We start from the raw sequence: 57,671 nt of genomic DNA, 5'->3' as shown, positions 1-57,671 counted from the left end.
GACTCCCGCCCTGTGCGGTTCCGTCCTCCAGCATGTTCCGCCACATAAAAAAGGCTTTTTCGGCGCATTTAACCGCTTTTACCGCCGTACTGAAGATAAATATCAGCGAGGCGTAATTTATGTCCTGCGCCGTGCTGCTCGAACGATGGGGCTTTATGTCGTACTGGGTGGTGGAATGGCCCTGATGATGTGGAAACTGCCGGGCAGTTTCTTACCCACTGAAGACCAGGGCGAAATCATGGTGCAGTACACGCTGCCGGCCGGGGCGACCGCTGCCCGTACAGCAGAAGTGAATCGCCAGATTGTTGACTGGTTCCTGATTAACGAGAAAGCAAATACCGATGTCATTTTTACCGTTGATGGTTTCAGTTTTAGCGGCAGCGGACAGAACACCGGGATGGCGTTTGTTTCGTTGAAAAACTGGTCTCAACGTAAAGGGGCAGAAAACACCGCCCAGGCTATCGCCCTACGGGCTACCAAAGAGCTGGGCACAATTCGTGATGCCACGGTATTTGCGATGACGCCGCCAGCCGTTGATGGGCTGGGCCAAAGCAATGGTTTTACGTTTGAATTGTTAGCTAACGGTGGAACCGATCGTGAAACACTGCTGCAAATGCGTAATCAGTTGATAGAAAAAGCGAATCAAAGTCCGGAGTTACATTCTGTACGCGCCAATGATTTGCCACAAATGCCGCAATTGCAGGTAGATATTGATAGTAATAAAGCGGTGTCATTAGGGTTGAGTTTGAATGATGTCACCGACACCCTGTCCAGTGCGTGGGGCGGTACTTATGTGAATGACTTTATTGACCGTGGTCGTGTGAAAAAAGTCTACATTCAGGGCGACAGCGAATTTCGTTCCGCGCCGTCAGACTTAGGTAAATGGTTTGTGCGCGGTAGCGATAACGCCATGACACCATTCTCTGCTTTTGCGACCACCCGCTGGCTGTATGGACCGGAAAGACTGGTGCGCTACAACGGTTCTGCAGCCTATGAAATTCAGGGGGAAAATGCGACTGGCTTTAGTTCCGGCGATGCAATGACAAAAATGGAGGAACTGGCAAACAGTCTTCCTGCGGGAACAACCTGGGCCTGGAGTGGTTTGTCATTGCAGGAGAAACTGGCCAGCGGTCAGGCATTAAGTCTGTATGCAGTTTCTATTCTGGTGGTTTTCCTCTGCCTTGCAGCACTGTACGAAAGCTGGTCAGTCCCGTTCTCGGTCATTCTGGTGATCCCTCTGGGGCTTCTTGGCGCGGCGCTGGCGGCCTGGATGCGTGATTTAAACAACGACGTTTACTTCCAGGTAGCGCTATTAACTACTATCGGCTTGTCGTCGAAAAACGCCATTCTGATTGTGGAATTTGCTGAAGCGGCGGTTGCAGAGGGCTATTCCTTGAGTCGTGCGGCATTACGCGCGGCGCAGACTCGTTTACGCCCAATCATCATGACCTCGCTGGCGTTTATTGCGGGGGTAATGCCGCTGGCGATAGCAACCGGCGCAGGGGCGAACAGCCGCATCGCCATTGGTACGGGCATTATTGGCGGCACGCTGACCGCTACATTACTGGCCATTTTCTTCGTTCCTCTGTTTTTTGTACTGGTGAAACGTTTGTTTGCCGGTAAACCGCGCCGTCAGGAGTAAGTTATGTTGCGTCGTTCTCTTATTTTTCTGGTGTTGTTGAGTGCGGGATGTGTCTCGCTCGATCCTCACTACAGTACGCCTGAATCCCCAATCCCGGCGACCTTGCCGGGAGCACAGGGCCAGGGGAAGGCAATCAGCCATGACTGGCAGCAGGTGATCCACGATCCCCGATTGCAGCAGGTAGTAACCATTGCACTGAACAGTAACCGCGATGTGCAAAAAGCGATTGCTGATATTGACTCAGCACGGGCGCTCTATGGGCAAACTAATGCGTCGTTATTTCCGACGGTGAATGCGGCCTTAAGTTCGACTCGCAGTCGTTCGCTGGCGAATGGTACGGGAACAACTGCCGAGGCTGACGGCACGGTGTCCAGTTATACGTTAGATCTGTTTGGTCGTAATCAGAGTTTATCTCGGGCGGCGCGGGAAACCTGGCTTGCCAGTGAATTTACAGCCCAGAACACTCGTTTAACGCTGATTGCTGAAATCAGCACCGCCTGGCTGACACTGGCGGCCGATAACAGCAACCTGGCCCTGGCAAAAGAAACGATGGCCAGTGCAGAAAACTCATTGAAAATTATCCAGCGCCAGCAACAGGTTGGCACGGCGGCAGCGACAGATGTCAGTGAGGCGATGAGTGTTTATCAGCAAGCGCGCGCCAGCGTTGCCAGCTATCAGACACAAGTGATGCAGGATAAAAATGCGCTGAACTTACTGGCAGGTACAACGCTTGCGGAAAATCTGCTACCGGGAACACTGGAAAGCCTGCCGGAACAAATGATAAGTCTGGTTCCTGCGGGAGTATCATCTGATGTTCTGCTGCGTCGCCCGGATATCCAGGAAGCGGAACATAATTTGAAGAGCGCCAATGCAGATATTGGCGCGGCGCGGGCTAACTTTTTCCCGACGATTTCGCTGACTGCCAGTGCCGGTGTTGGCAGTGACGCGTTGTCGTCGTTGTTCAGCCACGGAATGCAGATCTGGTCATTTGCGCCATCGGTCACATTACCGCTGTTTACTGGCGGAAGTAATCTGGCGCAGCTTCGTTACGCAGAAGCACAAAAGCGTGGACTCATTGCCACCTATGAAAAAACCGTTCAGAGCGCATTTAAAGATGTCGCTAACGCACTGGCGCGGCGGAACACGCTTGAAGAGCAACTGGATGCACAGCGCCAGTATGTTAAAGCTGAACAACAAACGGTCGATGTTGGCTTGCGTCGCTATCAGGCGGGTGTTGGTGATTACCTGACCGTGTTGACGGCGCAGCGCAGCTTGTGGAGCGCACAGCAGGAGCTGCTGGCACTGCAACTGACTGATTTTACAAACCGAATCACGCTCTGGCAGTCGCTGGGCGGCGGCATGTCATCACTCAAGTAAGGAATAATATGGCTAGAGTCTCTCTTTCATGGGCATTGATTCTTGGTCTTTTAGCCGGTATCGGCCCGATGTGTACCGATCTTTATTTGCCGGCTTTGCCGGAGATGTCTGAGCAACTGGCGGCAACCACGACCATAACGCAATTAACCCTGACCGCATCACTGATTGGTCTTGGCGTCGGACAACTGTTATTTGGCCCTCTGAGCGACAAAATAGGGCGTAAACGTCCGTTAATCTTGTCGTTGCTATTGTTTATTGTTTCTTCCATTTTATGCGCGACAACGAACAATATTTACTGGCTGGTGGTCTGGCGTTTTATTCAAGGGATCGCGGGGGCGGGTGGTTCGGTGCTCTCTCGTTCTATTGCTCGTGACAAATATCAGGGAGTAACGTTGACCCAGTTTTTTGCGCTGTTAATGACGGTGAATGGCCTGGCACCGGTGTTGTCGCCAGTGCTGGGCGGGTACATTGTTAGCACTTTTGACTGGCGCACTTTATTCTGGGTAATGGCTGAAATTAGCACCGTACTGTTGCTGGGCTGCCTGTTATTTATTAATGAGACCTTGCCAGAAAATAAAAGGGGCTCATCATTGCTATTAACCGGACGAAGCGTGGTGCAGAACCGCCGTTTTATACGCTTTTGCCTGATTCAAAGTTTTATGCTGGCTGGTTTGTTTGCATATATCGGCTCTTCGTCGTTCGTGTTGCAGAAGGAATTTGGCTTTAGTCCAATGCAATTTAGCCTGGTGTTTGGCCTTAACGGCATCGGACTTATCATTGCTTCATGGATCTTCTCGCGCCTGGCGCGACGGATTAACGCGATGACATTGTTGCGAGGTGGCCTGATAGCGGCAATTTTGTGTGCATTGCTCACGGTCTTATGCGCATGGATACAATTGCCCATTCCGGCACTGGTGGCATTATTTTTCACCATCGCATTTTGTAGCGGCATCGGCACTGTTGGCGGGGCAGAGGCTATGAGTGCAGTAGGGACGCAGGAATCTGGAACGGCGTCTGCGTTGATGGGGATGAGCATGTTTGTCTTCGGCGGTATAGCCGCGCCATTGTCGGGAATTGGCGGAGAAACACTGTTAAAAATGAGTCTGGCAATTACGGTGTGTTATACGCTGGCATTGCTGGTTGCTCTCACCAGAATCGACAACCAAAAGTAATGAACACCTCATCCTGAGGGGGGCCTGTCAGGATGAGGTGCAAAACACTAACGGTCCTTACGCCACGCATCCGCCGTCAATGCCTCGCCAAAATGACCGGCGATCAGCCGTTTGGTGAGTTCATGCAGCGGCGATGCCAGCACATCTGCGGTGCTGCCTCGCTCGACAACCTCACCCTGATGCATCACCAGCACCTGGTCGCTAATGTGCTTCATCATTCCGATATGCTGGGTAACATAAATATACGAAATGCCCTGTTTTTCCTGTAACTCCAGCATCAGATTAATCAACTGCGAACGCATCGACATATCCAGTGAGGCGAGGGCTTCATCGGCAATAATGACTTTTGGGCGCAATATCAGCGCGCGCGCCAGACCCAGACGCTGTTTTTGCCCGGGTGCTAACATATGCGGATAGTAACTGACGTGATCCGGTAGCAGCCCAACCATACGCATCGTTTCAATAATCTGTTTGCGACGCTGTTCCGGTTCCAGGTCGGTGTTCAGGCGCAGTGGAAAATCCAGAATTTGCGAGATACGTTGACGGGGATTCAACGAGGTCGAAGGATCCTGAAAAATCATGCGAATACGCTGACTGCGGAAGGAATAATCGCCAAAATGCAGCGGATGATCGTCAATCAATAACTCGCCGCTGGTAGGTTCTATCATTCCCGCCAGCATTTTTGCCAGCGTGGATTTACCCGAACCATTCTCGCCGATAATCGCCAGTGTCTGGCCTTCACGTAGCGTAAAGCTCAAGGGTTTTACCGCTTCTACGGTCTGACGACGAAACCAGCCGGTCCGGTAGCGGAACGTTTTACTTAAATTGCGCACTTCAAGTAGCGTTTCGATCATCTCACTCTTTCTCCATGTTCAGTGGGAAATGACAGGCATAGAGATGATTTTTCGCCCCCGTCAAACGTGGCGTCACAATGCATTCTCGTTGTGCATACGGGCAACGTGGCCCCAGACGACAACCAATCGGTAACTGTTCCAGCAGCGGGATAGCGCCGGGCAGCGTATTGAGGCGACTTTTATGCGGCATCGCGCTGCCGAAGTCTGGTATCGCGCGGATCAGCGCCTGGGTATAAGGATGGTGTGGCATCGTCACCAACTCCTTACTCGGCGCGGTTTCCACCGTTTGACCGCAGTAAAGCACGTTAATTTTATCCGCCCATTGGCTAAGCATTTGTAAGTCATGGCTGATAAGCAAAATAGTGGTATTACTGTTTTGGTTGAGACGCGTCAGCAGGCGAAAGATTTGCGCCTGGGTTGTTGGCTCCATTGAGTTGGTCGGTTCGTCAGCAATTAGCAGACGCGGTTGATTCGCCAGTGCAATGGCTATCATCACTTTCTGACATTCACCTTCGGTCAACTCATAGGGAAAACTGCGCATCGCATCTTTGTGATCTTTAATCCCCACGCGGTGCAGCAGTTCAATGGCACGGCGTTTGCGCCAGCCAAAACGCTGCCACCAACGGCCTTTATAGGTCCAGGCAGGGATGTTTTGCATCAACTGGCGACCCACACGTTCTGAAGGGTCAAGACACGACTGTGGTTCCTGGAAAATCATCGACACGTTGTGACCAACCAGCTTGCGCCGTTCGCGTGCGGAGAGACGCAGCAAATCGATATCATCAAAACGCATACGGTCAGCAGTAACACGCCAGTTATCTTTATTCACCCCACAAATCGCTTTAGCAATCAAACTTTTGCCGGAACCGGATTCGCCAACAAGACCGCGGATTTCACCTTCGGTTAAGGTCATACTTACGCGGTCGACGGCTTTAACCCACTCATCACCGGTTTTAAATTCAATGGTCAGGTTACGAATATCGAGTAATGGCATTATTCCACCCCCGCAATAATTGCACGACGGACACCGTCGCCAAGGAGGTTAACCAACAGCACGCTAATCATAATTGCCGCACCTGGCAGCATGACAGTCCACGGGGCGACATAAATCAGTTCCAGCGCATCACCGAGCATCGCTCCCCATTCAGGCGAGGGGAGTTGTGCGCCGAGATCGAGAAAGCCCAGCGCGGCGATATCGAGAATTGCCATCGACAGTGCGCGGGTGATCTCGGTGACCAGCCCGGCGGTGATGTTGGGCATCACAGCAAACCAGAGAATATTCAGCGTTGATGCGCCATCCAGACGGGCGGCGATAACGTACTCTTTTTCCAGTTCGTCATGCACCATGCTGTAAATCGAACGTACCATACGAGGCAGCAGCGCCAGCCAGACGGCAAACATGGCGTGAGACAAACTCGGTCCGGCAAACGCTACAACGATAATTGCCAGCAGTAGGGAAGGGATCGCCAGTAAGGTATCCAGAATATGGTTAAGCACCGCTGAGCGTAGGCCGTGCGTCGCGCCGGCGAAGGTGCCCAGTATCAGGCCGCAGATCGTCGCGGCAAGCGTCACCACAAATGCGCCACCTACGGTTGGCGCAGCTCCGCTCAGTAAACGGCTTAAAACATCGCGTCCGAGGTCGTCAGTCCCCAGGAAGAAAGAAACTTCGCCATAGCGCGACCATGACGGCGGCAATAATTGGTAACCGAGAAATTGCTGGTCGATGCCGTAAGGCGCAAACCAGCCGCCAAAAATACACAGTACAGCCAGCCCCGCGCAGCCGTACAGGCCGACCATCGCAGAGGCGTCACTATAAAATTTGCGCCAGGCGGTACGCAGCGTGCCCGGCGGGCGCTTTTCGCTGTATACGCTATCGTAAGGCATACCATTCCTTATGTTTCAGAGGGTTAGCCATGGCACCCAAAATATCAGAAATCACGTTAACAATAATGACCAGTGAGCCACACACCATCACTCCGGCGGAAATGGCTGCGTAATCCTGCTGGCGGATGGCGTTAATTAACCAGCGCCCTAAACCCGGCCAGCTAAAAACCATTTCGGTGATCATCGCCAGCGTCAGCATGGTAGAAAACTGTAAGCCCAGGCGAGGAATAACCGGAGGTAACGCGTTATGCAGAACGTGGCGACGCAAAATAGTAAAGCGCGACAAACCGCGGGTCGCCGCTGCTTTAACATAGTTCTGGTCATACACTTCGATAGTGCTAATACGCATCAGTCGGATCACTTCAGTTGTTGGCGCAACCGACAGGGTGATCACGGGTAATATCATATGGCGGATTGCGCTCATGACCATTTCATCCCGCCACGGTGAGTCCGAAAGCCAGGCATCAATCAACGCAAAACCGGTAATCGGTTTCACTTCGTAGAGCAAATCGAAACGCCCAGAAACGGGCAACCAACCTAGCGTGAGTGAACAAAACAGCGTCAGCAGAAGCGCCAGCCAGAACACCGGGATTGAAAAGCCCAGTAAGGCGATGGCGTTGATCAAGTTATCCTGCCACTTATGGCGCGTAATCCCGGCAATCATTCCCACGGGGATGCCAACAATCAGCGCAAAACCGAAGGCGAGGATGCACAGTTCCATCGTCGCCGGGAAGACCTCTTTTAACTGTTCGGCAATCGGTTGACCGTTAATGCTGGAAACACCAAAATCCCAGTGGATCAGGCCATTAAACCAGAACACCCAGGCATTCCACAGTGACGCGCCTTGTAACGGCGCATGTGGGGTGAAATAGCTCAAGCTGAAGCCAACGAAGGTCAGCAGGAACAAGGTGACAATCAATAACAAAATGCGGCGTAAGGTGAAGATAATCATGGCTTTTTCACCTCATCCTGTTTCTCGCGATACACCCCAGCAAAGGAGGCGTTACCAAACGGGCTAAGTACCAGACCTTTGATATCGTACCGATAGGCCTGCAAACGCAATGACGACGCCAGCGGCAGAATAGGTAATTCCTGCGCCAGAATACTTTGCGCTTCGTCATAGGCTTCAATACGCGCCGCCAGCTGCTGCGAGGAGAGCGCCTTACGCAACACGCTGTCGAATTTCGGATCGCACCAGTGGGCGAGGTTGGTCTGTGAATGAATTGCCGCGCAGCTCAGTAACGGACGGAAGAAACTGTCCGGGTCGTTACTGTCCGTCGCCCAACCGGATAACGTCAGATCATGGCTCATATCCATCAACCGCGCCTCCTGAAAACGACCTTCTACCGGCACAATCACCACTTTTACGCCAACCTGTGCCATATCCGCCTGAATCAGTTCGGCGGTTTTCAGCGGACTGGGGTTCCACGCCTGCGAACGTGTTGGCACCCACAGTTTCAGCGTTAAGTTTTCCAGCCCCAACGCCTTCAACTGTTCGCGCGATTTTGCCGGATTGTATTCAGTAATTTTAGCCTCGTTGTCATAGGCCCACGAGGCGCGCGGTAAAATAGAGGCCGCCGTTTCAGCCGTACCATAATAGATGGATTGCATCAGGCGCTGGTTATTAATCGCCAGTGCCAGCGCATGGCGGACAGCGGGGTTATTTAGCGGCGGTTTAGCGGTGTTAAACGCCAGATAGGCGACGTTCATCCCCGGGCGCAGCGTTAAACGCAAGCGTGGGTCGTCACGCAAAATGGATAGCTGACTGGCAGCAGGCCAGGCCAGAACGTCGCACTCCCCGGTCAGGAGTTTCGACAATCGTCCTGTACCGCCAGAGCCTAAATCCACCACCACTTGTGGCATCAACGGCTTACCACGCCAGAAATCATCATGACGTTGTAAGCGAATATATTGCCCGGCGCGGTATTCCGACAACTGATACGGTCCAGTGCCGACCGGCTGACGGTCGAGTTGCTCCTGGCGATCTTCTTTCTCTAACTTCCGGGCATATTCTGCCGACATGACCGAAGCATAATGGGTTGCGAGGTGCCACAAAAAAGAAGCATCCGGCTGAGCCAGACGGAACTCAACGGTATGATTATCCAGTTTACGGACGCTTTTCACGTTATCGGCAAATTGCAGGCTGTCGAAGTAGGGGAAGTTGCTGCCGTTGACGTTATGCCACGGGTTGTTGCGGTCAAAAATTCGCTGGAAGGTAAACACCACATCGTCGGCATTCATTTTACGAGTGGGAGTAAACCAGTCGGTTTTTTGAAACGGAACATCGCGACGCAGGTGGAAGCGATAGGTCGCGCCGTTGTCGAGTACTTCCCAGCTTTCGGCAAGTTCCGGCATCAGGCGATAGGTATAGGGATCGACATCCAGCAGTCGATCATAAAACTGGGCGGCAAGGGTATCGACAATTAACCCACTGCTCGCTTTGGATGGGTTAAAGGTGTTGACTTGCCCGCTGACGCAATAGACAAAACCGCTGTCGCGGATATCAGCATGCGGGGGGGATTCAGGCGCGGCGATTGCCTGACCACTCACAAGTCCAGCAATCACCAAAAGAGACGATAATACCTGGCGCATAATATTAATGGATTTTATGTAAAGAGGCTATCTTACTAATATTTAATGACATTTGCCATTACCGTTTGTGTTCAGGGGTCGTAATGAGGGCCGTGTGGTTGGTCGTTGAACAGATGACGTCGCCATCTGTTCAACATTCGTACCCGTGATTTCTCTATAACTATAACTCACAGAACAACTTAGCGAGGAGCAGAGCGGTACGATCGTGAGAAACCCATTGAGGCACGCTGCAGTGCGTGTCATTGTTAGCCGGATGCGGCGTGAACGCTTTATCCGGACAACGATACTGACCGAGAGTCTGCAATGAAATAATTACTCATTACCCCATTGATTCAAAAACTCTGCGATCTCATCAATGCGTACGGGATTAATCCCCGCTTCAGCAGCCATTTCATGTTGGGCTTCTTCGCTGATCTCTTCATTGTTCATCAAACGGGTGAGCAGTAACTGGAAGTAGAGGGCCAGCGGTGTGCGTTCAGCGTCTGCGACAGGCTCTGCGCATTCGGTCGCGTACTCATCGGCAATATCAAAATATTTTAGCGGGATATCGTGGTTCATTATTTGCCCCTGGGGTTAATGCGCTAAGCATAAGGGCGGATGATAGCACTCGTGATCCGGGTCATACATCTTTTTATAGTTAATGGCGCGGTGCATTACCCTCAGGCAGGATAATGCGCCGCGCATCCGACTATTACGTTTCGCTCACCGGCGTTCTGTCACCATCATACAACGGCACTTTGCGATAGCGGCGGATCAGATACCACAAATATGCGCCGCCTAACGAAGCCCATACCAGACCGAGTGTCAGTGACGTTGACTCGAGGTTAACCCACAACACACCCACCGTCAGCGCGCCAACCAGCGGCATCAGCAAATAGTGGAAGTGATCCTTCCAGCTTTTATTCATTCCTTTACGCCGCCAGAAATGATTAAACACCGACAGATTTACGAAGGTAAATGCCACCAGAGCACCGAAGTTAATCAATGCTGTCGCGGTGACTAAATCAAAGAACAGCGCTGACAACGCGACAATCCCGACCATAATGACGTTCAGTGCCGGAGTCCGCCATTTCGGGTGCACATAGCCAAACACGCGCTCCGGAAACACATTGTCACGCCCCATCACATACAGCAGACGCGACACGCTGGCGTGCGACGCCAGGCCAGACGCTAACGTGTTCACAAACGTGGTACAGAGGAAAATCGACTGGAAGAGCTTGCCGCCGACGTATAGCGCAATTTCAGGCAGTGCGGCGTCCGGGTCTTTAAAGCGGCTGATATCGGGAAAGAACAGCTGCATAAAGAACGACGCAGCGATAAAGATAACGCCGCCGTATACCGCCGTCAGGAAGATGGCTTTCGGGATCACGCGTGCGGCGTCCGGCGTCTCTTCCGAAAGCGTGGTCACCGCATCGAAACCGAGGAAGGAGAAACAGACAATCGTCGCCCCGGTAATAATTGGGATCAGGTGCGCGTTCTCGCTGATAAACGGCTGAAGTGACCAGACGGTGCCAACGCCTTCTCCTTTATGCAGTCCCTGAACAACCAGGAAGATAAACACCACCATGATGGAGATTTGCACCAGTACAAACAAGGTATTGAAGTTAGCGACCAGGTTGACGCTCTTCAGATTCGCGGCGGTTAAAATGGCAACGAAGGTTACCACCCACACCCACGGCGGCACTTCCGGGAAGAGGGCGGAGAGATAGATTTTCGCCAACAAAACGTTGATCATCGGCAAAAAGAGATAATCCAGCAGCGATGACCAGCCGACCATAAATCCGACGTGCGGGTTAATCGACTTTTGCGCGTAGGTATAGGCCGAACCGGCCTCCGGAAACTGGCGAACCAGTTTGCCGTAGCTGATAGCGGTAAACAGCACGCCCGCCAGCGCCAGCAAATAGGACGCCGGAACGTGACCGTCGCTAATGCCGGAGACAATACCAAAAGTATCAAATACGGTCATCGGCGTGAGATAGGCCAGACCCATCATCACCACCTGCCACAATTTCAGTGATTTTCGCAGACGGGTTTTGCCAGGTTGCGCAGCAATATTCAGTGGTGAATTAATAGCCATAATTGCTGCCTCCCCTGCGTAATAAGGTTTGCGGTCGTGTCGACCTGAAATCAAACCTGTTTAGCAAGGGAAGCAGAGGGGGCGGAGTCCAGTCAGTCGCAGGAGGGGCGCATACGCAGCCTCCCTCGCCATGCGGGGATTTAATCATCGGCATCATCTCATTTCCTCGTCACAGTCTTAATCGTTAACGGAAGCCCGTTGCCGCCTGCGCTCCATAACGCGACATCCGGGAAATGTCTGGATTACCAGCAAATGTCAGGCCTGGCTCCGCTCAGGCCGATGAAACAACCCCGCAAGGGGTATTACGCGTTTTTCAACATCCACTCAATTTCTGTTTCTGTGATGAGGCGCTCAAACTGCAACAGCTCATCATTTTTACAGGCGTGATAGACATGGCAGAAGCGTTCGCCTAAATAGCGGCGCAGGTGATCATTCTCGATAAACTCACCCAGGGCATCGCTCTGGCGAATCGGGAAGGGTAAGCCTTCCTGTTCCAGCCCGTTACCTTCGACTTCTTCCTGTAATGGCAGTTCGTTATCAAGGCCATGCAAAATACCGGCAAAAATCGCCGCCATCACCAGATACGGGTTGGCATCGGCACCCGCCACGCGATATTCCACGCGGTGATTATGGCGATCGCCGCAGGGAATACGCAGGGCGACGGTGCGGTTGTTATGGCCCCACGACGCCTGCGTCGGTACATACATCCCCGGCTGGAAGCGGCGATACGAGTTCACGTTTGGTGCCAGCAACGCCATTGATGACGGCATCAGGTCAATCATCCCGGCGAGCATCTTTTTCAGCAGCGGCGAATCTTCGCCTTCCGCGTCAGAAAGCACGTTCTCGCCACGATTATTTTGCATACTGATATGGATATGCATCCCGCTGCCCGCGTGCTCTTCATACGGCTTCGCCATAAAAGTGGCGTGCATCTTATGCTTTTCTGCCATCAGACGCACCAGGCGTTTTAGTGCCAGCGCATCATCGCAAGCTTCCAGCACGTTATCGGTATGGTAAAGATTGATTTCAAACTGACCTGGCGAGGCCTCGGCGACCGCGCCATCTGCCGGAATCAGCTGTAACTGCGCCAGCTCATCAATATCATTGAGCACGTCGGCGAAGTGGTTGAGGTTATCAACGGAGTAAACCTGGCTTTGTGTATTGCGGTCATCGGTGCCGGGCGCGCAGGGCGGTTGCAGATATCCTTCAGCGTCGCGCTGGCGATCCAGTAAATAGAACTCCAGCTCTACCGCTACGACCGGGAACAATCCGCGCTGGCGCAGCTGCTGCCACAGGCGGTTAAGAACGTTCCGCGGCTCAACGTCAAAGGGAGCGCCATCTTCATCGACCATGGTCAGGAGCATCTGACCGATAAACTCTGGATCGGCGGCAGAAGGGGTTAAGGAACCGAGAACAGGAACACAGGTACGATCCGGCTCGCCCATTTCCTGACCCAGGCCCGCTTCTTCTACTACGTTGCCCAGAATATCCATTGCAAACACCGAGGCCGGGAAATAACACCCTTTCTCGAGCTTCTTCAGGCTTGAAACAGGAATACGTTTTCCACGGAAGCAACCATTCAAATCGGTAAGTAAAACATCAACATATTGCGTATTCGGGTAGCGCTCCAGGTAGCGTTTCACTTCCTGCGTAAAGGCGCTACCCCGCCTCTCTTCTGACTGCTGAACAAAGTTCTCTACTTCAACGATATTGGTTTCCATGATTCTTCGCCTTTGGTTTGTTTTCCGCTCGTTATCAAAGCGTAAAATATAATGACCACTATTCGAATCTGTATGCAAACTAAATGTTTGTCAAATGTTAAATTGAGTTTGCAAAAATGAAAACCCACTGCTAGATTGAAAAAATATTGAACATAAAGGTCATTTAAAGCGCAGTAATGGCGATAATTTAGTCCACTTTGTGAGATTGAGTATGGAAAATATAATGAACAATCCGGTTATCGGTGTCGTAATGTGCAGGAACAGGCTTAAGGGTCATGCGACCCAGACTCTGCAAGAAAAGTACCTGAATGCCATCATCCACGCAGGCGGCTTGCCAATTGCGCTGCCACATGCGCTGGCGGAACCGTCATTACTTGAACAACTTTTGCCGAAACTCGATGGCATTTATCTTCCTGGTAGTCCCAGCAATGTGCAGCCGCACCTATATGGTGAAAACGGCGATGAGCCTGACGCCGATCCTGGGCGTGATCTTCTGAGCATGGCGTTAATTAATGCCGCACTCGAAAGGCGCATCCCCATTTTCGCCATCTGCCGGGGTTTACAGGAACTGGTGGTGGCAACCGGTGGTTCGTTGCATCGCAAGCTGTGCGAACAGCCTGAATTGCTGGAACATCGGGAAGATCCCGAACTGCCGGTGGAGCAGCAATATGCGCCGTCGCATGAAGTTCAGGTTGAAGAGGGGGGATTACTGTCTGCGTTGTTACCTGAATGTAGCAACTTTTGGGTAAACTCTCTGCATGGACAAGGGGCGAAGGTCGTTAGCCCACGGTTGCGTGTTGAAGCTCGCTCGCCGGATGGCTTAGTTGAGGCGGTTAGCGTCATCAATCATCCTTTTGCGCTGGGCGTACAGTGGCACCCGGAATGGAACAGTAGCGAGTACGCGCTTTCGCGTATATTGTTCGAGGGCTTTATCACCGCTTGTCAGCACCATATCGCTGAAAAACAGCGACTCTGACCACTACAGTTTAAGGAAATGCAAATATGAGTGATGAGGGACTGGCGCCAGGAAAACGCTTGTCGGAAATCCGCCAGCAGCAGGGGCTTTCACAACGTCGTGCCGCCGAACTCTCCGGGCTGACTCACAGTGCTATCAGTACGATAGAACAAGATAAAGTCAGCCCTGCCATCAGTACGCTGCAAAAGCTGCTGAAGGTGTATGGTCTGTCACTCTCGGAATTCTTTTCCGAGCCGGAAAAACCTGATGAGCCGCAGGTCGTCATTAATCAGGACGACTTAATTGAGATGGGCAGTCAGGGTGTGTCAATGAAGCTGGTTCATAACGGTAACCCGAATCGCACGCTGGCGATGATCTTTGAAACTTACCAGCCGGGCACAACCACTGGGGAAAGAATTAAGCATCAGGGTGAGGAAATAGGCACTGTACTGGAAGGTGAAATTGTTCTGACGATTAATGGTCAGGATTATCATCTCGTCGCGGGGCAAAGTTATGCCATTAATACCGGCATCCCGCACAGTTTCAGTAATACGTCGGCAGGTATTTGCCGAATTATCAGCGCCCATACGCCCACCACGTTTTAATCTTTTTGTTCTGTAAGCCGGGTAAGCGCAATGCGCCCGGCAATCTATAAAGAATGTCGCCAGAAATAAACGGGCATACGGCCCGGGGATCTCTGCGCCCTGACGTTCACAAACTGCATATATCTGATAGACGTGAAACAGGAGTCATAATGAATTTTCATCATCTGGCTTACTGGCAGGATAAAGCGTTAAGTCTCGCCATTGAAACCCGCTTATTTATTAACGGTGAATATACTGCTGCGGCGGAAAATGAAACTTTTGAAACCGTTGATCCGGTCACCCAGGCACCGCTGGCGAATATTGCCCGCGGCAAGAGCGTCGATATTGACCGTGCGGTGAGCGCAGCACGCGGCGTGTTTGAACGTGGCGACTGGTCACTCTCTTCTCCGGCTAAGCGTAAAGCGGTGCTGAATAAACTCGCCGATTTAATGGAAGCCAACGCTGAAGAACTGGCGCTGCTGGAAACGCTCGACACCGGTAAACCGATTCGTCACAGCCTGCGTGATGATATTCCCGGCGCGGCGCGCGCCATTCGCTGGTACGCCGAAGCGATCGACAAAGTGTATGGCGAAGTGGCGACCACCAGTAGCCATGAGCTGGCGATGATCGTGCGTGAACCGGTCGGCGTGATTGCCGCCATCGTGCCGTGGAACTTCCCGCTGCTGCTGACTTGCTGGAAACTCGGCCCGGCGCTGGCGGCGGGAAACAGCGTGATTCTAAAACCGTCTGAAAAATCACCGCTCAGTGCGATTCGTCTCGCGGGGCTGGCGAAAGAAGCGGGGCTGCCGGATGGTGTGTTGAACGTGGTGACGGGTTTTGGTCATGAAGCCGGGCAGGCGCTTTCGCGCCATAACGATATCGATGCCATTGCCTTTACTGGCTCAACCCGCACCGGGAAACAGCTGCTGAAGGACGCGGGCGACAGCAACATGAAACGCGTCTGGCTGGAAGCGGGCGGCAAAAGCGCCAACATCGTTTTCGCCGACTGTCCGGATTTGCAAAAAGCGGCGAGCGCGACCGCTGCGGGCATTTTCTACAACCAGGGGCAGGTGTGTATCGCCGGAACGCGCCTGTTGCTGGAAGAGAGCATCGCCGATGAATTCTTAGCCCTGTTAAAACAGCAAGCGCAAAACTGGCAGCCGGGCCATCCGCTTGATCCCGCAACCACCATGGGCACCTTAATCGACTGCGCCCACGCCGACTCGGTCCATAGCTTTATTCGGGAAGGCGAAAGCAAAGGGCAACTGCTGCTGGATGGCCGTAACGCCGAGCTGGCTGCCGCCATCGGCCCGACCATCTTTGTGGAGGTAGACCCGAATGCGTCCTTAAGCCGCGAAGAGATTTTCGGTCCGGTGCTGGTGGTCACGCGTTTCACATCAGAAGAACAGGCGCTACAGCTTGCCAACGACAGCCAGTACGGACTTGGCGCGGCGGTATGGACGCGCGACCTCTCCCGCGCGCACCGCATGAGTCGCCGCCTGAAAGCCGGCTCCGTCTTCGTCAATAACTACAACGACGGCGATATGACCGTGCCGTTTGGCGGCTATAAGCAGAGCGGCAACGGGCGCGACAAATCCCTGCATGCCCTTGAAAAATTCACCGAACTGAAAACCATCTGGATAAGCCTGGAGGCCTGAAATGACCGAACACACCAGCAGTTACTACGCCGCCAGTGCGAATAAATACGCGCCATTCGACACGCTGAATGAGTCGATTTCCTGCGACGTTTGCGTGGTCGGCGGCGGCTATACCGGGCTTTCCTCCGCGCTGCATCTGGCGGAAGCGGGCTTTGACGTGGTGGTTCTCGAAGCCTCACGCATCGGCTTTGGCGCGAGCGGACGCAACGGCGGGCAGCTTGTGAACTCCTACAGCCGCGACATCGACGTGATCGAAAAAAGCTACGGCATGGATACCGCCCGTATGCTCGGCAGCATGATGTTCGAGGGTGGCGAGATCATCCGCGAACGTATCAAACGTTATCAGATTGACTGCGACTATCGCCCCGGCGGTCTGTTTGTGGCGATGAATGATAAACAGCTCGCCACACTCGAAGAGCAGAAAGAGAACTGGGAACGCTACGGCAATAAACAGCTGGAGCTGCTGGACGCCAACGCTATTCGCCGCGAGGTCGCCAGCGATCGCTACACTGGTGCGCTGCTGGATCACAGCGGTGGGCATATTCACCCGCTAAACCTCGCCATTGGTGAAGCCGATGCCATCCGCCTGAACGGCGGGCGCGTGCATGAGCTTTCCGCAGTGACGCAGATCCAGCACACCACGCCAGCCGTGGTGCGGACTGCCAATGGTCAGGTGACGGCGAAGTATGTGATTGTCGCCGGGAATGCCTACCTGGGCGATAAAGTAGAGCCGGAACTAGCGAAACGCAGCATGCCGTGCGGCACGCAGGTGATCACCACCGAACGGCTGTCGGAAGATTTAGCCCGTTCGCTGATCCCGAAAAACTACTGTGTGGAAGACTGTAACTATCTGCTTGATTACTACCGTCTTACCGCCGATAACCGCCTGCTGTACGGCGGCGGCGTGGTCTACGGCGCACGCGACCCGGACGATGTTGAGCGCCTTGTGGTGCCGAAACTGCTGAAAACCTTCCCGCAACTGAAGGGCGTGAAAATTGATTACCGCTGGACGGGCAACTTCCTGCTGACCCTGTCACGCATGCCGCAGTTTGGTCGCCTCGATACCAACATCTACTACATGCAGGGCTACAGCGGCCACGGCGTCACCTGTACCCACCTCGCCGGGCGTTTGATTGCTGAACTGCTGCGCGGTGACGCCGAGCGTTTCGACGCCTTCGCCAATCTGCCGCATTACCCGTTCCCCGGCGGGCGCACGCTGCGCGTTCCGTTTACCGCGATGGGCGCGGCTTATTACAGCCTGCGCGATCGTCTGGGCGTTTAATTTCCGATTAACAGTGAAGAGTCAAAAGGTGTGAAACATGAGCAACAATGAATTCCATCAGCGTCGTCTTTCTGCTACCCCTCGCGGGGTTGGCGTGATGTGTAACTTCTTCGCCCAGTCGGCAGAAAACGCCATGCTGAAGGACGTAGAGGGCAACGAATACATCGATTTCGCCGCAGGCATTGCGGTGCTGAATACCGGGCATCGCCACCCTGATCTGGTCGCGGCGGTGGAGCAGCAATTGCAACAGTTTACCCACACGGCGTATCAGATTGTGCCGTACGAAAGCTACGTCACCCTGGCGGAGAAAATCAACGCCCTTGCCCCGGTGAGCGGGCAGGCTAAAACTGCGTTCTTCACCACCGGTGCGGAAGCGGTGGAGAACGCGGTGAAAATCGCCCGCGCCCATACCGGACGCCCTGGCGTGATTGCGTTTAGCGGCGGCTTCCACGGTCGTACATATATGACCATGGCGCTGACCGGAAAGGTCGCGCCGTACAAAATCGGCTTCGGCCCGTTCCCCGGTTCGGTATATCACGTACCTTATCCGTCAGATTTACATGACGTTTCAACGCAGGACTCCCTCGACGCCATCGAACGCTTGTTTAAATCGGACATTGAAGCGAAGCAGGTGGCGGCGATTATTTTCGAACCGGTGCAGGGCGAAGGCGGTTTCAACGTTGCGCCAAAAGAGCTGGTTGCCGCCATTCGCCGCCTGTGCGACGAGCACGGTATTGTGATGATTGCTGATGAAGTGCAAAGCGGTTTTGCGCGTACCGGTAAATTGTTTGCCATGGACCATTATGCTGACAAGCCAGACTTAATGACGATGGCGAAAAGCCTCGCGGGCGGGATGCCGCTTTCGGGCGTGGTCGGTAACGCGAATATTATGGACGCACCCGCGCCGGGCGGGCTTGGCGGCACCTACGCCGGTAACCCGCTGGCGGTGGCTGCCGCGCACGCTGTACTCAACATTATCGACAAAGAATCACTCTGTGAACGCGCGAATCAACTGGGCCAGCGCCTGACAAACACGTTGATTGATGCCAAAGAAAGCGTTCCGGCCATCGCGGCGGTACGCGGTCTGGGGTCTATGATTGCGGCAGAGTTTAACGATCCGCAAACGGGCGAGCCGTCAGCGGCGATTGCACAGAAAATCCAGCAACGCGCGCTGGCGCAGGGGCTGCTTCTGCTGACCTGTGGCGCATACGGCAACGTGATTCGTTTCCTGTATCCGCTGACCATCCCGGATGCGCAATTCGATGCGGCAATGAAAATTTTGCAGGATGCGCTGAACGATTAATAGCCCAACGCAATAATGTCTGATGCGCTGCGCTTATCAGGCCTGCAAACAACGTATTGATTATGTATGCCGGATAAGGCGTTCACGCCGCATCCGGCAAGTTGTATTGCCCAACTTCGCTAAATCTGGTGCTTTTTCAACAACGCGCGGAACTGATGATAGGTTAACCCCAGTAATTCAGCCGCGCGCTTCTGGTTATATTTCCCTTGTTGCAAACTGAGTTGCAGCAACTCTTTTTCCTGCTGCATCTGAAACTCACGTAAATCCAGCGGCAGTGTTGGAAGCGAGGTGATTTCTGAAACGGCGATAGCGTCTTCAGGCGGACGCCGTTTAAAGGGATCAATAATAATGTCATCAAGCGGATAATCGCTGGTGCCGTGGCGATATACTGAACGTTCCACCACGTTTTTCAATTCACGAATATTTCCCGGCCAGCGATAATTCAGCAATGTTTCTCTGGCGCGCTCCGTAAACCCCGGGAACAGAGGCAGCTTGATTTCCCGACACATCTGGATGGCAAAGTGTTCTGCCATCAGCATAATGTCGCTTTCGCGCTCGCGCAGGGGTGGCAGTTGCACAACATCAAAAGCCAGCCGGTCGAGCAGGTCAGCGCGAAAAGTGCCTTCATTGACCATCGCCGGGAGATCGGCATTCGTCGCGCATACCAACCGCACATTCACCTGCAATGGCTGGCTACCGCCAACGCGCTCCAGTTCACCGTACTCAATCACACGCAATAATTTTTCCTGCACCATCATCGGTGCCGTAGCGAGTTCATCAAGAAATAGCGTACCGCCATCGGCACGTTCAAATCTCCCAGGATGACGTTTTTGCGCACCGGTAAACGCCCCCGCTTCGTGACCAAACAGTTCGGAATCCAGCAGATTTTCATTTAACGCCGCGCAGTTAAGGGAAATAAACGGCCCTTGCCAACGGGAGGAGAGATAATGCAGGCGGCTGGCAATCAACTCTTTACCGGTGCCGCGTTCGCCGATGATGAGCACCGGTTTATCCAGTGGTGCGAGATGCGAAACCTGTTCCAGCACTTCGAGAAAGCTATTCGCCTCACCAAGTAAATTATCTTTGTATTCTGCCATGATGAAATTCGCCACTTGTTAGTGTAATTCGCTAATTCATCCTGGCATGTTGCTGTTGATTCTTCAATCAGATCTTTATAAATCAAAAAGATAAAAAATTGGCACGCAAATTGTATTAATAGTTCAGCAGGACAATCCTGAACGCAGAAATCAAGAGGACAACATTATGGGTATTTTTTCTCGCTTTGCCGACATCGTGAATGCCAACATCAACGCTCTGTTAGAGAAAGCGGAAGATCCACAGAAACTGGTGCGTCTGATGATCCAGGAGATGGAAGATACACTGGTTGAAGTACGTTCTACTTCGGCGCGTGCGCTGGCAGAAAAGAAACAGCTGACTCGCCGTATTGAACAAGCGTCGGCGCGTGAAGTTGAATGGCAGGAAAAAGCCGAACTGGCACTGCTGAAAGATAGAGAAGACCTAGCGCGTGCGGCGTTAATTGAAAAACAGAAACTGACCGATCTGATTAAGAGCCTGGAACATGAAGTGACGCTGGTGGACGATACGCTGGCACGCATGAAGAAAGAGATCGGCGAGCTGGAAAACAAATTGAGCGAAACACGCGCTCGCCAGCAGGCATTGATGTTACGCCATCAGGCGGCAAACTCGTCGCGCGATGTGCGTCGTCAGCTGGACAGTGGCAAACTGGATGAAGCAATGGCTCGTTTCGAATCTTTCGAACGTCGAATTGACCAGATGGAAGCGGAAGCAGAAAGCCACAGCTTCGGTAAACAAAAATCGCTGGACGATCAGTTTGCCGAACTGAAAGCCGATGATGCAATCAGCGAGCAACTGGCACAATTAAAAGCCAAAATGAAGCAAGACAATCAATAATAACATCCAGGCGGCGTCCGAACGCGCCGCCGCTCATCGTCTAAGGAGTCCTTATGAGCGCGCTATTTCTGGCTATTCCGTTAACCATTTTTGTGCTGTTTGTTTTACCGATCTGGTTATGGCTGCATTACAGCAATCGTTCTGGTCGCAGTGAATTGTCGCAAAGTGAGCAGCAGCGATTAGCGCAACTGGCTGATGAAGCAAAACGGATGCGCGAACGTATTCAGGCGCTGGAATCCATTCTTGATGCAGAACATCCGAACTGGAGGGATCGCTAATGGCGGGCATTAATCTCAATAAAAAATTATGGCGTATTCCACAGCAGGGCATGGTCCGTGGCGTCTGCGCCGGGATTGCCAACTATTTTGATGTACCAGTAAAACTGGTGCGTATCCTGGTGGTGCTGTCGATTTTCTTCGGTCTGGCGCTGTTTACCCTGGTTGCTTACATCATTTTGTCATTTGCGCTTGATCCAATGCCGGACAACATGGCCTTTGGTGAGCAGCTACCTTCCAGCAGTGAATTGCTGGATGAAGTCGACCGTGAACTGGCGGCAAGTGAAACGCGTTTACGCGAGATGGAACGTTATGTCACTTCCGATACTTTCACGTTACGTAGCCGTTTCCGTCAACTGTGAGGAAAGTTATGAATACTCGCTGGCAACAGGCCGGGCAAAAGGTGAAGCCTGGTTTCAAATTAGCAGGCAAGCTGGTACTTCTTACCGCACTGCGCTATGGCCCGGCGGGTGTGGCGGGCTGGGCGATAAAATCAGTTGCTCGCCGACCGCTGAAAATGTTGCTGGCTGTGGCGCTGGAACCGCTGTTAAGTCGGGCTGCCAATAAACTGGCGCAGCGTTATAAAAGGTGAGGGGAGTTTCGCAAAAATTGTTAAAGCTAAGGCGTATTATGGATGGCAATTTTCATCCATAGAAGGACGCTTACATGTTTAAAAAAGGCTTACTTGCTCTGACACTGGTGTTTTCACTGCCCGTTTTCGCCGCTGAACACTGGATCGATGTTCGTGTTCCTGAGCAGTATCAGCAAGAGCACGTTCAGGGGGCCATCAATATTCCCCTGAAGGAAGTGAAAGAGCGCATTGCCACCGCCGTTCCGGATAAAAACGACACCGTGAAAGTGTATTGCAATGCCGGACGCCAGTCAGGGCAGGCAAAAGAGATCCTTAGCGAGATGGGATATACCCACGTTGAGAACGCCGGTGGCCTGAAAGACATCGCAATGCCGAAGGTCAAAGGTTAAAAGAATCCACCCTAAGCGGCGCTTATGCGCCGTTTACTTTTTCTGTCACACCTTATGTACATCCCCATAGATTATTTGCGTCAGCTCACAAATACGCTTTTTCCCTGGTAAAAAATGATTTCCTGCGTGACTAAAACCCTTGTGCTCAATTGACAGTTTATTTTCTGCGGAGTAGTCTCTCGTTTCATGGGACCGCTACCACGGAAAGGCAACATGGAACAGAAAATTACGGATTACCTGGACGAAATCTACGGTGGAACATTTACCGCAACTCATTTACAGAAACTTGTAACGCGTCTTGAGAGTGCGAAACGATTAATTACACAGCGACGTAAAAAACACTGGGATGAAAGTGATGTCGTGTTAATTACCTATGCTGATCAATTTCACAGTAATGATTTAAAACCACTACCCACATTTAATCAGTTTTACCCTCAATGGCTTCAAAGCATTTTTTCACATGTTCATTTGTTGCCGTTTTATCCATGGTCATCTGATGATGGCTTTTCGGTAATTGATTATCATCAGGTCGCCAGTGAAGCGGGGGAGTGGCAGGATATTCAGCAACTCGGTGAATGCAGTCATTTAATGTTTGATTTTGTCTGCAACCATATGTCGGCAAAAAGTGAATGGTTTAAAAACTATTTACAACAGCAGCCAGGTTTTGAAGATTTTTTTATTGCCGTTGACCCGCAAACCGATCTCAGCGCCGTCACTCGCCCGCGTGCGTTACCGTTATTAACGCCATTCCAGATGCGCGATAATTCCACGCGCCATTTATGGACCACCTTTAGCGACGATCAAATTGACCTCAATTACCGTAGCCCTGAAGTGTTGCTGGCGATGGTGGATGTATTGCTGTGCTACCTGGAAAAGGGCGCAGAATATGTCCGGCTGGATGCCGTTGGCTTTATGTGGAAAGAGCCAGGAACAAGCTGCATCCATCTGGAAAAAACACATCTGATTATCAAGCTGTTATGGTCGATTATTGATGACGTAGCACCAGGTACAGTGATCATTACCGAGACCAATGTTCCGCATAAAGACAACATTGCTTACTTTGGCGAAGGCGATGACGAAGCGCATATGGTGTACCAGTTCTCGCTGCCGCCGCTGGTGCTGCATGCGGTGCAAAAACAGAACGTTGAGGCGCTTTGTGCGTGGGCGCAAAACCTGACACTACCTTCCAGCAACACCACCTGGTTTAACTTCCTCGCCTCTCACGATGGCATCGGGTTGAACCCACTGCGTGGCTTGTTACCAGAAAGCGAAATATTAGCGCTGGTCGAGGCATTACAGCAGGAAGGTGCATTAGTAAACTGGAAAAATAATCCCGACGGTACGCGCAGTCCCTATGAAATAAATGTCACCTATATGGATGCGTTAAGCCGCCGCGAGAGTAGCGATGTAGAACGTTGTGCCAGGTTTATCCTTGCCCATGCGATTTTGTTAAGTTTCCCCGGTGTGCCAGCGATATATATTCAAAGTATTCTGGGCTCGCGTAATGATTACGCAGGTGTCGAAAAACTCGGATATAACCGTGCGATTAACCGTAAAAAATATCACAGTGAAGAGATAACACAGGAACTGAACGATGAAGCTACATTAAGGCATGCGGTATATCATCAGTTGTCGCGTTTAATTACACTTCGTCGCAGCCATAACGAGTTTCATCCGGATAATGATTTTACCATCGATACGGTTAATTCATCCGTAATGTGTATTCAAAGAAGCAACGCGGATGGTAATTGTCTGACAGGATTGTTTAATGTCAGTGAAAATATTCAGCATATAAATATTACTGATCTGCATGGTCGGGATCTGATTAGTGAAGTTGATATATTGGGTAATGAAATAACGCTGCGCCCCTGGCAGGTTATGTGGATTAAATAAAAAGGAACATCTCATGATTAAATCAAAAATCGTGCTGTTATCAGCACTGGTTTCCTGCGCCCTGATTTCAGGCTGTAAAGAAGAAAATAAAACCCATGTATCCATCGAATTTATGCATTCTTCGGTGGAGCAGGAGCGCCAGGCCGTTATCAGTAAATTGATTGCCCGTTTTGAAAAAGAAAACCCGGGCATCACCGTTAAACAAGTGCCAGTGGAAGAAGATGCCTATAACACCAAAGTCATAACCCTGTCACGTAGCGGCTCGCTGCCGGAAGTGATCGAAACCAGCCATGACTACGCCAAAGTTATGGACAAAGAGCAGCTTATCGATCGTAAAGCGGTTGCCACGGTCATCAGCAACGTTGGTGAAGGCGCGTTCTACGATGGCGTACTGCGTATTGTGCGCACCGAAGATGGCAGCGCCTGGACCGGTGTTCCCGTGAGCGCATGGATTGGCGGCATCTGGTATCGCAAAGATGTGCTGGCAAAAGCCGGGCTGGAGGAGCCGAAAAACTGGCAGCAATTGCTGGATGTCGCGCAGAAACTGAATGACCCGGCGAATAAAAAATATGGCATTGCACTGCCTACGGCAGAAAGTGTGCTGACGGAACAATCTTTCTCCCAGTTTGCGTTATCCAATCAGGCTAACGTCTTTAACGCCGAAGGCAAAATCACCCTTGATACCCCAGAGATGATGCAGGCGCTGACCTATTACCGCGACCTTGCTGCCAACACCATGCCGGGTTCTAACGACATCATGGAAGTGAAAGACGCTTTTATGAACGGCACCGCGCCGATGGCGATTTACTCCACCTATATCCTTCCGGCTGTGATTAAAGAGGGCGATCCGAAAAACGTTGGTTTCGTTGTACCCACCGAGAAAAACTCTGCGGTCTACGGCATGTTGACCTCGCTGACCATTACCGCCGGGCAAAAGGCCGAAGAGACGGAAGCGGCTGAAAAATTTGTCACCTTTATGGAGCAGGCAGACAACATTGCCGACTGGGTGATGATGTCGCCAGGCGCGGCGCTGCCGGTGAACAAAGCGGTTGTCACTACCGCCACCTGGAAAGACAACGACGTTATTAAGGCGCTGGGTGAGCTGCCAAATCAGTTAATCAGCGAACTGCCAAATATTCAGGTCTTTGGCGCAGTAGGGGATAAAAATTTTACCCGCATGGGCGATGTGACGGGTTCTGGCGTGGTGAGCTCCATGGTGCATAACGTCACCGTGGGTAAAGCCGACCTCCCTGGCACGCTGCAAACGAGCCAGAAAAAGCTGGATGAGTTGGTTGAACAGCGCTAAACCCAGGACAGGAATCCGCAATGAACAGGCTTTTTTCAGGTCGTTCCGATATGCCCTTTGCGCTGTTGCTTCTCGCGCCCAGCTTATTACTGCTGGGCGGTCTGGTGGCGTGGCCGATGGTGTCGAATATCGAAATCAGTTTTTTACGTCTGCCGCTTAATCCCAACATCGAGTCAACGTTTGTTGGGGTGAGCAACTACGTGCGTATTCTCTCCGATCCCGGCTTCTGGCACTCGCTGTGGATGACGGTCTGGTATACCACACTGGTGGTGGCGGGCAGCGCCGTGCTCGGGCTGGCCGTGGCGATGTTTTTCAACCGCGAGTTCCGCCTGCGCAAAACCGCGCGTTCGCTGGTGATCCTCTCCTACGTAACGCCGTCTATTTCGCTGGTGTTCGCCTGGAAATACATGTTCAACAACGGTTACGGCATTGTGAACTACCTCGGCGTCGATCTTCTGCATCTCTATGAGCAGGCACCGCTGTGGTTCGATAATCCGGGCAGTAGCTTTGTGCTGGTGGTGCTGTTCGCCATCTGGCGCTACTTCCCGTATGCCTTTATTTCGTTTCTGGCGATTTTGCAGACCATCGACAAATCGCTGTACGAAGCGGCAGAGATGGATGGCGCTAATGCCTGGCAACGGTTTCGTATCGTCACGCTGCCCGCGATTATGCCGGTCCTGGCGACGGTGGTGACCCTGCGCACCATCTGGATGTTCTACATGTTCGCGGATGTTTATCTGCTGACGACCAAGGTCGATATTCTCGGTGTCTATCTCTACAAAACCGCCTTTGCCTTTAATGACTTAGGGAAAGCGGCGGCGATCTCGGTGGTGCTCTTCATCATTATTTTCGCTGTCATTCTGCTGACCAGAAAACGGGTGAACCTCAATGGCAACAAATAAACGCACACTCAGTCGCATCGGTTTTTACTGCGGGCTGGCGCTGTTTCTCATCATCACGCTGTTTCCGTTTTTTGTGATGCTGATGACCTCGTTCAAGAGCGCAAAAGAGGCGATCTCGCTGCATCCTACGCTGCTGCCGCAACAGTGGACGCTGGAGCATTATGTCGACATTTTTAACCCGATGATTTTCCCGTTTGTCGACTACTTCCGTAACAGCATGGTGGTGTCGGTGGTTTCATCCGTGGTGGCGGTATTTCTCGGCATTCTCGGAGCTTACGCGCTTTCCCGCCTGCGCTTTAAAGGCCGGATGACCATCAACGCCAGCTTTTACACGGTGTACATGTTCTCTGGCATTTTGCTGGTGGTGCCGCTGTTCAAAATCATCACCGCGCTTGGTATTTACGACACCGAGATGGCGCTGATCATTACCATGGTGACGCAAACCCTGCCCACCGCCGTGTTTATGCTGAAAAGCTACTTCGACACCATCCCTGATGAGATCGAAGAAGCGGCGATGATGGATGGCCTCAACCGTCTGCAAATCATCTTCCGTATCACCGTGCCCCTGGCGATGTCCGGGCTGATATCCGTGTTCGTCTACTGCTTTATGGTGGCGTGGAACGACTATCTGTTTGCGTCGATTTTCCTCTCCAGCGCCAGCAATTTCACCTTACCTGTGGGACTGAACGCGCTGTTCAGTACGCCTGATTACATCTGGGGACGGATGATGGCGGCCTCGCTGGTGACCGCATTGCCGGTGGTGATTATGTACGCGCTTTCGGAACGTTTTATTAAGAGTGGTTTGACCGCCGGTGGCGTGAAGGGCTAAAGCGGCGAGTTTCTTTACAAGGAGTTTTACATGAAAAAGTTAGTAGCCACAGCACCGCGCGTTGCTGCGCTGGTTGAGTATGAAGATCGGGCGATTTTAGCCAATGAAGTGAAGATCCGCGTGCGCTTCGGCGCACCGAAGCACGGGACGGAAGTGGTCGATTTCCGCGCTGCCAGTCCGTTTATCGATGAAGACTTTAACGGCGAATGGCAGATGTTCACCCCGCGTCCGGCAGATGCGCCGCGCGGCATTGAGTTTGGCAAATTCCAGCTTGGCAACATGGTGGTTGGCGACATTATCGAGTGCGGCAGCGACGTTACCGACTACGCGGTGGGCGACAGCGTATGCGGCTACGGCCCGCTCTCCGAGACGGTCATCATTAACGCAGTGAATAACTACAAGCTGCGCAAAATGCCGCAAGGCAGTTCGTGGAAAAACGCTGTCTGCTACGACCCGGCGCAGTTTGCCATGAGCGGCGTGCGCGATGCCAATGTGCGCGTGGGCGATTTTGTGGTGGTGGTAGGGCTTGGCGCGATCGGTCAAATTGCCATTCAACTGGCTAAACGTGCTGGCGCGTCGGTGGTGATTGGCGTCGATCCTATCGCCCATCGCTGTGAGATTGCCCGTCGCCATGGCGCGGATTTCTGCCTTAACCCCATTGGCACTGACGTAGGCAAAGAGATCAAAACGCTAACCGGCAAGCAGGGTGCCGATGTGATTATCGAAACCAGCGGCTATGCCGACGCGCTGCAATCGGCGCTACGAGGTCTGGCATATGGCGGCACCATCTCGTATGTCGCGTTTGCCAAACCGTTTGCCGAAGGTTTTAACCTCGGACGCGAAGCGCATTTCAACAACGCCAAAATTGTTTTCTCCCGTGCGTGCAGCGAGCCGAACCCGGATTATCCGCGCTGGAGTCGCAAGCGTATTGAAGAAACCTGCTGGGAACTGCTGATGAACGGTTATCTCAATTGTGAAGATTTAATCGACCCGGTGGTGACCTTTGCTAACAGCCCGGAAAGCTACATGCAGTATGTCGACCAGCATCCGGAACAGAGCATCAAAATGGGCGTTACGTTTTAATTCAAAGGAATGAAAAAAATGAAAATCGGCACACAGAATCAGGCGTTCTTTCCGGAAAACATTCTGGAGAAATTTCGTTATATCAAAGAGATGGGTTTCGATGGTTTTGAGATTGACGGCAAACTGCTGGTCAACAATCTCGAAGAAGTCAAAGCAGCAATCAAAGAAACCGGTTTACCGGTGACCACCGCCTGCGGTGGCTATGACGGTTGGATTGGCGACTTTATCGAAGAGCGTCGACTTAATGGCTTAAAGCAGATCGAACGCATTCTTGAAGCTCTGGCAGAAGTGGGCGGTAAAGGTATCGTCGTTCCGGCTGCATGGGGCATGTTTACCTTCCGCTTACCGCCGATGACCTCGCCGCGTAGCCTGGACGGCGACCGCAAAATGGTGAGTGATTCCCTGCGCGTACTGGAAAAGGTGGCCGCATGTACCGGAACCGTGGTGTACCTCGAACCGTTAAACCGTTATCAGGATCACATGATCAACACCCTCGCCGATGCCCGCCGTTACATCGTCGAAAACGATCTTAAACATGTACAGATTATCGGCGATTTCTATCACATGAATATCGAAGAAGATAACCTGGCGCAGGCGCTGCATGACAACCGCGACCTGCTCGGTCATGTGCATATTGCCGATAACCATCGCTACCAGCCGGGCAGCGGCACCCTGGATTTCCACGCGCTGTTTGAACAGCTGCGCGCGGATAACTATCAGGGCTATGTGGTGTACGAAGGGCGCATCCGGGCGGAAGATCCAGCCCAGGCGTACCGTGATTCTTTGGCCTGGTTGCGTACCTGCTAAGAGGTCTTTGTGAAAAGTGCAATGACAAGCTCTCCGCTGCGGGTCGCGATAATAGGCGCGGGCCAGGTGGCGGATAAAGTTCATGCTTCGTACTACTGCACCCGCAACGATCTGGAACTGGTGGCTGTCTGTGACAGCCGCCTTTCCCAGGCGCAGGCGCTGGCAGAAAAATACGGGAATGCATCCGTGTGGGACGATCCGCAGGCCATGCTGCTGGCGGTGAAACCTGATGTGGTTAGCGTCTGCTCACCTAACCGTTTTCATTACGAACATACCCTGATGGCGCTGGAAGCGGGCTGCCATGTGATGTGCGAAAAACCGCCCGCCATGACGCCAGAACAGGCGCGGGAAATGTGCGATACCGCGCGCAAACAGGGCAAGGTGCTGGCCTACGACTTTCACCATCGTTTTGCACTCGATACGCAACAGCTGCGTGAACAGGTGACCAACGGCGTTTTGGGAGAGATTTACGTTACCACCGCCCGCGCCCTGCGTCGCTGCGGCGTTCCCGGCTGGGGCGTTTTTACCAATAAAGAATTGCAGGGCGGCGGGCCGCTTATTGACATCGGCATTCATATGCTGGATGCGGCGATGTATGTACTGGGCTTTCCGGCGGTGAAAAGCGTGACCGCGCATAGCTTTCAAAAGATCGGCACACAAAAGAGCTGTGGTCAATTTGGCGAGTGGGATCCGGCAACTTACAGCGTCGAAGATTCGCTGTTTGGCACCATTGAATTTCATAACGGCGGCATTCTGTGGCTGGAAACGTCATTTGCACTCAACATCCGCGAACAGTCGATTATGAATGTCAGCTTTTGTGGTGATAAAGCCGGTGCGACGCTGTTTCCGGCACATCTCTACACCGATAACAACGGTGAATTAATGACGCTGATGCAACGGGAAATGGCAGACGACAACCGCCATTTGCGCAGCATGGAAGCCTTTATCAATCACGTACAGGGCAAGCCCGTGATGATAGCCGACGCCGAGCAGGGGTACATCATCCAGCAACTGGTGGCGGCGTTGTATCAATCCGCAGAAACAGGGACGCGTGTTGAATTATGACCAGGCTAGTAACGTTATCAGAACCCCATTTCAGCCAGCATACCCTGAACAAGTATGCTTCACTGATGGCGCAGGGGAACGGCTATCTTGGGCTTCGCGCCAGCCATGAAGAAGATTACACGCGCCAGACGCGCGGCATGTATCTGGCGGGGCTGTATCATCGAGCGGGTAAGGGTGAAATCAACGAACTGGTGAACCTGCCTGATGTCGTGGGGATGGAGATTGCCATAAATGGTGAGGTTTTCTCGTTATCCCGCGAAGCCTGGCAGCGTGAGCTTGACTTTGCCAGTGGCGAATTACGCCGCAACGTTGTCTGGTGTACCAGTAACGGCGCGCGTTACACCATCGTCAGCCGTCGCTTTGTTTCGGCAGACCAACTGCCGCTCATTGCGCTGGAAATCACTATTACGCCACTGGACGCCGACGCGTTAGTGCTGATTTCAACAGGCATTGACGCCACGCAAACCAACCACGGTCGCCAACATCTCGACGAAACCCAGTTGCGGGTATTTGGTCAGCATCTGATGCAGGGGATCTACACCACCCAGGATGGGCGCAGTGATGTGGCCATCAGCTGTTGCTGTAAGGTGAGCGGTGATGTGCAGCAATGCTATACCGCCAAAGAGCGCCGCTTGCTGCAACATACCAGTGCGCAACTTCACGCAGGCGAAACGCTGACGCTGCAAAAACGGGTGTGGATCGACTGGCGGGACGACAGACTCGTCGCTTTAGACGAGTGGGGCAGTGCATCGCTTCGTCAGCTTGAAATGTATGTACAGCAGAGTTACGACCAACTTCTTGCAGCATCCACAGAAAACTGGCGTCAATGGTGGCAGAAACGTCGTATCACGGTAAACGGTGGCGATGCGCACGATCAGCAAGCGTTAGATTATGCGCTTTATCACCTACGCATCATGACGCCTGCTCACGACGAGCGCAGCAGTATTGCGGCAAAAGGTTTGACCGGGGAAGGCTACAAAGGCCACGTTTTCTGGGATACGGAAGTATTTTTACTGCCGTTTCATCTGTTTAGCGATCCGACGGTTGCCCGAAGTTTACTGCGTTATCGCTGGCACAACTTGCCAGGCGCGCAGGAGAAAGCGCGACGCAACGGCTGGCAGGGCGCGCTATTTCCGTGGGAAAGCGCGCGCAGCGGCGAAGAAGAGACGCCGGAATTTGCCGCCATTAACATTCGCACCGGGCTGCGGCAAAAAGTGGCCTCGGCGCAGGCGGAACATCATCTGGTCGCCGATATCGCCTGGGCGGTTGTTCAATACTGGCAGACCACGGGGGATGAAAGTTTCATTGCTCATGAAGGCATGGCGCTACTTCTGGAAACTGCAAAGTTCTGGATTAGCCGCACGGTGAGGGTTAACGACCGTCTGGAAATTCATGATGTTATTGGGCCAGACGAATATACCGAACATGTCAATAATAACGCCTTCACCAGCTATATGGCGTATTACAACGTCCAGCAGGCGCTGAATATCGCTCGTCAGTTTGGTTGTAGCGACGACGCGTTTATTCATCGTGCCGAAATATTCCTCAAAGAACTGCGGCTGCCAGAAATTCAGCCTGACGGCGTTTTGCCGCAGGATGATTCGTTTATGGCGAAACCAGCGATTAATCTGGCGAAATACAAAGCGGCGGCGGGGAAGCAAACCATTCTGCTGGATTATTCACGCGCAGAAGTGAACGAGATGCAGATCCTCAAACAAGCTGATGTGGTGATGCTCAATTACATGCTGCCGGAGCAGTACTCAGCGGCATCGTGTCTTGCCAATCTGCAATTTTATGAACCGCGCACCATTCACGACTCTTCACTGAGTAAAGCGATCCACGGCATTGTTGCCGCACGCTGTGGCCTGTTGGCGCAAAGTTATCAGTTCTGGCGGGAGGGGACTGAAATCGATCTTGGTGCTGATCCGCATAGCTGTGATGACGGTATCCACGCAGCCGCAACTGGCGCTATTTGGCTGGGGGCGATTCAGGGTTTTGCCGGGGTGAGCGTGCGTAACGGTGAATTGCATCTCAATCCAGCGTTACCTGAGCAGTGGCAACAGTTGTCTTTCCCTCTGTTCTGGCAGGGCTGCGAATTACAGGTCACTCTCGACGCGCAGCGTATTGCGATTCGAACTTCTGCGCCCGTTTCACTGCGTTTGAACGGGCAGCTTATATCTGTGGCTGAAGAATCTGTTTTCTGTTTGGGTGATTTTATTTTGCCCTTCAATGGGACCGCTACCACGCATCAGGAGGATGAATGAAACTGCAAGGGGTAATTTTCGATCTGGATGGTGTAATCACCGATACCGCGCATCTGCATTTCAAGGCGTGGCAGCAGATTGCCGCTGAAATTGGCATCAGCATTGATGCGCAGTTTAACGAATCCCTAAAAGGGATCAGCCGCGATGAGTCTCTGCGGCGCATTCTGCAACACGGGGGCAAAGAGGGCGACTTTAACCCGCAGGAGAGGGCTCAACTGGCGTATCGCAAAAATCTGCTCTACGTCCACTCACTGCGCGAACTGACGGTTAATGCTGTGCTGCCCGGCATTCGCAATTTGCTGGCAGATCTCCGTGCACAGCAGATCCCTATAGGGCTGGCTTCTGTCTCCCTGAATGCGCCGACGATTTTAGCAGCGCTGGAGCTGCGCGAGTTTTTCACCTTCTGCGCGGACGCTTCCCAACTTAAAAACTCGAAACCGGACCCGGAAATCTTTCTCGCCGCCTGTGCCGGACTGGGCGTGCCGCCGCAGGCATGTATCGGCATTGAAGATGCGCAGGCGGGCATTGACGCCATTAACGCCAGCGGTATGCGCTCGGTGGGGATCGGCGCGGGCTTAACCGGGGCGCAATTATTGTTGCCCTCAACGGACTCCCTGACCTGGCCGCGGTTATCGGCCTTCTGGCAAAACGTATAGCAAAGGAATCAACATGGCACAGCTTTCGTTACAACATATTCAAAAGATCTACGATAACCAGGTGCATGTGGTGAAGGACTTCAGCCTGGAGATTGCCGATAAAGAGTTCATCGTGTTTGTCGGCCCGTCGGGCTGCGGTAAATCGACCACCCTGCGTATGATTGCCGGGCTTGAGGAGATCAGCGGCGGTGATCTGTTGATCGACGGCAAACGAATGAATGACGTTCCAGCCAAAGCACGCAATATCGCGATGGTGTTCCAGAACTACGCGCTGTATCCGCATATGACGGTCTACGACAACATGGCGTTTGGCCTGAAGATGCAAAAAATCGCCAGAGAGGTGATTGATGAGCGGGTGAACTGGGCGGCGCAAATTCTCGGCCTGCGTGAGTACCTGAAACGCAAGCCGGGCGCGCTTTCCGGCGGGCAACGTCAGCGAGTGGCGCTTGGGCGGGCGATTGTGCGCGAAGCGGGCGTGTTTTTAATGGATGAGCCGCTCTCTAACCTGGATGCCAAGCTGCGCGTGCAAATGCGCGCAGAGATCAGCAAGCTGCATCAGAAACTGAACACCACCATGATCTACGTGACCCACGATCAGACCGAAGCGATGACCATGGCGACGCGGATTGTGATTATGAAGGATGGGATTGTTCAGCAAGTAGGTGCGCCGAAAACGGTTTATAACCAACCCGCGAATATGTTTGTTGCCGGATTTATAGGATCACCTGCAATGAATTTTATTCGCGGCACGATTGATGGCGATAAATTCGTTACGGAAACGCTTAAATTAACCATTCCCGAGGAGAAATTAGCGGTTCTGAAAACACAGGAAAGTTTGCATAAGCCCATTGTGATGGGAATACGCCCGGAAGATATTCAGCCGCAAGCGCAAGAGGAAAATAACATTTCCGCCAAAATTAGCGTGGCAGAATTAACCGGTGCTGAATTTATGCTCTACACCACGGTTGGGGGGCACGAACTGGTGGTCCGTGCTGGTGCGTTAAATGATTATCATGCAGGAGAAAATATCACTATTCATTTTGATATGACTAAATGTCATTTCTTTGATGCAGAAACGGAAATAGCAATTCGCTAAATACAGGGGGAAGGCATTCCCCCAGGATAATACAAGGAACAATAATGAAAAAATTATTACCCTGTACCGCACTGGTGATGTGTGCGGGAATGGCCTGCGCACAGGCCGAGGAAAAGAACGACTGGCACTTTAATATCGGCGCGATGTACGAAATAGAAAACGTCGAGGGTTATGGCGAAGATATGGATGGGCTGGCGGAGCCTTCTGTCTATTTTAATGCCGCCAACGGGCCGTGGAGAATTTCTCTGGCCTATTATCAGGAAGGGCCGGTAGATTATAGCGCGGGTAAACGTGGAACGTGGTTTGATCGCCCGGAGCTGGAGGTACATTATCAGTTCCTCGAAAGCGATGATTTCAGTTTCGGTCTGACTGGTGGTTTCCGTAATTATGGTTATCACTACGTTGATGAACCGGGTAAAGACACGGCGAATATGCAGCGCTGGAAAATTGCGCCAGACTGGGATGTGAAACTGACTGACGATTTACGTTTCAACGGTTGGCTGTCGATGTATAAATTTGCCAACGATCTGAATACGACCGGTTATGCTGATACCCGTGTCGAAACGGAAACGGGTCTGCAATATACCTTCAACGAAACGGTTGCCTTGCGAGTGAACTATTATCTCGAGCGCGGTTTCAATATGGATGATAGCCGCAATAACGGTGAGTTTTCCACGCAAGAAATTCGCGCCTATTTGCCGCTGACGCTCGGCAACCACTCGGTGACGCCGTATACGCGCATTGGGCTGGATCGCTGGAGTAACTGGGACTGGCAGGATGATATTGAACGTGAAGGCCATGATTTTAACCGTGTGGGGTTATTTTACGGTTATGATTTCCAGAATGGTCTTTCCGTTTCGCTGGAATACGCGTTTGAGTGGCAGGATCACGACGAAGGCGACAGCGATAAATTCCATTATGCGGGTGTTGGGGTGAATTACTCGTTCTGATATTGTGCTAAATTGCCGGATGCGGGGCGAGCGCCAAATCCGGCATACATTTATTTCAACGACATATGCGTAGCAACGGTAATATTTTGTGGTGACGGTTTTCCGGCAATTAGCTGGAATAATAACTCGCAGCTTTGTTGACCTAACTCCTGCGTCGGAACATCGATGCCGCCTGGTGCAGGCGTTAAAATAAATGACAGCGTTTCATTGCTATAGCCCACCACCGCTAACTGCTGCGGAATAGCAATATTTTTCTCTGCTGCCGCACGATAAATGCTCATTAATTTCAGGCTGTCAGTGGCAAATACGGCTTCTGGCAACGGCGACTGGCTTAATAATTGCCGTGCGGCTTGCAAGGCTGTTTCATGGGTATAACCGCCGTCAACAATCCATTCATCACGCACTGCAATATTATGCGCAGCCAGACTTTGCTTATAGCCATTAACGCGGTCAACCGAGACATGGACATCAAGCGGAGCATGCAGGCAGGCAATATTTTGATGCCCACTTTCAATTAACGCATCGGTCAACGCAATGCTGTCGCCAAAATTATCGGTATCGACAGAATAAACATGGGCATATTGACCTTCAACTTTGCCAATTACCACCACCGGAATATCATATTTATCGAGTTGGGCAAAAAATGACTCATCCGCTGGCGAACTTAGCATAATAATGCCTTTAATCATTTTCTGCTTAATTTTGCTTTCGCATTTTTGTAAGTCTTCTGCCAGGTTGTGCGACGTCTGCAATATCACGTCGAAACCTTCTTCTTCAGCTTTGGCGGTGATGGCATGTAAAACTTCCGAGAAAAACGGATTACCCGCCGTAGTTTTGGTCGAACGGGTAGAAATCACCATAATGGCATCAAAACCCGAAGAGGTCAGCGCGCGTGCCAGCTTGTTTGGTTGATACTGTAATTCTTCAATGGCCCGTAACACTTTTTCGCGCGCTTCCGGGGAGATATTGGTTTGCTTATTCAGCACGCGTGATACGGTGGATTTTGATACGCCTGCAACCCTGGCAATATCATAAATAGTAGGGGACATAGGTCAGGAACTCCGTCCGAACGTGAATGTTGCACATCTTATGGAGTTCGCCCGTCGATGACAACACGGGCAGTTGATAATCAATGGCCTGGCCCCCACATTCATATCCTTACGAATGATTTTTTTCTGGTCTTCAGAGCAGCACAGGACAGCAATGAAGCGACTTAAAAATGAACTTAATGCGCTGGTGAATCGGGGTGTCGACAGACATCTGCGCCTCGCTGTAACCGGACTTAGCCGCAGCGGCAAAACAGCGTTTATCACCGCGATGGTTAATCAGTTGCTCAATATTCATGCCGGAGCACGTTTGCCGCTATTAAGTGCGGTGCGTGAAGAACGCCTGCTGGGCGTAAAACGCATTCCCCAGCGTGACTTTGGCATTCCGCGCTTCACCTATGATGAAGGACTGGCGCAGTTATATGGCGATCCTCCCGCCTGGCCGACGCCAACGCGCGGCGTCAGCGAAATTCGCCTGGCGCTACGCTATAAATCGAACGATTCGCTGCTGCGCCACTTTAAGGATACCTCCACGCTGTATCTGGAGATTGTGGATTACCCCGGCGAATGGTTGCTCGACCTGCCGATGCTGGCGCAGGACTATTTAAGCTGGTCGCGCCAGATGACGGGCTTACTCAATGGTCAGCGCGGCGAATGGTCGGCGAAATGGCGAATGATGTGCGAAGGGCTGGACCCGCTAGCGCCTGCCGACGAAAACCGGCTGGCAGACATTGCCGCCGCGTGGACCGATTATCTCCACCACTGTAAACAGCAGGGGCTGCACTTTATTCAGCCTGGGCGCTTTGTCTTGCCGGGAGATATGGCAGGTGCGCCCGCGCTGCAATTCTTCCCATGGCCAGATGTCGATGCCTGGGGCGAGTCTAAACTGGCGCAGGCCGATAAACACACCAACGCCGGAATGTTGCGCGAGCGTTTTAATTATTACTGCGAGAAGGTGGTGAAAGGATTCTATAAAAATCACTTCCTGCGTTTTGACCGCCAGATTGTGCTGGTGGACTGCCTGCAACCGCTCAACAGTGGACCACAGGCATTTAATGATATGCGTCTGGCGCTGACGCAGCTGATGCAAAGTTTCCACTACGGGCAGCGTACCCTGTTCCGGCGTTTGTTTTCGCCGGTTATCGATAAGCTATTGTTTGCTGCCACTAAAGCGGACCATGTGACCATCGATCAGCACGCTAATATGGTTTCATTACTGCAACAACTGATTCAGGATGCCTGGCAAAATGCGGCGTTCGAAGGGATCAGCATGGACTGCCTGGGGCTGGCGTCAGTTCAGGCGACCACCAGCGGCATTATTGATGTTAACGGTGAGAAAATCCCGGCGCTGCGCGGTAATCGACTCAGCGATGGCGCACCGCTCACTGTTTATCCTGGCGAAGTTCCCGCTCGTTTGCCCGGTCAGGCGTTCTGGGATAAGCAAGGCTTCCAGTTTGAGGCGTTTCGTCCGCAGGTGATGGATGTCGACAAACCGCTGCCGCATATTCGCCTTGATGCTGCGCTGGAATTTTTAATAGGAGATAAATTGCGATGACCGAACCGTTAAAACCACGTATTGATTTCGACGGTCCACTGGAGGTCGATCAGAATCCAAAATTCAGGGCGCAGCAGACCTTTGACGAAAATCAGGCGCAAAATTTTGCCCCGGCCACGCTCGACGAAGCGCAGGAAGAAGAGGGGCAAGTTGAAGCGGTGATGGACGCAGCGTTACGTCCGAAACGCAGCCTGTGGCGCAAAATGGTGATGGGCGGGTTGGCTCTGTTTGGCGCAAGCGTTGTCGGGCAGGGTGTACAGTGGACAATGAACGCCTGGCAAACCCAGGACTGGGTGGCGCTGGGTGGATGTGCCGCTGGGGCATTGATTATCGGCGCTGGCGTAGGTTCTGTGGTAACAGAGTGGCGGCGCTTATGGCGCTTGCGACAGCGCGCCCATGAACGCGACGAAGCGCGTGATTTATTGCATAGTCACGGCACGGGTAAAGGCCGCGCATTTTGCGAAAAACTGGCACAGCAGGCGGGCATCGATCAGTCACATCCGGCGCTGCAACGCTGGTATGCCTCAATCCATGAAACGCAAAACGACCGTGAAGTGGTCAGTTTGTATGCGCATTTGGTCCAGCCAGTTTTAGATGCCCAGGCGCGGCGCGAAATCAGCCGTTCGGCAGCGGAATCAACGTTGATGATTGCGGTCAGCCCTCTGGCGCTGGTGGATATGGCGTTTATCGCCTGGCGCAATCTGCGTTTGATTAATCGCATCGCCACGCTGTATGGCATTGAACTGGGATATTACAGCCGTTTGCGCCTGTTTAAGCTGGTATTGCTGAATATCGCTTTCGCCGGAGCCAGCGAACTGGTGCGCGAAGTGGGGATGGACTGGATGTCGCAAGATCTCGCTGCGCGTTTGTCTACCCGGGCAGCTCAGGGGATTGGTGCTGGACTTCTGACGGCACGACTGGGGATTAAAGCTATGGAACTTTGCCGCCCGCTGCCGTGGATTGAAGATGACAAACCTCGCCTCGGGGATTTCCGTCGTCAGCTTATCGGTCAGGTGAAAGAGACGCTGCAAAAAGGCAAAACGCCCAGCGAAAAATAATGCAATATCGGGTGCTGACCGGATATCTTTACGCCGAAGTGCCCGTTTTTCCGTCTTTGTGTCAATCATTGTTGACAGAAACCTTCCTGCTATCCAAATAGTGTCATATCATCATATTAATTGTTCTTTTTTCAGGTGAAGGTTCCCATGCGTCTGGAAGTCTTTTGTGAAGACCGACTTGGTCTGACCCGCGAATTACTCGATCTACTGGTGCTGAGAGGCATTGATTTACGCGGTATTGAGATTGACCCCATTGGGCGAATCTACCTCAATTTTGCCGAACTGGAATTTGAAAGTTTCAGCAGTCTGATGGCCGAAATACGCCGTATTGCAGGTGTTACCGATGTGCGCACTGTTCCGTGGATGCCTTCCGAACGTGAGCATCTGGCGTTGAGCGCGTTACTGGAGGCGTTGCCTGAGCCTGTGCTTTCTGTTGATATGAAAAGCAAAGTGGATATGGCGAACCCGGCGAGCTGTCAGCTTTTTGGGCAAAAATTGGATCGCCTGCGCAACCATACCGCCGCGCAATTAATTAACGGCTTTAATTTTTTACGCTGGCTGGAAAGCGAACCGCAAGACTCGCATAACGAGCATGTTGTTATTAATGGGCAGAATTTCCTGATGGAGATTACGCCTGTTTATCTTCAGGATGAAAATGATCAACATGTTCTGACCGGTGCGGTGGTGATGTTGCGCTCGACGATTCGTATGGGCCGTCAGTTGCAGAATGTCGCCGCCCAGGACGTCAGTGCCTTCAGTCAAATTGTCGCCGTCAGCCCGAAAATGAAGCATGTTGTCGAACAGGCGCAGAAACTGGCGATGCTAAGCGCGCCGTTGCTGATTACGGGTGACACCGGTACAGGTAAAGATCTCTTTGCCTACGCCTGCCATCAGGCAAGCCCACGAGCGGGCAAACCTTACCTGGCGCTGAACTGCGCGTCTATACCGGAAGATGCGGTCGAGAGTGAACTGTTTGGTCATGCTCCGGAAGGTAAAAAAGGGTTCTTTGAGCAGGCGAACGGTGGTTCGGTGCTGTTAGATGAGATAGGCGAGATGTCGCCAAGGATGCAGGCGAAATTACTGCGTTTCCTCAATGATGGTACTTTCCGTCGAGTTGGTGAAGATCATGAAGTGCATGTCGATGTAAGGGTGATTTGCGCTACGCAGAAGAATTTGGTCGAACTGGTGCAAAAAGGCGTGTTCCGTGAAGATCTCTATTATCGTCTGAACGTGTTGACGCTCAATCTGCCGCCGCTACGTGACTGTCCGCAGGACATCATGCCGTTAACCGAGCTGTTCGTCGCCCGCTTTGCCGACGAGCAGGGCGTGCCGCGTCCGAAACTGGCCGCTGACCTGAATACTGTGCTTACACGTTATGCGTGGCCGGGAAATGTGCGGCAGTTAAAGAACGCTATCTATCGCGCACTGACACAACTGGACGGTTATGAGCTGCGTCCACAGGATATTTTGTTGCCGGATTATGACGCCGCAACGGTAGCCGTGGGCGAAGATGCGATGGAAGGTTCGCTGGACGAAATCACCAGTCGTTTTGAACGCTCGGTATTAACCCAGCTTTATCGCAATTATCCCAGCACGCGCAAACTGGCAAAACGTCTCGGCGTTTCACATACCGCGATTGCCAATAAGTTGCGGGAATACGGTCTGAGTCAGAAGAAGAACGAAGAGTAAGCGCGAATATGCCTGATGGTGCAACACCATCAGGCATATTAACTTATGCTTTCAGTACAGCCAGAGCTGCTTCGTAATCCGGCTCGGTGGTGATTTCATCCACCAGCTGGCTGAAAATCACATTGTCATTTTCATCAATAACCACAACGGCACGCGCTGCCAGACCTTTCAGTGGGCCATCAGCAATTGCCACACCGTAGGCTTGCAGGAATTCAGCGTTACGGAAAGTGGAGAGGGTGATAACGTTGTTCAGACCTTCTGCGCCGCAGAAACGAGACTGGGCGAACGGCAGATCGGCAGAGATACACAGCACAACGGTGTTGTCGATCTCTGTTGCCAGTTGGTTAAACTTACGTACTGATGCGGCGCAAACACCGGTATCAATACTCGGGAAAATGTTCAGCACTTTGCGTTTACCCGCAAACTGACCGAGGGTGACGTCAGACAGATCTTTTGCCACGAGAGTAAAAGTCTGCGCTTTGCTACCCGCCTGCGGGATGGAATTGGCGACTGTAACCGGGTTGCCCTGGAAATGAACGGTTTGTGACATGATTATCTTTCCTGTTTACATATAGTTAACGTCACACCTAGTTTATGCTAACTGTCAATAACACAGCAAACGCTATTTGCGCTTAATCCGCAGACCACCGCGACAACAAGGAGTAAAGATGAGAACCGTTAAGGTATTCGAGGAAGGCTGGCCCTTACATACCCCGTTTGTGATTGCTTGGGGAAGTCGCAGTGAAGCGCGCGTGGTGGTGGTTGAACTGGAAGAAGAAGGTATTAAAGGCACCGGTGAATGCACGCCGTATCCGCGTTATGGAGAAAGTGATGCCTCGGTAATGGCGCAAATTATGAGCGTCGTGCCGCAATTAGAGAAAGGGCTGACACGGGAGGAGTTGCAAAAAATCCTCCCTGCCGGCGCAGCACGTAATGCGCTGGATTGTGCATTGTGGGATCTGGCGGCGCGAAAACAGCAGCAATCGCTGGCTGATTTGATCGGCATAACGCTTCCCGAGACAGTCACCACTGCCCAGACGGTAGTCATCGGTACGCCTGATCAGATGGCCAATAGTGCATCAACACTCTGGCAGGCAGGCGCGAAATTACTGAAAGTAAAGCTGGATAACCATCTTATCAGTGAGCGGATGGTGGCAATTCGCACCGCTGTGCCCGATGCGACGCTGATCGTTGACGCAAATGAATCCTGGCGTGCAGAAGGGTTGGCGGCGCGTTGCCAGCTATTGGCGGATTTAGGCGTTGCGATGCTTGAACAACCGCTCCCTGCGCAGGACGATGCGGCGCTGGAGAATTTTATTCATCCGTTACCGATTTGTGCTGATGAAAGTTGTCATACTCGTAGCAATCTGAAGGCGCTGAAAGGGCGCTATGAGATGGTTAACATTAAGCTTGATAAAACCGGTGGTCTGACGGAAGCGCTGGCGCTGGCGACTGAAGCGCGTGCACAAGGTTTTCGTCTGATGCTGGGCTGCATGTTGTGTACCTCTCGGGCCATTAGCGCCGCTTTACCGCTGGTGCCGCAGGTCAGTTTCGCCGATCTTGACGGACCGACCTGGCTGGCGGTAGATGTGGAACCGGCGCTTCAGTTCACGACGGGCGAATTGCATCTTTAGGATGCCAGCGCAGCAAGTTTGCCATCGCAAAGAGATATTTTTCGCTGGCTTCGTCGGAGGAGATGGGTGGAAACTCTGCGGTGATGCAATGCAAGTTGAGATCTGCACACCAACTACCGAAAGAGCCAGGCGTTTCATAACCGACGCTGGTTACCAGAGGCAATTCAAACGCCTGGGCCAGCCATTCACCTAATTCGCTGTGTCTGGGATCTTCAATACAGGCCAGCGGATCGTGGAATGAGACCACCCAGGCAGGTTGAATGCGGTGTATAAGCTGGCACAGCGCCTGGGTTTCAGGTTCGGAGCCAGGTTTGTCACCTGTCAGCAATACGACATCACGTTCTTCAGCGGCGCTGTTCCAGCGATAAACGGTTTCACCTTCCTTCCAGTTCGCCGCCGGAAAGTTTCGGTTTAAATCCACACCATTAGCATTGGCCCGTAACCCTAACTGGCAGCCGTCAGGATTCACACACAGCACCACATGATGGCGGCGCAAAGACGGTGTCAAAGTCCGCAGAGCACAGGAGAGCGTGACGATCGAAGAGTTTTCATCACCGTGAGTGCCAGCCAGAATCAAACCACTTTCGTGACTGGCTGCAGGGGCCGGAAACCAGATTAACGGCGCGCCCAATAATGAACGTCCGTAATGTTCTGTACCGGGCGGAAATGCGCCGCGTTCGGCGCGTGGGCGAGTTACGGTCATGATCGTCTCTGGTTCAGGAAGTATTACAGGCAGTGTTGTGCAAATTTTGCGGATTATCAAATCCTTTTCTTCAACGCTATGTTATCGATCTTGTATCACTTTTTTGCCGGAAGTTGTTTGCATTTTCATTGATGTGCAGATATTAGAATTGTCGTAATGTTATATACATGGCGTATTTTATTCTTACTGGTTCTACACATGTTAATCGCATCTGATTGATCAGTTCACCTTAATAAGTTTAATAAATCGTACTGCACATAGTACAGTACGATGGTAGCTATATAATTGATTTACATGAAGAATGGCTTATCGCCATCAGTCCCGGGTTGATTGATTCCTATATTCTCACCAATGTGTTTCTCAGGTTTATCGATGATATCTGTAATTAATGCTGCGACACTCTTACGTGATACGATCGTACCTTTGAATGGTTCATTGCGTGAGGTAAGCTCATAATCAATAATATCTTCATCAGTCAGCCAGGCAGGGCGAAGAATTGTATATTCCAGTCCAGAAGCCTCAATTGCATCTGCAGCCCTGCGGAATGGTTTTAGGGGTTCACCAATAACTGCATTATTCCATTCGCCAAATTTTCCTGGAACTTCATCATAAATACCGAGGGAAAGAACAAAGATCAGACGTTTAACATCACCGGCTTTCATCGCAGCGATCACTGAATTTGCCTGAATATCTAAATCTTCCCCCGTAAGGTTGGCATACACAACATCCTGTCCCTGCATGGCCTGCTTCAGTGCTGCATGATTCAGTACATCCCCCATAATAATCTTGCTATTAGTGGGATAGGGTTTGTGGATTTTTGCTGGCTGACGGGCAAATAAAGTTTGTTTAATGGTTTGTTTATCTGCCAGTTGATTAATCACATGGCGGGCTATCTGACCGCCAGCACCAAGAATCAGTACATTTTTCATGAAACTTTTCCCAGATTATTGGCAGCAATATGCCAGGCCATATCACTATTACGGATTTGAATATGTTTCATTACAGAGTTTCCTCAAAGAACGGAGCTAATACTGAAATTGCTTCAGCCACATAGACTTTGCCGTCATAAAGATCCATATGGTTTGCGCCTTCAACAATGTGATAGCGTTTATCCTGGCTTGATGCTCGATCGTACAGGTCGTCACTCATCCATTTGCTCCCTGCCTGGCTGCCCGCCACAATCTGTATCGGCTGAGTCAGGTACACTTCCGCCATATGGTAAGCATCATAGGTAATAATCTGGTTAAGGCTGCGCAAAGTAGCGTAACCCGGTGCTGTTGGATACTGCGCGCGAGGGGTATGGTAATACTCCCAGGCCTGACGCAGTTCTTCGTTCGGCGCATCGGACTCCTTCATTGGTGCCAGTGGCATAGTGGCGTATTCTCTGCTGCTAATATCGCTGGTTCGGGCGTTTGAACCCGCGTCAACGTATGGTAGGGCATCTATAGATTTCACATTGTTTTCCCAACCATTACGGAACATCGAACCAATATTGACCGCACTAACAGTACCGATGGCCTTGATGCGGCGATCCTGAATTGCAGCATTGGCTGTATATCCTGCACCGGCACAAATTCCCATCGCACCAATTCGGCTATTGTCGACATAAGAAAGCGTTGTCAGGTAATCAATCACGGCACTGACGTCTTCAGTACGAATGTATGGGTTTTCTAACTGACGCGGCTCGCCGCCGCTTTCACCTTGATAAGATGCGTCATAAGCAATAGTGACAAATCCCTTTTCCGCCAGTTTTTCGGCATAGGTTCCAGCCGTTTGCTCTTTAACGCCCCCACCTGGGTGAGATACCACAATTGCCGGATACTGACGGGTTTCATCAAATTTTGGAGGGAAATAGATCACTGCAGACAAAGAGATGGTTGGATTATTGCTGTTAGTGAAGCTGACTTTATTATTCATCATTCCGTTCCTCATGGAGTTGTCGGTTCGTTTTGACGGTTGGTGATATCACTATAGATATTGATCATTAAGTTGATTAGACCCAAAATCATGATTAGACCTATCATTTAAATGATTAATAGATTGTATGGAGATACTGAATGAAGCGTGAAGAAATCGCTGATCTGATGGCGTTTGTCGTCGTTGCAGAGGAGCGTAGCTTCACTCGCGCAGCAGCCCGCCTGAGCATGGCGCAGTCAGCTTTAAGCCAGATAGTGCGCCGTATAGAAGAACGATTGGGATTGCGGCTTCTGACACGAACCACGCGCAGCGTTGTACCCACTGAAGCGGGCGAGCATCTTTTGTCTGTTCTTGGCCCTATGTTGCATGACATAGATTCTGCCCTGACATCCCTGAGCGATCTGCAGAACCGCCCATCCGGGACAATACGTATTACTACTGTAGAACATGCAGCAAAAACGATATTGTTACCAGCTATGCGCACATTCCTGAAATCGCATCCTGAAATTGATATCCAGCTTACCATTGATTATGGTTTGACCGATGTCGTTTCTGAACGTTTTGATGCAGGCGTCCGTCTGGGTGGGGAGATGGATAAAGATATGATCGCCATTCGAATCGGGCCAGATATACCAATGGCTATTGTTGGCTCACCGGATTATTTTTCTCGTCGAAGTGCTCCAACCTCAGTGTCACAATTAATAGATCATCAGGCAATTAATTTGTATCTTCCCACATCGGGTACAGCAAATCGCTGGAGATTAATACGCGGTGGACGTGAAGTTCGTGTTCGCATGGAAGGTCAGCTTTTACTGAATACGATAGACCTGATCATTGATGCTGCAATTGATGGGCATGGATTGGCGTATCTACCTTATGATCAGGTTGAGCGGGCTATTAAAGAAAAAAAACTGATACGTGTTTTGGATAAATTCACACCAGATTTACCCGGTTATCACCTGTACTATCCACACCGTCGACATGCTGGCTCGGCATTCTCATTATTTATAGATAGGCTGAAGTATAAAGGTGCTGTTTAGCACTACTTGCTGATACATTAATTTAATTTTTCTCTTAACGTATTCTCAGTTCCTTTCAACGTTTTGGTTATTTTTTATTCTTCGTACAATGGCGACAGATGCTGATTATGATACCGAAAACGGGTTTGAACGTGCGAAGCCCGAACGTAGTGTTCGGAGTTCTATGTGCTTTACCGCATTTTGGAGACTATTATTTACACTAAATCTGATTTGATATATTGATACTTAAAACATTTGATGCTTCCTTTGTCACTTTTTTGATGGAAGTTGTTTGCATTTCTTTAAGGCGAAACAAATAATTACGCATCAATTTTAATGTCGGTTAGAGGGAAACTTATGAAGCACTCTGTTTCAGTCACGTGTTGTGCGCTGTTGGTCAGCAGCATTTCTCTTTCGTATGCTGCTGAAGTTCCGAGCGGCACAGTACTGGCAGAGAAGCAGGAGCTGGTGCGCCACATTAAAGATGAGCCTGCGTCGCTGGATCCCGCTAAAGCCGTGGGCCTGCCAGAGATTCAGGTCATTCGCGATCTGTTTGAAGGACTGGTGAATCAGAACGAGAAAGGGGAGATTGTCCCCGGCGTTGCGACTCAGTGGAAAAGTAATGACAACCGTATCTGGACTTTTACCCTGCGCGATAACGCAAAATGGGCGGATGGCACACCGGTAACGGCGCAAGATTTTGTCTACAGCTGGCAACGTCTGGTGGACCCAAAAACATTGTCGCCATTTGCATGGTTTGCCGCGCTGGCGGGAATCAACAACGCACAGGCGATTATTGATGGTAAAGCCGCGCCTGACCAGCTTGGCGTCACCGCAGTTGATGCCCAAACTTTGAAAATCCAGCTTGATAAACCGTTGCCGTGGTTTGTGAATTTAACCGCTAACTTTGCCTTCTTCCCGGTGCAAAAAGCCAACGTAGAAAGCAGTAAAGAGTGGACGAAACCCGGAAATCTGATCGGTAATGGCGCTTATGTTCTTAAAGAGCGCGTAGTCAATGAAAAACTGGTCGTGGTACCGAATACCCATTATTGGGATAACGCCAAAACGGTGCTGCAAAAAGTGACCTTCCTGCCAATTAATCAGGAATCCGCAGCCACTAAGCGTTATCTCGCGGGGGATATTGATATCACCGAATCCTTCCCGAAAAATATGTATCAGAAGCTGTTGAAGGATATTCCGGGGCAGGTTTATACGCCGCCACAGCTCGGGACCTATTATTATGCGTTTAACACGCAAAAAGGGCCGACGGCCGATCAGCGTGTTCGCCTGGCATTAAGTATGACGATAGATCGCCGCCTGATGACCGAAAAAGTGTTGGGAACGGGCGAAAAGCCAGCGTGGCATTTTACACCAGATGTTACTGCAGGATTTACGCCGGAACCTTCGCCGTTTGAACAAATGAGTCAGGAAGAACTGAATGCGCAGGCAAAAACTTTGTTGAGCGCAGCTGGTTATGGTCCGCAAAAACCGCTGAAGCTGACGCTTTTGTATAACACTTCAGAAAACCATCAAAAAATTGCGATTGCTGTAGCATCAATGTGGAAAAAGAACCTTGGCTTAGATGTTAAATTGCAAAATCAGGAATGGAAAACCTATATCGATAGCCGTAACACCGGCAATTTTGATGTTATCCGAGCCTCGTGGGTAGGGGATTATAATGAACCCTCCACTTTCCTGACATTATTAACGTCAACGCATTCAGGAAATATTTCACGCTTTAACAATCCGGCATACGACAAAGTACTGGCCCAGGCATCAACGGAAAATACCGTTAAAGCGCGTAATGCCGATTACAATGCGGCAGAAAAAATCCTCATGGAGCAAGCACCGATTGCACCAATTTATCAATATACCAATGGACGATTAATCAAGCCGTGGCTGAAAGGTTATCCCATTAATAACCCGGAAGATGTGGCGTACAGTCGGACTATGTATATTGTGAAGCATTGATGTGATGGGAACTGGCGTTACCCTTGTGGATAACGCCAGTGATGTCTGATTTAGCGACCCTGGTCCGGCGGTGTAATGTTATCCATATACAGCGTCTGGCTGGGGAAGGCAAAGTCCGCGCCGTGTGACTGTACAATATCGATAATCTTCAAATAAACGTCTTGCTGTGCAGCAAGCCATTCAGCCCATACCGTGGTTTTGGTAAAGCAATAAACCATAATATTCAATGAAGAGTCAGCAAACTGGTTGAAATAAACCAGTAAGGTTTGTCGCTGGTCGATGGCCGGGTGATTTTTCAGCATCTCACGTACGGCTTCGACAATAACGCCCACTTTTGCCGCATCCTCATAACGTAAACCAATGGTCGTGGTAATGCGCCGGTTGGTCATTCGTCCTGGGTTTTCTACGCTGATTGACGAAAACAGCGAGTTCGGTACGTACAACGGACGATTATCAAAGGTCGTAATTTTGGTAATTCGCCAGCCAATTTCCGCTACTGTACCTTCGATATTTCTGTCCGGTGAACGGATCCAGTCGCCAATACTAAAAGGACGGTCGAAATAGAGCATAATCCCGGAAAAGAAGTTACTCAGAATATCTTTACCGGCCATACCGACAGCCAGACCACCAATACCACCAAAGGTCAACAAGCCAGAAAGGCTCATGCCGAAATGTTCGCCATAAAGCAGAACAAGCACCACAATAATGGTGATTTTGATGATACGCGACATAATCCGCGCACTGGTGATATCGCGACCTTTTTTAATCTGCTGTTTTTCAAACTGATTAATCAGCAGAAATAGCTTAATCGTCAGAATAGCCGCAATCAGGGACGTACAGATAAAATCGATAACGCCTGGGGTGATAAATTTGAGTTTATAGTTTTCTATAACATAATTAATGATGCTACCAACAGCACTGATAATTATGGTGTAGATTAAAAATTGCACCGCATGGAATAAAAAACCTTTTCTTTTACGATTTCCGCGGCGAAACCAAAAGCTCATCAGAATCAATGCTGCGCAGCTACCGAAAATAATGACCAGATTTAGCGCATTATTTGTAAACAGTTCAGCGATCATTGTTTTATCAGGCTCCTCCAGATAATTGTCGTCATGCCGGAAACCCCTGGCGGGGCTATTTTACCGCGACAATTCATTCAGATCATCAATAGTCAGGGAAGGAAGTAGCAACATTAGCTAACTAATCAATGCGTTGATTGTAAATCCAGCTAAGAGGTGAGGTTTTCAGAGCAGACAACGGTGAAATGTCATGGTATTGTTACGTTTAGGTAACAAGAAATTTGTCTGCACAAGGATTACATCATGATTATGGCGAAACTGAAGTCAGCGAAAGGGAAGAAATTTCTCTTTGGTTTGTTGGCGGTTTTCATTATTGCGGCGTCGGTTGTGACTCGCGCGACCATCGGCGGCGTTATAGAACAGTACAATATTCCGCTGTCTGAGTGGACGACATCAATGTATGTGATTCAGTCATCGATGATTTTTGTTTATAGCCTGGTCTTTACTGTGTTGCTGGCAATCCCGTTGGGAATTTATTTTCTTGGCGGCGAAGAGCAGTAAGTAAAAAATAGGCCCGATAACTCGGGCCTTGTCAGTTATTGAAGAGTCGTTAATCGTCTTCTTCGTCATCCAGTTCAACGGGTGTCTGATACTGGTCAGGTTTAATGACCAGCAGGTCGCAGCGAAGATGATCAATCACCTGTTCCGCCGTGTTGCCGAGGAATGCCGCTGAAATACCGGTGCGTCCGACCGTGCCCAGAACCACAATCCCCGCCTGTAAATGCTCCGCCAAATCAGGAATCACCTCTTCTGGCAGACCTTTTTCTACGTGCGTCATGTTTTCATTAATGCCGAATTTCTGCCGCAGGGCTTTCATTGCCAGCAAATGTTGCCCACGAATGGCATCGTTATAAACGCTCGGATCAAATTCCGGCAGTTCAATCGCGATATTAATTGGCGTTACCGGATAAGCGCCAACCAGATGAACTTCGGTATGGTTGACTTGTTCCGCCAGTTCGATCGTCTCTTTGACCAGTTTTTCATTGAGCGCATTATGATACGGCTCTTCACTGGCGAGATTCACCGCCACCAGCGCCTTACCCCCTTCCGGCCACGGCTGGTCTTTCACCATCCACACCGGGCTTGGGCATTTGCGTAACAGATGCCAGTCCGTTGGCGTAAAAATCACCGCTTCCAGACGGTCATGTTGGTGCGCCATTTTTAGCACCAAATCGTGCCCGCCGCTGATCACTTCCTGAATGATGGCTTCGAAAGGACGGTTATGCCAGACCACTTTAATTTCAATGGGAACGCCAGCATTGAGATAATATTTTGCCTGCTCGTGGATCCAGGCTGTACGCTGGCTGATGACGCCCTGACGCATAGCGGTACGTTCGTCCGGAGAGAGCAGGGTGGTCATTTCGTATGAGAAGTCATAGATCGGCAAAAAGGCTTTAATTTTGCCACCAATCCGTTGATGTAAATAAACAGCTCGCCGCAATGCTGGTTGGTCGTCCTGGTTAGGATCGATAACAACGAGCATGTTCTGATACATAGCCATACAGGGTCTCCTTACAACAACTGTCAACGCAGTTTGTAATTAAAAGATTAACCCATATCTGGTGAATGAAACAGTGATGAACCTTCTGCCAGATCAATAAATCAGAAAAATTTAATGATATGACAGAAGGATAGTGAGTTATGCGGAAAAATCAGGCAACGTTACGCGTATGACCAGCAAGCTGGGCCAGCGCATCGTTATTTTCGATGGTGATGTATTTACCTTTGACTGCCAGCATACCGCTTTTCTGGAAGCGACCCAGCAGACGGCTGATGGTTTCTACCGTCAGGCCCAGATAGTTACCAATATCGCCACGAGTCATCGTCAGGCGGAATTCACGAGGGGAGAAGCCGCGTTGGGCAAAACGACGGGACAGGTTGTAGATGAATGCAGCCAGACGTTCCTCGGCATTTTTCTTCGACAACAGCAGGATCATGTCCTGATCGCCTTTGATTTCACCGCTCATCAGACGCATCATCTGCTGACGCAGATTCGGCATTTTACCGGACAAATCGTCCAGCGTTTCGAACGGGATTTCACATACCATCGAGGTTTCCAGCGCCTGCGCGAAGCTCGGGTGATGGCCGCTGCCGATGGCGTCAAATCCCACCAGGTCGCCTGCTAAATGGAAACCAGTGATTTGCTCGTCGCCTTGCTCAGTGATGGTATAACTTTTAATCGTACCGGAGCGGATGGCATAAAGCGATTTAAGTTCATCACCAGCCTTAAACAGCGTCTGGCCTTTCTGAATAGGCTTCTTCCGCTCAATGATATTATCAAGCTGATCAAGCTCATGTTCGTTGAGTGTGAACGGGATGCAAAGCTGGCTGATGCTGCAATCCTGGCAATGGATAGCACAACCGCCAGACTGAATGCGCCGTATAATTCGCTTTTCCGGGATCATAGGTCTGCTCAAGCCGTAATTGATATTTGTCAATTTTAACATCTTTTTAGGGAGCAAGTAAGTCTAAGCAAACCTTAACAGCAGAGAATTCCGATATTAGATGTAAATATATGTCTATCTATTTGAAAACCCTTAAGTTGTTAAGGGTAACTTTATATAAAAGTGTGAACAAGCTGGCACAAATTGTTTAATGTTTACAGCAAAAGATAACCTTCGTGGCGCAATAACCACTCTTTTCGCTGAACTCCGCCTGCATATCCGGTCATGGTGCCGTTTCGGCCAATAACCCGATGGCAAGGTACGACGATGCTGATGGGATTCGATCCATTTGCCGCACCTACGGCACGCGCTGCGCCAGGGCGGCCTAATTGTTCAGCCAGTTGGCCATAATGCATTACCTGCCCGCAGGGGATGGTGCGCAGTGTTTTCCAGACTTCGCGCTGAAATGGCGTCCCCCCCGTGGCAGTGGGAAGCGTATCAATAATGCTAAGATTACCGGCAAAATATTCACGAAGCTTGTCGCTTAAACCACCTGGGTTGGCGGCAGAAATGCGCTCATAGCCTTCTTTGCGATAATGGATGTCCAGCAGCTGCACCATGCGTTCGCTGTACTCTTCCCATTCAACCGCCCGCAGGCGAAATTGCTCATCGCAAATCACCCATAGTGGACCCAGTGGCGTGGCAATTTTTTCTTCAAGTAATCTCAGCATCCGTTCTCTCTTAAGACAAACGTGGGTAAATCCCCGGACCTATCGGCAGACCAACAAGATACCACGCCAGCAACATCAGCAGCCATACCACCAAAAAGATAAGCGGATAGGGCAAGACTAACGAATAGTAAGTACCCAGTTTCGCGTCTGGTTTGTCGCAGTCTGATAGCATAAAGCGATTTTTTGATTTTTCTGCCTGAAGAAATGAGGGCAAGCCATCACATGGATCGAGGGTGGGATAATTCCAGTCAGCGAAATTTTACCGTAGGCTATCTGTTATTTGATTCTGTGGCGTGATAGCCGCCAGACACCACTGATCTCGTCACTCATTCCCCAATCCCGGCGAGAATGTGGTTATTTACAGAGCTAAAAAATGAATAAAAAAATAGAGCCTGTCGACATCCGCCAGACTCTACAGTACACACAGCAGTGCATCCTCGTCTTAAATCCGGCCTGGGGTCCTGGTGACCGGTGACAGTGTTATAACGGTTTTACCCATCCGTTGCCAATTTTCTTCAGTGACAGATTTCACGAAAATATAAGTTAAATCATTTGCCTTGTGATTGCATAATCATGCATCGTTAATCGACGAGTAAATTTACCGGGCGAGTAGCCCGTTCGACGCTTAAACATATTGCCGAACGATTCAGCTGAGGCATAGCCCAGACGATGGGCAATTTTGGTCAACGAATATCCATCATCAAGAAGCGTCACTGCAGAAATAACGTGCATTTGCTGAACCCAGTGGCGAAATGTTAATCCCGTCTCTTTAACAAATAAGCGCATGAGTGTACGGCTACTGACGTTAATTTTATCCGCTAGATTATCCAGTGTTGGCAGATACCCTTGGTTGTTTAGCAAATTCTCACAAAGCTGCTGTAGCCGCTCATCATTTGGCCAAGGGAGTTCAAGTGACATTTTCACCCCCATTTTTATTTCCTGAAGTATCAGTGTCTCGAGGGCTGAAAAACGTAACTGTTGTTTATCTGTGGTACTTTGCGACGGTGGAAGTTGGTTAATTGCAATTAGTAATTCTCTTAACAGGGGTGAAATACCCGTCATGAAGCAAACTTTTCCCAGCGTTTCACTTTCCGCTTCTGAAACCAGTACGGTTTTTAAAAGTACGTTGCCTGTCGCAACAAACTTATGCGGCATTTGTGGGGGCAGCCAAAGCGCGCTGCTGGCATGCACTAGCCAGACGCTTTCTCCAGCCCATACACGAACGACTCCTTCAGCCGGGTAAAGCAACTGGGCATAGAGATGTTTATGCCAGGGAACTGTGCCTCCATTCAGATGTTCCGAATCCAGTCCGATAATGTGATGCCCTGGTGATGCTTTGGGTTGCAGTGTGATTGTCATTTACAGTAGGTATTTTGTCAGAAATCATCAAATAAGCCATGTTAAATTTTAAATATGGCGAATGCAAGTTTCCGGATATATACGGTGTAAAGAGTGATGATAATTTCTAAAAAACAGCTTATTGGGGTAGTAGCGATCGGTATTATTTTGGCTGGCGTTGTCTTTTTTATCTGGTGGGTAAGCAAAGGAAGATTTATACAGACGACGGATGATGCTTACATTGGTGGTAATATTACCACGGTGGCAAGTAAAGTTTCTGGTTATATTTCTGCTATAGAGGTGCGTGATAATCAGAGCGTAAAAAAAGGCGATATTATCCTGCGTCTCGATGATCGGGATTATCGTGCAAATGTCGCCAGGCTTGAGGCAAAAATAAAAAGTAGAAAAGCCAATCTCGAAAGCATTCAAGCCACTATTACGATGCAGCAGTCGATAATTCAAAGTGCCAGTGAAACATGGCAGGCAGTAAAACATGAGGAGCAAAAGCGCCTGCGAGATACTGAACGTTATGAAAAACTCGTACAATCAGCGGCAATATCGCAGCAAATTATTGATAACGCCAGGTTTGACTACCAGCAGGTCGCAGCAAAGGAGCGCAAAGCCGCGAACGATTTCCTGGTGGAGAAGCAACGGCTGGCAGTTTTATCTGCTCAGGAAGAAAACGTACGTGCGAGTATCGAAGAAGTTCAGGCCGCTTTGACTCAGGCACTACTGGATCTGGAATATACCCTTGTTCGTGCGCCGATTGATGGCATTGTCGCAAACCGCAGCGCCCATACAGGCAGTTGGGTGGAAGGCGGCACATCGTTAGTTTCACTTGTACCAGTCAGTGAGTTGTGGGTTGATGCAAATTATAAAGAAAACCAAATAGCGGGAATGAAGCCAGGAATGAAGGCTGAGATCCGTGCTGATATTCTCAAAGGGGAAGTGTTTCACGGTCACATTGAAAGCCTTTCCCCAGCGACAGGAGCCAGTTTCAGCTTGATTCCGATAGAAAATGCCACTGGCAATTTCACCAAAATTGTTCAGCGTGTCCCGGTACGGATTGCATTTGACGACGCAAAGGAATTAAAGCAACTTCTTCGCCCGGGACTGTCCGTCACCGTCAGTGTCGATGAGAGATGATGTCTATGCGTAAACATATTGCTTTCGCCAGTATGTGTATGGGATTATTTATTGCTCAGCTTGATATTCAAATTGTATCGTCATCCCTAAATGAAATAGGTGGTGGTCTGTCCGCAGGTAAAGACGAAATGGCCTGGCTTCAGACCAGCTATTTAATTGCTGAGATTATTGTTATTCCGCTCTCTGGGTGGCTGTCACGGGTATTTTCCACTCGTTGGCTTTTTACTCTATCCGCGGGAATATTTACTTTAATGAGTATCGCGTGTGGACTTGCATGGAATATTCAGATCATGATTTTGTTTCGTGCTTTACAGGGAGCGGCTGGCGCATCCATGATCCCTTTAGTTTTCACGACGGCGTTTATTTATTACCAGGGTAAAGAGTTGGGGTTGGCTGCTGCGGTAGTCAGTGCGCTGGCCTCACTGTCACCGACGCTAGGGCCAACTCTGGGGGGCTGGATCACTGATAACCTCGACTGGCGATGGCTATTTTATATCAATATATTACCTGGCATATATTTAGTTTTGAGTATTCCTTTTCTGGTTAATTTTGATAAACCTGATCTCTCTTTACTGAAAGTTGCTGATTATCCGAGTATTATCCTGTTGGCCATGACACTGGGATGTCTGGAATATACCCTTGAAGAAGGAGCGCGCTGGGGATGGCTGGATGATAATACTATTTTGCTGACATCAGTTCTGGCATTGGTGAGTTTTATTTTATTTGCTGCGCGTACACTTACAATATCCAATCCGATAATGGATCTTCATGCTTTTAAGGATGAAAATTTCACGCTGGGATGTTTTTTTTCTTTTTCTGGAGGGGTTGGGATATTCTCTACTGTATATTTAATACCTGTGTTTTTGGGGCAGGTTCGCGGATTAAATGCCGAAGAGATAGGTTTTGCCGTTTGCACAACAGGTATTTTCCAGTTATTTTCTGTTCCCTTTTACTTCTGGTTAAGTAAAAAAATAAATCTGCGATGGCTGTTGATGGCGGGGCTGGGTGGATTTGTGTTTTCAATGTATCTTTTTACCCCTATAACCCACGAATGGGGATGGCAGGAGTTACTGTTTCCACAGGCAATTAGAGGGATTTCGCAGCAGTTTGCGATGGCCCCCATCGTAACATTAACGCTGGGGGGAATTCCAAAGGAACGGCTGAAGTTAGCCTCTGGTGTATTTAATTTAACACGTAATCTTGGGGGCGCGATTGGTATTGCCCTGTGTGGCTCTATTCTCAATAATCGAACTAATTTTCATTTTTCGAGAATGGGTGAAAAAATGGTTTCTGTTCCCCATACGGTGAATGACTTCATTTCCAGAAGTGCTTTGTTTTTTAATCGCAGTGGAAGTGACCAGACATCGGAAATACTGGCTTCAACCAAATTATTGAGTCAGTTGATGCTGAGGGAGGCGCAAACTATGGCATTTTCGGATACCTTTCTGCTAATCAGTGGTCTGTTATTTATCGCATTTTTGTTGGTTCCTGCTATGAATAAATCATCCTGATCGGAGCCTGTGCTGAATTAAACTCGGGCTAAACTGTTCGATACTGCTAACAGGCTAGTATAAAATGCCCCGCCTGCGCAGATACTCACAGGTATGAAGTAGAGTATTGTTTCAATCTGTGAAGGGAACGATGCAGTAAGTATGAACAATTAACCCGTCTGAATCACGACGTGTGAAGGTGCATAGGAGGTTACATGAACCTTGACGACAAATCGCTGTTTCTTGACGCCATGGAAGATGTCCAGCCGCTGAAACGTGCTACAGATGTCCACTGGCATCCAACGCGTAACCAACGTGCGCCGCAGCGTATCGACACGCTGCAACTTGATAATTTCCTCACCACCGGATTTCTCGACATCATCCCGCTAAGTCAGCCGCTGGAGTTTCGGCGGGAAGGGTTGCAACATGGGGTGCTGGATAAGCTGCGCAGTGGTAAATATCCGCAACAGGCGAGCCTGAATCTTTTGCGCCAGCCGGTGGAAGAGTGCCGCAAAATGATGTTCAGTTTCATTCAACAAGCCATGGCGGATGGTTTGCGTAACGTGCTGATTATTCATGGTAAAGGGCGGGATGATAAATCGCATGCCAATATTGTCCGCAGCTATGTGGCGCGCTGGCTGACCGAATTTGATGATGTTCAGGCATATTGCACCGCGCTACCGCATCATGGCGGCAGCGGGGCGTGTTACGTCGCACTACGTAAAACGGCGCAGGCGAAGCAAGAAAACTGGGAGCGCCACGCTAAGCGCAGCCGTTGATCTCGAGACGCATCCGCGGCTTATGCCGCCAGCACGCGGTTGCGTCCATCATTTTTCGCCCGATACAAAGCATCATCAACGCGTTTAAACAGTTCATCGATGCTTTCATTTCCTTCGTGATGCGCCACACCAATGCTGACGGTAAAGCGTGGTAAGCCCGAAATACTCACTTTTGCCACGCTTACGCGGATAGTTTCAGCCAGCGAAAGCGCGGTATCCAGTGGGGTTCTTGGTAGCAATAAGACAAACTCTTCGCCTCCCCAACGAAACACCAAATCGCCTTTGCGAGCGCAACTTTCGAGGGTGCGGGCGAGGGCGCATAACACCTCATCACCTTTAGAATGCCCATAGAGATCGTTAATGTGTTTAAAACGATCGGTGTCGATGAGCAATAAGCTGTAATCCTGAGCGATGGCGAGGTGCTGCATTTGGCCTGGCTCGGTAATGTGATAAAACTGTCGCCGATTCAGTAATCCGGTCATCGCGTCATGGTGGGCAGCATGTTCCAGCTGCTCCTCCAGCCGTTTTTGCTCAGTAATATCATGCACAATACATAACATGAGCTTGTCGCCATAAATTTCAATCGGACCGGCATAGGTCTGCACATGACGAGTCGAACCATCCGCCAGTTTATGAACAAAATTCAAAGGCTTATGGCCACCGGGTAAATGCGAAATTTCATGCATGATAGGCATGACGCGTCGCCCGAGCATATTTATTTCCCAAGTATGTTTCTGGCACATCGTTTCATGGTTATAGCCATAGAAATTGAGCGCGGCGAGGTTAGCATCGACGATTTGGCCATCTCGTGAGGGGTCAATCAACAACATTGGTGCAGAGTTAGTCAGAAAAAAGCGCGCATAAAAACCTTGTTTTTTGGGTGATGCTGCCAACTTACTGATTTAGTGTATGATGGTGTTTTTGAGGTGCTCCAGTGGCTTCTGTTTCTATCAGCTGTCCCTCCTGTTCAGCTACTGACGGGGTGGTGC

54 protein-coding genes and 4 pseudogenes (1 of these 58 running past the window's edge) are annotated in these 57,671 nt (G+C 50.8%); 36 read left to right on the top strand and 22 right to left on the bottom strand.

The features are described 5' to 3' along the window. The 3 genes in view from ACJHWT_RS10495 to ACJHWT_RS10485 are tightly spaced (at most 8 nt apart) and all read left to right on the top strand, a layout consistent with a single transcriptional unit that may run on beyond the window. Window positions 1-1,642: the 3' portion of an efflux RND transporter permease subunit gene (locus ACJHWT_RS10495; RefSeq protein ID WP_000492814.1), read on the top strand. The gene continues 1,466 nt to the left of window position 1, outside the view; only the last 1,642 of its 3,108 coding nucleotides appear in the window; its start codon lies off the left edge, out of view; its stop codon occupies window positions 1,640-1,642. Window positions 1,643-1,645: 3 nt separating this feature from the next. Further along, complete coding sequence (locus ACJHWT_RS10490) at window positions 1,646-3,019, top strand: efflux transporter outer membrane subunit (protein WP_000946225.1); 1,374 nt, start codon at window positions 1,646-1,648, stop codon at window positions 3,017-3,019. Window positions 3,020-3,027: 8 nt separating this feature from the next. Beyond that, on the top strand, window positions 3,028-4,191 hold the full coding sequence (locus tag ACJHWT_RS10485; RefSeq protein WP_000135015.1) for a multidrug effflux MFS transporter: 1,164 nt from the start codon (window positions 3,028-3,030) through the stop codon (window positions 4,189-4,191). Window positions 4,192-4,238: 47 nt separating this feature from the next. Here the strand turns inward: ACJHWT_RS10485 and sapF are convergent, their stop codons facing one another. The 9 genes from sapF to puuA all read right to left on the bottom strand — a co-directional run bounded on the left by sapF (window position 4,239) and on the right by puuA (window position 13,319). Next, complete coding sequence (gene sapF, locus ACJHWT_RS10480; protein WP_000573407.1) at window positions 4,239-5,045, bottom strand: peptide ABC transporter ATP-binding protein SapF; 807 nt, start codon at window positions 5,043-5,045, stop codon at window positions 4,239-4,241. Window position 5,046: 1 nt separating this feature from the next. Then, window positions 5,047-6,039: a peptide ABC transporter ATP-binding protein SapD gene (gene sapD / locus ACJHWT_RS10475; RefSeq protein ID WP_001128858.1), complete on the bottom strand. Its 993-nt coding sequence runs from the start codon at window positions 6,037-6,039 to the stop codon at window positions 5,047-5,049. Further along, entirely contained in the window at window positions 6,039-6,929 is an 891-nt protein-coding gene (gene sapC, locus ACJHWT_RS10470; protein ID WP_001146161.1) for a peptide ABC transporter permease SapC, read from the bottom strand. Before sapC ends, sapD begins: the two co-directional genes overlap by 1 nt. Continuing rightward, on the bottom strand, window positions 6,916-7,881 hold the full coding sequence (sapB, locus tag ACJHWT_RS10465) for a putrescine export ABC transporter permease SapB (protein WP_000583281.1): 966 nt from the start codon (window positions 7,879-7,881) through the stop codon (window positions 6,916-6,918). The genes sapC and sapB overlap by 14 nt, the downstream gene beginning before the upstream one ends. Then, the gene (gene sapA, locus ACJHWT_RS10460; RefSeq protein WP_001250221.1) at window positions 7,878-9,521 is read right to left on the bottom strand and encodes an ABC transporter substrate-binding protein SapA; all 1,644 of its coding nucleotides are present in this window, start codon (window positions 9,519-9,521) and stop codon (window positions 7,878-7,880) included. The genes sapB and sapA overlap by 4 nt, the downstream gene beginning before the upstream one ends. Before the next feature lie 312 nt (window positions 9,522-9,833). Then, entirely contained in the window at window positions 9,834-10,079 is a 246-nt protein-coding gene (locus ACJHWT_RS10455) for a YmjA family protein (RefSeq protein WP_001015102.1), read from the bottom strand. 133 nt (window positions 10,080-10,212) lie between these two features. Beyond that, on the bottom strand, window positions 10,213-11,598 hold the full coding sequence (puuP, locus tag ACJHWT_RS10450) for a putrescine/proton symporter PuuP (RefSeq protein ID WP_000996856.1): 1,386 nt from the start codon (window positions 11,596-11,598) through the stop codon (window positions 10,213-10,215). Then, on the bottom strand, window positions 11,588-11,752 hold the full coding sequence (locus ACJHWT_RS10445; RefSeq protein WP_120795382.1) for a protein YmjE: 165 nt from the start codon (window positions 11,750-11,752) through the stop codon (window positions 11,588-11,590). Before ACJHWT_RS10445 ends, puuP begins: the two co-directional genes overlap by 11 nt. A 148-nt stretch (window positions 11,753-11,900) precedes the next feature. Beyond that, window positions 11,901-13,319 carry a glutamate-putrescine ligase gene (puuA, locus tag ACJHWT_RS10440; RefSeq protein ID WP_001296746.1) on the bottom strand — a complete coding sequence of 473 codons (1,419 nt, stop codon included), beginning with the start codon at window positions 13,317-13,319 and terminating at the stop codon, window positions 11,901-11,903. A 211-nt stretch (window positions 13,320-13,530) separates the two neighbouring features. Here puuA and puuD point away from each other — a divergent pair, with 211 nt between their 5' ends. The 5 genes from puuD to puuE all read left to right on the top strand — a co-directional run bounded on the left by puuD (window position 13,531) and on the right by puuE (window position 19,101). Beyond that, entirely contained in the window at window positions 13,531-14,295 is a 765-nt protein-coding gene (puuD, locus tag ACJHWT_RS10435; RefSeq protein ID WP_001307158.1) for a gamma-glutamyl-gamma-aminobutyrate hydrolase, read from the top strand. A gap of 26 nt (window positions 14,296-14,321) precedes the next feature. Continuing rightward, window positions 14,322-14,879, top strand: a complete 558-nt coding sequence (gene puuR, locus ACJHWT_RS10430; RefSeq protein WP_001278727.1) for an HTH-type transcriptional regulator PuuR — start codon at window positions 14,322-14,324, stop codon at window positions 14,877-14,879. Window positions 14,880-15,028: 149 nt separating this feature from the next. After that, a complete protein-coding gene (puuC, locus tag ACJHWT_RS10425; protein ID WP_001009160.1) occupies window positions 15,029-16,516 on the top strand; it encodes an aldehyde dehydrogenase PuuC in 1,488 nt (495 codons plus the stop codon). A gap of 1 nt (window position 16,517) precedes the next feature. Further along, window positions 16,518-17,798, top strand: a complete 1,281-nt coding sequence (gene puuB, locus ACJHWT_RS10420) for a gamma-glutamylputrescine oxidase (RefSeq protein ID WP_000134833.1) — start codon at window positions 16,518-16,520, stop codon at window positions 17,796-17,798. Window positions 17,799-17,835: 37 nt separating this feature from the next. Continuing rightward, a complete protein-coding gene (gene puuE, locus ACJHWT_RS10415) occupies window positions 17,836-19,101 on the top strand; it encodes a 4-aminobutyrate transaminase (RefSeq protein ID WP_000069208.1) in 1,266 nt (421 codons plus the stop codon). Between the two features lie 119 nt (window positions 19,102-19,220). Here the strand turns inward: puuE and pspF are convergent, their stop codons facing one another. Beyond that, the gene (pspF, locus tag ACJHWT_RS10410) at window positions 19,221-20,198 is read right to left on the bottom strand and encodes a phage shock protein operon transcriptional activator (RefSeq protein WP_001317793.1); all 978 of its coding nucleotides are present in this window, start codon (window positions 20,196-20,198) and stop codon (window positions 19,221-19,223) included. Between the two features lie 166 nt (window positions 20,199-20,364). On the opposite strand from pspF, the gene pspA reads away from it, so the two are divergent. The 16 genes from pspA to ompG all read left to right on the top strand — a co-directional run bounded on the left by pspA (window position 20,365) and on the right by ompG (window position 35,140). Then, a complete protein-coding gene (pspA, locus tag ACJHWT_RS10405; RefSeq protein ID WP_000511018.1) occupies window positions 20,365-21,033 on the top strand; it encodes a phage shock protein PspA in 669 nt (222 codons plus the stop codon). 53 nt (window positions 21,034-21,086) lie between these two features. Beyond that, window positions 21,087-21,311, top strand: a complete 225-nt coding sequence (gene pspB / locus ACJHWT_RS10400) for an envelope stress response membrane protein PspB (RefSeq protein WP_001274963.1) — start codon at window positions 21,087-21,089, stop codon at window positions 21,309-21,311. Then, on the top strand, window positions 21,311-21,670 hold the full coding sequence (gene pspC / locus ACJHWT_RS10395) for an envelope stress response membrane protein PspC (protein WP_000907387.1): 360 nt from the start codon (window positions 21,311-21,313) through the stop codon (window positions 21,668-21,670). Before pspB ends, pspC begins: the two co-directional genes overlap by 1 nt. An 8-nt stretch (window positions 21,671-21,678) precedes the next feature. After that, complete coding sequence (pspD, locus tag ACJHWT_RS10390; protein WP_001295585.1) at window positions 21,679-21,900, top strand: phage shock protein PspD; 222 nt, start codon at window positions 21,679-21,681, stop codon at window positions 21,898-21,900. A gap of 74 nt (window positions 21,901-21,974) precedes the next feature. Further along, window positions 21,975-22,289: a thiosulfate sulfurtransferase PspE gene (gene pspE, locus ACJHWT_RS10385; protein WP_000473128.1), complete on the top strand. Its 315-nt coding sequence runs from the start codon at window positions 21,975-21,977 to the stop codon at window positions 22,287-22,289. A gap of 213 nt (window positions 22,290-22,502) precedes the next feature. Beyond that, the gene (gene ycjM / locus ACJHWT_RS10380; protein WP_001317794.1) at window positions 22,503-24,182 is read left to right on the top strand and encodes a glucosylglycerate phosphorylase; all 1,680 of its coding nucleotides are present in this window, start codon (window positions 22,503-22,505) and stop codon (window positions 24,180-24,182) included. A gap of 13 nt (window positions 24,183-24,195) precedes the next feature. After that, entirely contained in the window at window positions 24,196-25,488 is a 1,293-nt protein-coding gene (locus ACJHWT_RS10375; protein ID WP_000597433.1) for an ABC transporter substrate-binding protein, read from the top strand. A 20-nt stretch (window positions 25,489-25,508) separates the two neighbouring features. After that, a complete protein-coding gene (locus ACJHWT_RS10370; RefSeq protein ID WP_001080796.1) occupies window positions 25,509-26,390 on the top strand; it encodes a carbohydrate ABC transporter permease in 882 nt (293 codons plus the stop codon). Continuing rightward, window positions 26,377-27,219 carry a carbohydrate ABC transporter permease gene (locus ACJHWT_RS10365; protein WP_000224666.1) on the top strand — a complete coding sequence of 281 codons (843 nt, stop codon included), beginning with the start codon at window positions 26,377-26,379 and terminating at the stop codon, window positions 27,217-27,219. Before ACJHWT_RS10370 ends, ACJHWT_RS10365 begins: the two co-directional genes overlap by 14 nt. 30 nt (window positions 27,220-27,249) lie before the next feature. Next, window positions 27,250-28,302, top strand: coding sequence for a zinc-dependent alcohol dehydrogenase (locus ACJHWT_RS10360; protein ID WP_000737350.1), 1,053 nt, complete (start codon window positions 27,250-27,252; stop codon window positions 28,300-28,302). Between the two features lie 18 nt (window positions 28,303-28,320). After that, complete coding sequence (locus ACJHWT_RS10355; protein ID WP_001317795.1) at window positions 28,321-29,109, top strand: sugar phosphate isomerase/epimerase family protein; 789 nt, start codon at window positions 28,321-28,323, stop codon at window positions 29,107-29,109. Between the two features lie 9 nt (window positions 29,110-29,118). Beyond that, the gene (locus ACJHWT_RS10350) at window positions 29,119-30,174 is read left to right on the top strand and encodes a Gfo/Idh/MocA family protein (protein WP_000833580.1); all 1,056 of its coding nucleotides are present in this window, start codon (window positions 29,119-29,121) and stop codon (window positions 30,172-30,174) included. Next, a complete protein-coding gene (gene ycjT / locus ACJHWT_RS10345; RefSeq protein WP_065203370.1) occupies window positions 30,171-32,438 on the top strand; it encodes a kojibiose phosphorylase in 2,268 nt (755 codons plus the stop codon). The genes ACJHWT_RS10350 and ycjT overlap by 4 nt, the downstream gene beginning before the upstream one ends. After that, on the top strand, window positions 32,435-33,094 hold the full coding sequence (pgmB, locus tag ACJHWT_RS10340; RefSeq protein ID WP_000775763.1) for a beta-phosphoglucomutase: 660 nt from the start codon (window positions 32,435-32,437) through the stop codon (window positions 33,092-33,094). Before ycjT ends, pgmB begins: the two co-directional genes overlap by 4 nt. 13 nt (window positions 33,095-33,107) lie before the next feature. Continuing rightward, window positions 33,108-34,190: an ABC transporter ATP-binding protein gene (locus ACJHWT_RS10335; protein WP_000068008.1), complete on the top strand. Its 1,083-nt coding sequence runs from the start codon at window positions 33,108-33,110 to the stop codon at window positions 34,188-34,190. A 44-nt stretch (window positions 34,191-34,234) separates the two neighbouring features. After that, the gene (ompG, locus tag ACJHWT_RS10330) at window positions 34,235-35,140 is read left to right on the top strand and encodes a monomeric porin OmpG (protein WP_000735247.1); all 906 of its coding nucleotides are present in this window, start codon (window positions 34,235-34,237) and stop codon (window positions 35,138-35,140) included. Between the two features lie 50 nt (window positions 35,141-35,190). Here ompG and ACJHWT_RS10325 read toward each other — a convergent pair whose 3' ends face one another. Continuing rightward, the gene (locus ACJHWT_RS10325) at window positions 35,191-36,189 is read right to left on the bottom strand and encodes a LacI family DNA-binding transcriptional regulator (RefSeq protein WP_000075358.1); all 999 of its coding nucleotides are present in this window, start codon (window positions 36,187-36,189) and stop codon (window positions 35,191-35,193) included. Between the two features lie 154 nt (window positions 36,190-36,343). Between ACJHWT_RS10325 and ACJHWT_RS10320 the strand changes: the two genes are divergently transcribed. The 3 genes from ACJHWT_RS10320 (at window position 36,344) to tyrR (ending at window position 40,488) form a co-directional block, all read left to right on the top strand. Further along, window positions 36,344-37,741, top strand: a complete 1,398-nt coding sequence (locus tag ACJHWT_RS10320) for a YcjX family protein (RefSeq protein WP_000825801.1) — start codon at window positions 36,344-36,346, stop codon at window positions 37,739-37,741. Then, window positions 37,738-38,799 (top strand): YcjF family protein, encoded by a 1,062-nt coding sequence (locus ACJHWT_RS10315; RefSeq protein WP_000138730.1) that lies wholly within the window; start codon window positions 37,738-37,740, stop codon window positions 38,797-38,799. The genes ACJHWT_RS10320 and ACJHWT_RS10315 overlap by 4 nt, the downstream gene beginning before the upstream one ends. Before the next feature lie 147 nt (window positions 38,800-38,946). After that, on the top strand, window positions 38,947-40,488 hold the full coding sequence (tyrR, locus tag ACJHWT_RS10310) for a transcriptional regulator TyrR (protein ID WP_001306544.1): 1,542 nt from the start codon (window positions 38,947-38,949) through the stop codon (window positions 40,486-40,488). A gap of 43 nt (window positions 40,489-40,531) precedes the next feature. Here the strand turns inward: tyrR and tpx are convergent, their stop codons facing one another. Further along, window positions 40,532-41,038, bottom strand: a complete 507-nt coding sequence (gene tpx / locus ACJHWT_RS10305) for a thiol peroxidase (RefSeq protein WP_000084387.1) — start codon at window positions 41,036-41,038, stop codon at window positions 40,532-40,534. Between the two features lie 118 nt (window positions 41,039-41,156). Between tpx and ycjG the strand changes: the two genes are divergently transcribed. After that, entirely contained in the window at window positions 41,157-42,122 is a 966-nt protein-coding gene (gene ycjG, locus ACJHWT_RS10300; protein WP_001317797.1) for an L-Ala-D/L-Glu epimerase, read from the top strand. On the opposite strand, the gene mpaA is transcribed toward ycjG, so the two are convergent. From mpaA to ACJHWT_RS10285, 3 genes are all read right to left on the bottom strand, one after another. Then, the gene (gene mpaA, locus ACJHWT_RS10295; protein ID WP_001296042.1) at window positions 42,097-42,825 is read right to left on the bottom strand and encodes a murein tripeptide amidase MpaA; all 729 of its coding nucleotides are present in this window, start codon (window positions 42,823-42,825) and stop codon (window positions 42,097-42,099) included. The genes ycjG and mpaA overlap by 26 nt on opposite strands. A gap of 290 nt (window positions 42,826-43,115) precedes the next feature. After that, the gene (locus tag ACJHWT_RS10290; RefSeq protein ID WP_000800179.1) at window positions 43,116-43,754 is read right to left on the bottom strand and encodes an SDR family oxidoreductase; all 639 of its coding nucleotides are present in this window, start codon (window positions 43,752-43,754) and stop codon (window positions 43,116-43,118) included. Window positions 43,755-43,824: 70 nt separating this feature from the next. Further along, entirely contained in the window at window positions 43,825-44,745 is a 921-nt protein-coding gene (locus ACJHWT_RS10285) for an alpha/beta hydrolase (protein WP_001563307.1), read from the bottom strand. Window positions 44,746-44,882: 137 nt separating this feature from the next. On the opposite strand from ACJHWT_RS10285, the gene pgrR reads away from it, so the two are divergent. Continuing rightward, a complete protein-coding gene (pgrR, locus tag ACJHWT_RS10280; protein ID WP_000817700.1) occupies window positions 44,883-45,782 on the top strand; it encodes a DNA-binding transcriptional regulator PgrR in 900 nt (299 codons plus the stop codon). 336 nt (window positions 45,783-46,118) lie between these two features. Next, window positions 46,119-47,732, top strand: coding sequence for a murein tripeptide ABC transporter substrate-binding protein MppA (mppA, locus tag ACJHWT_RS10275; RefSeq protein ID WP_000682999.1), 1,614 nt, complete (start codon window positions 46,119-46,121; stop codon window positions 47,730-47,732). Between the two features lie 50 nt (window positions 47,733-47,782). Here mppA and ynaI read toward each other — a convergent pair whose 3' ends face one another. Continuing rightward, window positions 47,783-48,814 carry a low conductance mechanosensitive channel YnaI gene (gene ynaI, locus ACJHWT_RS10270; RefSeq protein WP_000559883.1) on the bottom strand — a complete coding sequence of 344 codons (1,032 nt, stop codon included), beginning with the start codon at window positions 48,812-48,814 and terminating at the stop codon, window positions 47,783-47,785. Between the two features lie 243 nt (window positions 48,815-49,057). On the opposite strand from ynaI, the gene ACJHWT_RS10265 reads away from it, so the two are divergent. Further along, window positions 49,058-49,315, top strand: a complete 258-nt coding sequence (locus tag ACJHWT_RS10265) for a DUF2534 family protein (protein WP_000605090.1) — start codon at window positions 49,058-49,060, stop codon at window positions 49,313-49,315. A gap of 49 nt (window positions 49,316-49,364) precedes the next feature. Here the strand turns inward: ACJHWT_RS10265 and uspE are convergent, their stop codons facing one another. The 4 genes and pseudogenes from uspE to ACJHWT_RS10245 all read right to left on the bottom strand — a co-directional run. After that, on the bottom strand, window positions 49,365-50,315 hold the full coding sequence (uspE, locus tag ACJHWT_RS10260) for a universal stress protein UspE (RefSeq protein ID WP_001262123.1): 951 nt from the start codon (window positions 50,313-50,315) through the stop codon (window positions 49,365-49,367). A gap of 151 nt (window positions 50,316-50,466) precedes the next feature. Then, window positions 50,467-51,219 (bottom strand): fumarate/nitrate reduction transcriptional regulator Fnr, encoded by a 753-nt coding sequence (gene fnr / locus ACJHWT_RS10255; RefSeq protein WP_000611911.1) that lies wholly within the window; start codon window positions 51,217-51,219, stop codon window positions 50,467-50,469. A gap of 194 nt (window positions 51,220-51,413) precedes the next feature. Continuing rightward, entirely contained in the window at window positions 51,414-51,929 is a 516-nt protein-coding gene (ogt, locus tag ACJHWT_RS10250) for a methylated-DNA--[protein]-cysteine S-methyltransferase (protein ID WP_000945000.1), read from the bottom strand. A 10-nt stretch (window positions 51,930-51,939) separates the two neighbouring features. Continuing rightward, window positions 51,940-52,083: pseudogene (locus tag ACJHWT_RS10245) on the bottom strand (AbgT family transporter); the annotation flags it as partial. Between the two features lie 20 nt (window positions 52,084-52,103). On the opposite strand from ACJHWT_RS10245, the pseudogene ACJHWT_RS10240 reads away from it, so the two are divergent. Next, window positions 52,104-52,299: pseudogene (locus ACJHWT_RS10240) on the top strand (LysR family transcriptional regulator); the annotation flags it as partial. Between the two features lie 173 nt (window positions 52,300-52,472). On the opposite strand, the gene ACJHWT_RS10235 reads toward ACJHWT_RS10240, so the two are convergent. After that, entirely contained in the window at window positions 52,473-53,288 is an 816-nt protein-coding gene (locus ACJHWT_RS10235) for an AraC family transcriptional regulator (RefSeq protein WP_000156573.1), read from the bottom strand. A 96-nt stretch (window positions 53,289-53,384) separates the two neighbouring features. Here ACJHWT_RS10235 and ACJHWT_RS10230 point away from each other — a divergent pair, with 96 nt between their 5' ends. The 3 genes and pseudogenes from ACJHWT_RS10230 to smrA all read left to right on the top strand — a co-directional run bounded on the left by ACJHWT_RS10230 (window position 53,385) and on the right by smrA (window position 56,682). Further along, a complete protein-coding gene (locus ACJHWT_RS10230; protein WP_000587186.1) occupies window positions 53,385-54,413 on the top strand; it encodes an HlyD family secretion protein in 1,029 nt (342 codons plus the stop codon). Further along, a pseudogene (locus ACJHWT_RS10225) lies at window positions 54,410-55,865 on the top strand (DHA2 family efflux MFS transporter permease subunit). The gene ACJHWT_RS10230 and the pseudogene ACJHWT_RS10225 overlap by 4 nt, the downstream one beginning before the upstream one ends. Window positions 55,866-56,118: 253 nt before the next feature. Continuing rightward, window positions 56,119-56,682: a DNA endonuclease SmrA gene (gene smrA / locus ACJHWT_RS10220; protein ID WP_001046821.1), complete on the top strand. Its 564-nt coding sequence runs from the start codon at window positions 56,119-56,121 to the stop codon at window positions 56,680-56,682. Window positions 56,683-56,702: 20 nt separating this feature from the next. Here smrA and dgcM read toward each other — a convergent pair. Then, window positions 56,703-57,560: pseudogene (gene dgcM, locus ACJHWT_RS10215) on the bottom strand (diguanylate cyclase DgcM); the annotation flags it as partial. A 56-nt stretch (window positions 57,561-57,616) separates the two neighbouring features. Here dgcM and ACJHWT_RS10210 point away from each other — a divergent pair. After that, on the top strand, window positions 57,617-57,671 hold a 55-nt coding region (locus ACJHWT_RS10210), incomplete at its 3' end, for an IS1 family transposase (RefSeq protein WP_129692851.1).

This window comes from Escherichia sp. WS338, from assembly GCF_046486405.1.
In the GTDB taxonomy this organism is placed as follows: domain Bacteria; phylum Pseudomonadota; class Gammaproteobacteria; order Enterobacterales; family Enterobacteriaceae; genus Escherichia; species Escherichia coli.
The sequence above is the reverse complement of the archived record's forward strand: the minus strand, read 5'-3'. Positions and strand labels throughout refer to the sequence as shown.

Bases quoted from the DNA above. Each gene is read 5' to 3' on its own strand.
- ACJHWT_RS10455 (WP_001015102.1), bottom strand. From the start codon at position 10,079: ATGAACCACGATATCCCGCTAAAATATTTTGATATTGCCGATGAGTAC.
- mppA (WP_000682999.1), top strand. From the start codon at position 46,119: ATGAAGCACTCTGTTTCAGTCACGTGTTGTGCGCTGTTGGTCAGCAGC.
- ACJHWT_RS10490 (WP_000946225.1), top strand. From the start codon at position 1,646: ATGTTGCGTCGTTCTCTTATTTTTCTGGTGTTGTTGAGTGCGGGATGT.
- ycjG (WP_001317797.1), top strand. From the start codon at position 41,157: ATGAGAACCGTTAAGGTATTCGAGGAAGGCTGGCCCTTACATACCCCG.
- ycjT (WP_065203370.1), top strand. From the start codon at position 30,171: ATGACCAGGCTAGTAACGTTATCAGAACCCCATTTCAGCCAGCATACC.
- ycjM (WP_001317794.1), top strand. From the start codon at position 22,503: ATGGAACAGAAAATTACGGATTACCTGGACGAAATCTACGGTGGAACA.
- puuP (WP_000996856.1), bottom strand. From the start codon at position 11,598: ATGGCTATTAATTCACCACTGAATATTGCTGCGCAACCTGGCAAAACC.
- ACJHWT_RS10285 (WP_001563307.1), bottom strand. From the start codon at position 44,745: ATGATGAATAATAAAGTCAGCTTCACTAACAGCAATAATCCAACCATC.
- fnr (WP_000611911.1), bottom strand. From the start codon at position 51,219: ATGATCCCGGAAAAGCGAATTATACGGCGCATTCAGTCTGGCGGTTGT.
- puuC (WP_001009160.1), top strand. From the start codon at position 15,029: ATGAATTTTCATCATCTGGCTTACTGGCAGGATAAAGCGTTAAGTCTC.
- ACJHWT_RS10445 (WP_120795382.1), bottom strand. From the start codon at position 11,752: ATGCCGATGATTAAATCCCCGCATGGCGAGGGAGGCTGCGTATGCGCC.
- ACJHWT_RS10290 (WP_000800179.1), bottom strand. From the start codon at position 43,754: ATGAAAAATGTACTGATTCTTGGTGCTGGCGGTCAGATAGCCCGCCAT.
- uspE (WP_001262123.1), bottom strand. From the start codon at position 50,315: ATGGCTATGTATCAGAACATGCTCGTTGTTATCGATCCTAACCAGGAC.
- sapB (WP_000583281.1), bottom strand. From the start codon at position 7,881: ATGATTATCTTCACCTTACGCCGCATTTTGTTATTGATTGTCACCTTG.
- pspE (WP_000473128.1), top strand. From the start codon at position 21,975: ATGTTTAAAAAAGGCTTACTTGCTCTGACACTGGTGTTTTCACTGCCC.
- ACJHWT_RS10365 (WP_000224666.1), top strand. From the start codon at position 26,377: ATGGCAACAAATAAACGCACACTCAGTCGCATCGGTTTTTACTGCGGG.
- sapA (WP_001250221.1), bottom strand. From the start codon at position 9,521: ATGCGCCAGGTATTATCGTCTCTTTTGGTGATTGCTGGACTTGTGAGT.
- smrA (WP_001046821.1), top strand. From the start codon at position 56,119: ATGAACCTTGACGACAAATCGCTGTTTCTTGACGCCATGGAAGATGTC.
- tyrR (WP_001306544.1), top strand. From the start codon at position 38,947: ATGCGTCTGGAAGTCTTTTGTGAAGACCGACTTGGTCTGACCCGCGAA.
- ACJHWT_RS10265 (WP_000605090.1), top strand. From the start codon at position 49,058: ATGATTATGGCGAAACTGAAGTCAGCGAAAGGGAAGAAATTTCTCTTT.
- sapC (WP_001146161.1), bottom strand. From the start codon at position 6,929: ATGCCTTACGATAGCGTATACAGCGAAAAGCGCCCGCCGGGCACGCTG.
- pspB (WP_001274963.1), top strand. From the start codon at position 21,087: ATGAGCGCGCTATTTCTGGCTATTCCGTTAACCATTTTTGTGCTGTTT.
- pgmB (WP_000775763.1), top strand. From the start codon at position 32,435: ATGAAACTGCAAGGGGTAATTTTCGATCTGGATGGTGTAATCACCGAT.
- ACJHWT_RS10230 (WP_000587186.1), top strand. From the start codon at position 53,385: ATGATAATTTCTAAAAAACAGCTTATTGGGGTAGTAGCGATCGGTATT.
- puuE (WP_000069208.1), top strand. From the start codon at position 17,836: ATGAGCAACAATGAATTCCATCAGCGTCGTCTTTCTGCTACCCCTCGC.
- ACJHWT_RS10370 (WP_001080796.1), top strand. From the start codon at position 25,509: ATGAACAGGCTTTTTTCAGGTCGTTCCGATATGCCCTTTGCGCTGTTG.
- pspD (WP_001295585.1), top strand. From the start codon at position 21,679: ATGAATACTCGCTGGCAACAGGCCGGGCAAAAGGTGAAGCCTGGTTTC.
- puuA (WP_001296746.1), bottom strand. From the start codon at position 13,319: ATGGAAACCAATATCGTTGAAGTAGAGAACTTTGTTCAGCAGTCAGAA.
- ompG (WP_000735247.1), top strand. From the start codon at position 34,235: ATGAAAAAATTATTACCCTGTACCGCACTGGTGATGTGTGCGGGAATG.
- ACJHWT_RS10355 (WP_001317795.1), top strand. From the start codon at position 28,321: ATGAAAATCGGCACACAGAATCAGGCGTTCTTTCCGGAAAACATTCTG.
- ACJHWT_RS10360 (WP_000737350.1), top strand. From the start codon at position 27,250: ATGAAAAAGTTAGTAGCCACAGCACCGCGCGTTGCTGCGCTGGTTGAG.
- ACJHWT_RS10320 (WP_000825801.1), top strand. From the start codon at position 36,344: ATGAAGCGACTTAAAAATGAACTTAATGCGCTGGTGAATCGGGGTGTC.
- ACJHWT_RS10325 (WP_000075358.1), bottom strand. From the start codon at position 36,189: ATGTCCCCTACTATTTATGATATTGCCAGGGTTGCAGGCGTATCAAAA.
- puuD (WP_001307158.1), top strand. From the start codon at position 13,531: ATGGAAAATATAATGAACAATCCGGTTATCGGTGTCGTAATGTGCAGG.
- ACJHWT_RS10485 (WP_000135015.1), top strand. From the start codon at position 3,028: ATGGCTAGAGTCTCTCTTTCATGGGCATTGATTCTTGGTCTTTTAGCC.
- pspC (WP_000907387.1), top strand. From the start codon at position 21,311: ATGGCGGGCATTAATCTCAATAAAAAATTATGGCGTATTCCACAGCAG.
- pspF (WP_001317793.1), bottom strand. From the start codon at position 20,198: ATGGCAGAATACAAAGATAATTTACTTGGTGAGGCGAATAGCTTTCTC.
- ACJHWT_RS10235 (WP_000156573.1), bottom strand. From the start codon at position 53,288: ATGACAATCACACTGCAACCCAAAGCATCACCAGGGCATCACATTATC.
- ACJHWT_RS10375 (WP_000597433.1), top strand. From the start codon at position 24,196: ATGATTAAATCAAAAATCGTGCTGTTATCAGCACTGGTTTCCTGCGCC.
- ynaI (WP_000559883.1), bottom strand. From the start codon at position 48,814: ATGATCGCTGAACTGTTTACAAATAATGCGCTAAATCTGGTCATTATT.
- pgrR (WP_000817700.1), top strand. From the start codon at position 44,883: ATGAAGCGTGAAGAAATCGCTGATCTGATGGCGTTTGTCGTCGTTGCA.
- ogt (WP_000945000.1), bottom strand. From the start codon at position 51,929: ATGCTGAGATTACTTGAAGAAAAAATTGCCACGCCACTGGGTCCACTA.
- puuB (WP_000134833.1), top strand. From the start codon at position 16,518: ATGACCGAACACACCAGCAGTTACTACGCCGCCAGTGCGAATAAATAC.
- puuR (WP_001278727.1), top strand. From the start codon at position 14,322: ATGAGTGATGAGGGACTGGCGCCAGGAAAACGCTTGTCGGAAATCCGC.
- ACJHWT_RS10315 (WP_000138730.1), top strand. From the start codon at position 37,738: ATGACCGAACCGTTAAAACCACGTATTGATTTCGACGGTCCACTGGAG.
- ACJHWT_RS10335 (WP_000068008.1), top strand. From the start codon at position 33,108: ATGGCACAGCTTTCGTTACAACATATTCAAAAGATCTACGATAACCAG.
- tpx (WP_000084387.1), bottom strand. From the start codon at position 41,038: ATGTCACAAACCGTTCATTTCCAGGGCAACCCGGTTACAGTCGCCAAT.
- sapD (WP_001128858.1), bottom strand. From the start codon at position 6,039: ATGCCATTACTCGATATTCGTAACCTGACCATTGAATTTAAAACCGGT.
- sapF (WP_000573407.1), bottom strand. From the start codon at position 5,045: ATGATCGAAACGCTACTTGAAGTGCGCAATTTAAGTAAAACGTTCCGC.
- pspA (WP_000511018.1), top strand. From the start codon at position 20,365: ATGGGTATTTTTTCTCGCTTTGCCGACATCGTGAATGCCAACATCAAC.
- mpaA (WP_001296042.1), bottom strand. From the start codon at position 42,825: ATGACCGTAACTCGCCCACGCGCCGAACGCGGCGCATTTCCGCCCGGT.